The organism is Exiguobacterium sp. s48, assembly GCF_018617395.1.
GTDB lineage: Bacteria > Bacillota > Bacilli > Exiguobacteriales > Exiguobacteriaceae > Exiguobacterium.
This window is the reverse complement of the sequence record NZ_JACSKC010000001.1, coordinates 57672-115342: the sequence shown is the minus strand read 5'-3', so window position 1 is coordinate 115342 and position 57671 is coordinate 57672. Positions and strand designations below refer to the sequence as shown.

The following is a 57671-nucleotide window of genomic DNA, read 5'->3' as shown; positions in this document are numbered from 1 at the left end:
AAACCAAATATACGAGCAGTCTTCCCCGTTTGACGCGTACGTCTTTTGGTTGAAGAGCGTCTGCATCTTGTTCGGAGCGTGAACATCAAAGATGAATAGCCCGCCCGGTTTGAGTTGATTGTAGACAGATTCAAACGTGTCGATCACATCTGCCTCATCTTGTAGATAGCAAAGTGAATCGCAGAGGATTGTCACCGCATCGACCGGTTCCGGCAGCTCTAGTTCACGCATATCCTGTTCCCAAAGTGGCAACTCGATTTCGGCTTCGAGTGCCTTTTCTTGTGCGACTTCGAGCATCGACTCCGATAAGTCGATCCCCATGACGTCGTAATGTTCGGCGAGGCGAATCGTTGCTGATCCTGTTCCACATCCGACATCCGCGAGTGTCGCGCCATCTTGGACGTGACGACGCACGAAAGCGACCCACTCATCATACGGCGCGTCTTTCATCAACTCGTCGTATACATAGGCGAATCCTTCGTATGCCATTAGCCGACTTCCACTTCGACGTGCGGCGCGTCAGCCCACAATTTCTCTAAGTTGTAGTAATCACGGTCGTCGCGATGGAAAATGTGAACGACGACGTTCTCAAGGTCAGCGAGGACCCAACGTGCCGTATCCATTCCTTCGAATTTGTGGAGCGGTAAGTTGTTCTCGCCAGCCACATCTTTGATTTCACGTGCGATCGCTTCGACTTGTTTCTCTGAGTTCCCGTGACAGATGACGAAGTAGTCCGCAATCGGTGAGATTCCTTCCATGTCGAGTACGACGATTTCCTCGGCACGTTTATCGTCAGCCGCTTTTACAATCAATTCTAATTCTTCTCTTGCAGTCATATTGACCCTCCTAAGGTGTATTCACAAAATCATTATACGTTTCAATTGTCAGTGGAAAAATGCGCACCGACTTCTTCAATAAAAATTCAATCGTTTGCTTCAGTGTCGCCACAACCGCCCCTTCGAGCGAATGCGCTGCCTCTACCCGCAGGCGATCAACCCCTGGATAATCCCGATTCGGTTCGATGGCATCAGCTACGAACAAGATTTGGTCAAGACGAGACATCCCAGGCTCTCCTGTCGTATGATTTCGAATTGCAGAAAGCACGGCCTCGTCAAGGTCATATTGACGAGCCAGTAAAATCGCACCGACCGGCGCATGCAACAATTCGTCCCCATATTCGAGAAGATTGGAATCAAGTCCCTCTTCAATGACGACTTGACGCATTTCTTCGACGTCAAAATACTTCGCATAATCATGAAGCATCGCTGCTAGACGAGCCTCTTCCACGTTCGCGCCGTACTGAACCGCCAATCGCTCCGCCGTCTCGACGACACCGAGTGTGTGGATATAGCGTTTTTCCGGTAGCGTCTGTTTAATCAAATCGTGCGCTTCTTCAAACGTCATACAACTTCTGCTCCTTCACATACGTCTCGACTGGCGTCGGGACCAAATATTTGATGGATTTGCCTCGCTTCGCCCGCTCACGGATATCCGTCGATGAGATTTCAAGTTGTGGCATATCAATTGTACGAACGTCCGCCTTCTCCGGAATCAAATAACGGGACCCCGGGCGAGCGACCGCACCGAACGTGACGAGTTGAATGAGTGTCTCATAATCATGCCACGATTCGAGTGACACGAGCGAATCTGCGCCAATCAAAAAGTAGAACTCATCATTCGGATACTGTTCAATCAGCCGCTTCATCGTCTCGACCGTATAGGACGGCTCACTCCGTTCAAATTCAATCAAGTTCAACTTGAAGTCGGACTGATGTTGGATGGCGCGTCGCGTCATCTCGATTCGATGTTCCGCAGAACTGAATCCGACCTTATGTGGCGGAATCGCAGCCGGCAAGAACCACACCTCATCGAGTGCAAGCTGTTCACGCGCTTGTTCCGCGATTAACAGATGTCCGAGATGTGGCGGGTCGAACGTTCCACCCATCAAGCCGATCCGGCTCATGGGAGTTTGATTTGGCGATTTTCTTTCTCTGTCGCCTCTTTGTATAAGACGATAACTTTCCCGATAACTTGAACGACTTCAGCCTGTGTACCTTCTGACAATTCACCGGCTACATCTTTTGGTGTATCCATGCAGTTTTGAAGCACTTGAACTTTGATCAATTCACGTTTCTCGAGTGCATCGGCGATATCTTTACACATCGCTTCACTGACCCCATTTTTCCCGACTTGATAAATCGGTGAGAGATGGTGTGCTTCGGCACGTAAAAAGCGTTTTTGTTTACCTGATAACATAGTATATTATTCCTCCAATAATCCTTCGATTAACTTTTTTCCAATGGTTTCGTCCGGTTTTACGCCCGTCCATTTCTCGAACGAGAGCGCGCCTTGCCCGACGAACATGGCGACCCCTGTCACAATTTTCGCCCCGCGACGTTTCGCTTCTTGAAGCATCGGGGTGACAAGTGGACGATATATGATATCACAAACGACCGTGTTTTGTCGTAATCCTTCTAATGAAAGTGGTGTCGATCTCTCGTCCATCCCGACAGAAGTCGTCTGAATGATGACCTCATACTGCGAGATGTCGATCTCATCGAAGGTCGTATGGGCGATTCCGAACGTATCGGCGAGCACTTTTGCCCGTTCGACAGTTCGATTGACAATCGTCACGTTACGTGTCGGAAGAGCTTGTACAATCCCACGTGCCGCACCACCTGCACCGACAATCAGAACACGTCCTGTGAAGTCTGTGAGTGGCAACAATGCTTGGACAAGGCCGGCACCGTCCGTGTTCGTCCCGATGAGTCGTCCGTCTCGTTTATACACGGTGTTGACGGCACCAGCTAGCTTTGCTGCCTCGTCAAGTTCGTCGACGTATTGAACGACCGCTTCTTTATAGGGAATCGTGACGTTGAATCCATCCCAGTCCCCGCCTCGCATCGCTGCAAATAAATCAGGGAGTTCATCCAAGGTGGCATCAATCGCCTCATAACGCCCGAAAAGCCCAGACGCCCTCAACCACTGCTCGTGCAGCTGGGGTGAGAGCGAATGAGCAATCGGGTGACCGATGACGGCCAGATTCATACGAGCGCCTCGCGAAGTGTGACCGCGACGCCTTTTGGAGCCCATGCCGCGATGCGACCACCTTTTCCGTGAATGGCGACCCAACCGAGACCGCTGAACACGATATCCGTTTTCACGCCGTCCCGCAAGCTGAACTCATGACGGACGAGTGGCGGTAAGATTTCCATTGTCTTTTCGTTCGGTGGGTTGAGCATCTTCCCAATATGTTGGTCATAGAGCTCATCCGCACGTTCGAGTTTCGTTCGGTGCGCTTTCAACTCGTTCGACATATAGATGACGAATGAACGCTTATTTCCTTCAAGATAATCCAAACGTGCCAACCCGCCGAAATAGAGCGTCTGTTGCGGGTTCAATTGGAACACGTGAGGTTTGATTTCTTTCTTCGGTGTGATCGTCTTCAAATCTTTCGCATCGACATAGTGTGCCATTTGATGACGGTTGATGATCCCCGGTGTATCATACAGGTTCGCATCATCGTCGAGCGGGATGTCGATCAAGTCAAGCGTCGTTCCCGGGAAATGACTGACGGTGATGATGGCTTCATCCTCTTCACCGAAACGTTTGATCACCTGATTGATGAGTGTCGACTTCCCGACATTCGTACAACCGACGACGAAGACGTCTTTGCCTTTCCGGTAATACTCAATTTTTTCAGCAAGTTCATCGATACCGTGTCCTTTTTTCGCACTGATCAAATGAACATCGATCGGATTCAATCCGAGTTCTTTTGCCTCTGCCTTCATCCAGTTCGCCATCCGGTTCGGGTTGACGGACTTCGGTAACAAGTCGACCTTGTTTCCGACTAACAGTACCGGGTTTGAACCGACTGAGCGTTGAAGTCCAGGGAGCCAACTGCCATTGAAGTCGAAAATGTCGACAATCTTGATGACGAGTGCCTCTTTTGAACTGATACCATTCAAGATGCGCAAGAAGTCATCATCTGATAACTCCACGTCTTGAACTTGGTTGTAATGCTTCAACTTGAAGCAACGTTGGCAAATGACAATTTCACGGTCAAGTGCCGATTTCGGTGCATAGCCGACCCCGTTCGGGTCTTCCGTTTGGATGGCCACGCCGCACCCAGCGCAATATCGTTTGGTTTCTTCCATAGTTATACTTACTGCCGTTTAGGTTTCCCCTTCTTCATTCGCCGTAGCACCTCGCTGCTACTCCTGAAGCGTTAATTCCGACGCCTTGGTCGCCGTACATGGGCAGCCTCCTTCTTCCTGTGCGTTCGAGGTCTTATTCATCTTTTTTATGTGAATCTTCGGAACGTGGATGAATGGCCTCACCAATTTTCTCGGCGACCGCGACTTTTGCACGCTGTGCGTCGACGGCGAGTTCTTCCACTTTTTTCGTAATCAATACATACTTCCCGCGACGTTTCATATGGGCGAAAACGACCTTTTCAAGCATCCGATTGAATTTTGTGACCAGACCGTCCGTTTTGACGACCGGTTGGACATGGATGACATGAATGCCTGCCATGTTGGCGCCGAGCACGTCTGTGAACAGCTGATCTCCCAAAAAGATGGCTTCTTTCGGTGAATAGCCATATTTCGAGAGTGCTTCTTTAAATCCGGCTGGCAAAGGCTTTCTCGCACGAGCGACATAATGAAGGCCGAGCGGCTCCGTAAACGTTCGTACACGATTCTCATTATTATTTGATACGACAATCACATCGAAACCGTATGATTTCACTTTTTCAAGCCACATCAATAAAAGCTCTGGTGCATGAGGGACATCCCATGCCACGAGTGTATTATCGAGGTCTGTCATAATGACGCGTACCCCACGGTCTTTCAATTCTTCTAAGTCGATGTCAAACACAGATGCGACGAACTGCTTCGGATAAAGTCGATTAAACACGTAAAATTCCTCCAATTAGCTAAACGATTCAACTACTTATACAAGTATTGATATCCCTTCTATGGTAAACGAAAACCGACCAAACGACTAGTGTATCGTTCGGTCGGAAGAAAATTGATGCAAAATTAGTTGGTTTTGATCGTCCCGATGACGTCACCGAGCCGAACCGGACCCATTTTTTGATGGTCCATTTGAATCGTATCTTTCTCAAAACAAAGGACGACGGTCGAGCCGAATGAGAAGTATCCGACTTCCTGTCCTTTATTCGCCTGCTCTCCTTCGAGCGTCCACTCAATCGTGTTGACGTTAAGGGCCCCGACCATGATATGCTCATACGTCCCAGCTGGACTGTCAAAGCGAGTCACACGACGATAGTTACGAGATAGTGGGCGCACTGTCTCTGTCAATCCGATCTCATTCACCGGTGCCGAACGGTCCCCGAGCTCATAGTGGCTAAGGACGCGACCCGAGAGTGGTGTATGGACGCGGTGATAATCACGTGGACTGAGATAGAGCACGACGACCGTACCACCTGCGTAACGTCTCGCCTCTTGTTGTGAACCGAGCAATTCCGCGAGCGTGTAAGATTGGCCTTTCACTTCGAAGCGACTGTCTTCCGAAATCGCCTCGATGACTGACAGCTTCCCGTCACACGGGGAGACAAGGGTATCGGCTGATTCATCAATCGTACGTGCCCCCGTCTTCAAATGACGGGTAAAAAATGCGTGAAGTGAAGGATACGCTTGTAAAGGTTGGTCTGCTTCATCGACAGCGATGTCATACACTTTTGCGAACGATGGAATCAAGTGGCGACTTGCGCCTGACTCTGCGAAACGCTTGAGGCGAGTGGCAATCCAAGGTGAGGCGTTCAGCTCAAATAACATTTGGTAGAAACGACGCTTCATTCCTCTTTTGCCTCCTCATTCTTAAAGAACGTCTCATATTGTTGTTCAGAGACTGCCCCTTCAATGCGACCGACTTCTTTTCCATCTTCAAAACGAATAAGAGTCGGTGTTCCTTGAATGCCATATGTTTCCCAGACGTTATGGTCGGCCAAGTTGATCGATACCGCGTCATACTCTTCAATCATCGGTTCAACATATGGTTTTACTTGCTCACAATATTCACAGCCAGTTTGCCAGAAATAGGCGACGACCTCGCCATCTTGATCTAACTGTTGTTGCAATTCCTCTGCAGTGACGGCGTTGACACCATCATCTGTATTATTATTACCATTTAGAACGAATAATAAAGCGATTCCGATGACGATAATTGCACCAATGATGGCGAACGTGATAAAGTTCGCGCGTTTTTCAGGATTTTTCATATGTGATGCCCTCCTCTAAAATCGATATAAGAAAAAAGACTGACTCATGCGCGAGTCAGTTTGATTGTAGACGGCTTACTTCTCTTGTGCAACGTCGCTGATTCCCATGTCTTGATTCATGACATCGAGAAGTGCAACGAAGATTGTGATGATCACGCCAAAACCAGTTGCGATCATCGCGTTGTATTCTACTCCATCTACAGCAGAAATGATAAATACCGCTGTATTCGAGAGCAAAATCGCCCAGAACAATGTGACTACATAACGCATTGTACGTCCCCTCCATCTCACAGATGATTCGTAAAAATTCATACGACATTAGTATAGCATTGTTCGACAGGAAAGTGCGACATCGATTGTATTTTCTTTCCGTCAAATCAAAAAATGTGGTACGGTCGTAGAAACATCATTGTGAAGAAAAGAGGATGACTGATGTCACGTTATTTAATCGCAGTTGATTTAGATGGAACGTTATTACAAGATGATAAAACAATTAGCGAGCGCAACTTCCGCGCTCTTCAATCGGCTCGTGAAGCCGGTCATGAGGTCATGATTGCGACAGGGCGACCGAAACGTCACTCCATCATGTATTATGAACAACTCGGCCTGACGACGCCACTCGTCAATTTCAACGGTGCCCTCGTGCATCACCCGAAAGATTCGAGTTATGCGGTCACACACCGACCGATCCCACTCAAGACCGCTCACGATATCATTGAGGAAGTTGCGGATACGAAAGCACACAACATCGTCGTGGAAGTAACCGACCATGTCTACTTCCAAAAAGACCCGCAAGAATTTTATAGTCCCTATGCGGAGCGGGCGCTCAGTGTCACATCCGGCAACCTGTTGAAGCATCTTCAAGATGAACCGACTTCACTTTTGATTCACGCGACGAAAGACCATGTTGCATCTGTTCGTTCACAGCTCGACCACCTACATGCAGAGGCTGTCTTGAATCGTCAGTGGCGCATGCCGGAGCATATGATCGAAGTCATGAGTAAAAACACATCAAAAGCACTCGGATTGAAAGAAGTCTCGAAGTATTTGAATATCGATCGGAAACACATCATCGCCTTCGGTGACGAGGAGAATGACCTCGAGATGCTCGACTATGTCGGGACCGGTGTCGCGATGGGGAATGCCATCGACCAACTGAAAAGCGTCGCCAACGAAGTGACGGCTTCGAACATGGATGATGGGATTGCCCTCTTCCTAGAAGAGAGACTTGGCATCAAGGCATAACGAAAGCACCGACTAGAACTGAACCATTATCAAACAGAGGCTATTCTTCCTGATTAGGATGAATAGCCTCTGTTTTTGTATTCATGCATCCTCCCCAAACCGTCTTATGTCATACATATATAATAACCCCTACTGCTTGCACAGTAGGGGTTAATTTAGCGACGGAACGTTCCTTCGACGTCCTCTGTCGGCAAGATATTGATCCAAACGGATGGGTCCGCATCTTTACAAATGCGCGTGATTTCACGCACCTCGTGTCGTTGGGCGACCATCATGAGCGTCGCTTTCTCGACTTTCGAGTATGTCCCGATCGCCGGCATGAGCGTGATACCACGGAACACGTGCTGATGAAGTTCTTTCGTCACCTCATCCGGGTGATTCGTTACGATAAAGAGCGTTTGACGCTGTGTATTTGTATATATCTCGTCGATCACTTTTGACGTCACATATAAGAAAACGATCGTGTAGAGCGCTGTCGGCCACCCGAACAAGGCGCCTGCAGCTAGGGCAATCATCATGTTCATCAAGAAGAGATAGACCCCGACCGAGTTGTTCGTGAATTTCGCCAAAATCAATGCGACGATGTCAAAGCCACCTGTCGAGGCTCCGTATCGAATCGTAATCCCTGAACCGATTGCCAAAAGCACACCGCCGAAGACGGCGTTTAAGAGCGGGTCGTCCGAGAGGAGCTGCGATTGCGGAAGCAAACGAATGAACAAGGTGACCGAGGCGACACTGACAAGCGTGTGAATCATCATATTCCGCCCGAGCATAAAGTAACTGACGACGAGTAACGGTGCGTTCAGAATAAAGAACCAGAGCCCTTCCCCTAGTTCAAACGGTGTACCGGCCAGTAGTGCTGTCAAGATTTGGGCAAGGCCCGTAAATCCTGTCGAATAGACGCCGGCTGGAATTAAAAATAATGTCATGGATAAGGCAACGAACAATCCTCCGATGATCGAGACAACCCCGATTCGTGTATGTTCTTTAACGGCTTCCGTCAAGCTTCAACTCCCCTTTCTCAAAATAGCTAAGAATCAAGATAACATAGATTATTCATGCTGCATACAGCAAATATGCAGGAAACCCGATAAGTTTTTCATACAAAAACAAGCCGACCGAAGTCGACTTGTTCATATGAAGCGAATGGTCACGCTTTCACTGCTTCGATTGTAATCGAGTCATCTGCAGGAACCGTTACTGCATTTCCATACACGTGAATCGTTACGTCTGTACCACCTGTTTGCTTGATTGTCACTTGTTCACGCGATGATGTGACCGTCAAGTGATGGCCACGCCAGAGCATATTGAACGAGTAGCCGTTCCAATCCTTCGGAGTCATCGGGCTGAACGAGAGCGTATCTTCTTGAATCCGCATTCCCGCAAAACCATGAACGATGGACATCCATGAACCGACCATCGATGTGATGTGCAAGCCGTCTTCCGTGTCATTGTTATAGTTATCGAGGTCAAGACGCGCGGAACGTTGATACAATTCGACCGCTTTGTCCTCATAACCGACTTCTGCCGCAATGATCGAGTAGACGCATGGTGACAAGCTTGACTCATGAACCGTGCGTGGCTCATAGAAGTCAAAGTTTGCACGTTTCTGTTCGACCGTGAAGCGGTCACCGAACGTATAGAGTCCTTGGAGGACGTCTGCTTGTTTAATGAAGTTCGAACGAAGGATGCGATCCCATGACCAGTTTTGGTTGAGTGGAAGATGTTTTGGATCGAGGTCCTTCACCAAAATCTGCTCTTTATCCATGAATCCGTCCTGTTGCATGAAGACATTTGGAACGAGATCGTCTTTCGGATAGTACATCTTCGTTTGAATGTCTGCCCATTTCGCGAGTTCAGCATCCGTGATACCGAGTGTCGACACGAGTTCTTCGAGACGTGCAGGTTCTGCTTCTTTCAAGTAGTTGTACACTTCTTGCGTATACTCGAGTGTCCACGCGGCGATCAAGTTCGTGTACCAGTTGTTGTTGACGTTGTTGTCGTATTCGTTCGGACCTGTGACGCCTAGGATCATATACACGTCTTTGTGCGGGACAAAATTGACGCGGCTAGCCCAGTAACGCGAGATCTCGACCAATACTTCCAATCCGTATTGTCCAAGGTACGACTTGTCACCCGTGAAGTTTGCATAGTTAAAGATCGCATGAGCAATCGCACCGTTACGGTGAATCTCTTCATGTGTGATTTCCCACTCGTTATGGCACTCTTCCCCGTTCATCGTGACCATTGGATAAAGCGCACCTTCCATGCCGACATTCTTCACGGCATTCTCTTTCGCTTGTGGCAATTGGTTATGACGGTACTTGAGTAAGTTCCATGAGACTTCTGGTTTCGCTGTCGCTAAATAGAAGTGGAGGCAGTAGGCTTCTGTATCCCAATACGTCGCACCGCCGTACTTCTCGCCTGTGAATCCTTTTGGACCGATGTTAAGACGTGAATCTTCACCCGTATACGTCTGATACATGTTGAAGATGTTGAAACGGATCCCTTGTTGCGCTTCGATATCTCCATCGATCCGAACGTCCGCATCTTCCCAACGTGCGAGCCATGCTTCCGTCTGTTCCGCAAGAAGTGTCTCAAAACCTTTTTCGAATGCCGCTTCGACACGTTTCATTCCTGCAGATTGAAGATCCTCAATCTCATGGTCGCGGTTTGTCACGACCGATACATATTTATAGGCAGTCGCCGTCTCACCGGCAGCCACGTTGACTGTGAATGTATTGGCCACGAACAAGTCTGTCGATTCAAGCACTTCGCAACGTGCGCCCTCAACGTCCGCAATCATCGATGCCGTGACATGCCAGTCGAGTTTTTTCGTTTTCGTCGTGACGAAACCAAAACGCTCTTCCACACCACGGTCGACCGGTAACCAGAACTTCTCATCGTAGTTCGAGTCTTCGTTTTCGACATCGCCGTCTAGGTATGGAGTGAACTCGATTTTCGCTTCATAGTTAATCGGTGTCACGTTATAACGGATTGCCAAGATTTCTTTATCCACGATTGAGAAGAATCGGACGACTTCAACATTCGTTTCTTCTGTTCCGTTCATCAAGGTGAACGTTCGTGTGAGAACACCACGTTGCATGTCGAGCTCACGCGTGAAGTCCTTCACTTCCCATTTCGCCAAGTCGACCGGCGTACCATTGATCGCCACGCGGAGACCGATGACGTTTGTCGCATTCAATACTTTGGCAAAGTATTCAGGGTATCCATTCTTCCACCAACCGACACGTGTTTTGTCCGGATAGTAGACACCCGCCACGTAGAATCCTTGGTGCGTATCATTCGAGTAATCTTCCTCAAAGTTTCCTCGCATCCCCATATGCCCATTTCCGAGCGATGTAAGTGATTCTGCTAGACGGTTCTCCTTCGGGTGAAGACCTTCTTCTGTTACTTTCCATTCATCGACTGCAAACAATCGTTTCATCTGTCTGCCACTCCTTTTTCTCTACAAGGCTACCTTCGACGGACAATCAGTCCATGCAACCGTTTGTCTATGAAAGCGCTGTATTTAATCTCACTTTTCATTTTACACGACTGATACAATAATGCAATCGTTTGCATAAAACTTTTTCTTTCTTTTTTTCGTCACATTTTACAATCAAAAAAACCACCTCTAATTGAGACGGTTTCAATCAATCTTTCTGTTCATTTTCCTGATTCTCACCAAATGCCGCATTCGCTTCGTGTCCCTCGAATACTGCACTTCGCCCATCATTGAACCCCGTGTCCGGTTCGTCGATGACGAGGGCGTATCCCCCCTGCTTGATGTCAGAATGCGCCTGTTCGATTTCGTCGTCTGCAATCCCTAAATCGGTGAGCGCCTGTTTCGTATCCCGATCCTCGCTTCCCCCTCCGTTGAGGTTGTCTAGCCAGGATGTGTCACCTTCTTCTACGTTTAGGTCCGTCTCTCGTTTAAGGACATGAACGGCTTCATCCCGCTCCGTCAGGACAAATAGTTCCCCTTCATCATAGCCGTTTTCTTTCAGCTCATTAATTTTTGACAATAGGCTTTCTTTCGTATCGAATGTCCCGACAAATCGTCTTTCACTCATCTCTATCCATCCTTTCGATTTCGATTCCTTCGTGAAAGAAATTCCCTACATCAGACGGCTTCAATCAAACGGATATGCAAAAGACGACCCCGCTCTGGCGAAATCGTCTGGTAAATCAAGAATTCGATTCTAATGTTTCGGTTGCCTTACTCTTCTTCTGCCCACATGATTGGCGGACGACCAGATAATGTGGCACGATGACGCGCTTCCCATAAGGAGGCGCATTATCACTGATTTGTTCGATCAAGCAATTCGTCGCCTCGAAACCGAGACCGAAGATGTTAATTTCGACCGACGTGAGTGGCGGGTTCGAGTGTTCTGCGATATAGACGTTATTGAAACTGACGACCGCGACGTCCTCCGGAATCTTCAGTCCCATCTCACTGAGCGTGCTGATGACTCCGAGCGCCATCATGTCATCGCTGACGACGACGGCTGTCGGTGGCTCTTCGTTTTGCAGTAATTCACGAACTGCCTTCGCGCCGCCTTTCGTCATAAATTCGGCCCGGGCGATATAGTCTTCGCATACCGGAATGCCTGCCTCCATGAGGGCCGTCGCGTACCCGTTCCGACGATCTTGTGTGACGGCGAGTTTATCCGAGCCCCCGATGAAGGCGATGCGACGATGACCTAAGTTATAAAGGTGTTTCGTCACTTCACGACCTGCCAAATAGTTGTCCGTATCGACGTATGTGATGGAAGAAGCGTCCCCGAACGGCTTCCCGACCACGACGAACGGAAACTTCGTTTGACGTAAGTATTGAACGACTTGATCATCTTCCCGTGAATAGAGGACGATGACACCGTCGACACGGCGTCCTTGTACCATCTCGATGACACCGGATAAGACCTCTTCTTCCGTGACACCTGTCGTCATATAAAGCGAGTATCCATTCTGATGCGCTTTCGTGCTAATTCCTCGTAGCACTTCTGGGAAGAATGGATTTTGAAGCGTCTTTGTTGCCGCGCTCGGCATGACGAGACCAATCGACTGTGTCGAACGGTTAGCAAGACTTCTCGCATGAATGTTTGGGTGATACCCGAGTTCTTCCATAGAACTTCTGACCCGTTCTTTTGTCTTTTGACTGATTCGTGGACTGTTAGCGATGACGCGCGATACCGTAGACGGTGCCACGTTCGCATGTTTCGCCACATCTTTAATTGTGATTTGCATGGTGTTCCCCCCTGCTTCCGTGAATTCCAAACATGTCTTTCAGCGTTTCATTTTTATTTGCGTCGCTTCCACATGACCAAACCCGTTAAGAAAATCGGAATCGTAATGACGAGTAGTCCCATCATCCACGGATTGACCGATGATTCCTCCACGATGTAAGCGTTCGCACTTTCGCCGGATAGTTCAATTGTAAACGTTCCGCGCTGATCTGTGACCAGTTGCGAGAATAAAAGGCCGCGAAGTCTCTTGTCTTCCCCGATTTCACTGACATCAATTTCGATTTCTCGATCCTCACCATTCATGTTGATGGCATATAAGGCGACGTCATCGCCGTCTTTTCGTTCAAAGACAGCCATTCCATCTTCTGAAGCAATCATTCGCTGTTCACCTGTCGCAAAGACCGGATACTCTTCCCGCATGCGATTCATCGTCGCGACGTATTCATGCAGATCTTCATTTCCCGGGAATTCCGTCATGACACGGTTCGCCGGATCGGCTCCACCGTTTTGAGCATTCTCAGTCCCTTGGAAGACGATTGGCATCCCGGGTGATGCATAAAGCGCAAAGAGCCCAAGGCGTAGTCGGCGTTCTGCAGATTCGACTCCGTTTGCCTCTGCTTGGTAAGTGAAACGCTCCACATCGTGATTATCGAGGAACGTCGCCATTTGATTCGGGTCGTTGAAGAATGTTTCGGCATAACTAGCAGCAACATCGATTTCGTCGACGTTTGCTTGCTGTTGTGTCATCGTTTTTGATACGCGGTCATAGAATGTAAAGTTCGTGATGCTGTTGAACCCGAGGTCATCATATTGCGCGACATATTTCGGGTCCGGGTCAAACACTTCAGCGAGTAGGTAAAAGTCCGGGTCGACTGACCGCACACCTTCGACGAAGTCTTTCCAGAACGCTTGATCGACGTGACGGACCGTATCCAGGCGGTAGCCATCGATATCCGTCTCTTCAATCCAATACTTCGCCGCGTCAATCAAATACGATTTGACTTCCGGATCCTCTGTTTTGAAGTCGGGCAAATCAAACAACCAATGTGTCTCAACTTGCTCCTGGTCTTTCCAAAATACAATCGGTAACTGTTCATGGAACCAGTCAGGTTTTTCTTCCACCCAAGGATGATTCGGTCCGACATGGTTGACGACGAAGTCGAGAATGACTTTCATGTCTCGTTTGTGCGCTTCATCGACTAGCTCCTGTAAATCTTCTTTCGTCCCGAATTGTGGGTCGATGTTATAAAAATCTTTAATCCAATACCCGTGATAGCCGTCCGGCATGTTTTCAAAAACAGGTGTTAACCAAATGGACGTGAATCCGAGTGATTCGATGTAATCGAGCTTCTCGATGACCCCACGAATATCTCCACCATGAAAGGCTTTTGGATCATTTTTGTCCACCTGTTCGTTATTGTCCGGATTTCCGTCAACAAATCGGTCGACCATAATAAAATACATGCGTTCTTGTTCCCAAGTAGCGGCTTCCTTTGCCCCGACGACAGTCGGAAACAAAAGAAGCGACAGGAGCACGAGCACGACGCCTCGCCTCATATCGCTTCCTCCTTTTACGAGTATTATCCTTTCGTACCACCCGCTGTGAGGCCAGAAACGAAGTAGCGTTGGAACATGAAGAACAAGATGACGATTGGAAGGGCTGAAAGGACAGCTCCTGCCGCGAATAACGTAAAGTTGTTATCGAACTGTTTCGAGATCATGTTGTAAAGACCAACTGCCAATGTTTGTTTCTCTGGTGAACGAAGGACGAGCGATGCCAAAATGAAGTCGTTGAATGGTCCCATGAAGTTAAAGAGAGCAATCGTTGCGACAATCGGCTTCGCAAGTGGCAAAATAATTTGCCAGAAGATTCGGAGGTGACCAGCACCATCCATACGGGCTGCTTCGTCAAGTTCTTTTGGAATCGTGTCGAAGTAGCCTTTCGCCAAGTACGTGTTCATCGGAATCGCACCACCTGCATAAAGCAAGATGAGCGCTGTATGTGTGTCAAGAAGGTTAAGCATATTGAGCAATACATAAATCGCGATGATCGCAACGAACTGTGGCACCATCTGAAGGACGAGGAACAAGACGAGTGAGTTCTTCCGTCCTACGAAACGATAGCGTGAGAAAACGTATCCAGTAATCGTGACCAAGATGACAGAGAGCGCCATCGTGATGAAAGCGATTTTCAACGTGTTCACATACCATAAACTATAATCTGAAATCGTTAGGTCAAACAAGTTTTTATAGTGAACAAATGTCGGATTCGATGGAATGATGGTTGACGTAATCGTACGCCCTGGGTTGAACGACGTTCCGACGACCCAAAGCATCGGATAGAGAATGATGATCGACGCAAGCGTCAAGATGACATACGAGATCGCCAAATTGATTCGTTTTTGTTTTTTCATATCAGATCATATCCTCGTCTTTGAAAGATTTTGTCCGACGGAACTGGATCACGGCAAGTGTCATGATGAAGAATGACAAGATAAGTGTGATCGCAGCCGCAAGTCCGTATTGCGGGTTGGCACCGAGTGACAATTTGTAAATCCAAGAAATCAAGATGTCGGTACCACCGGCCGTTTGTCCAGGTACAGCAGGGCCACCGCCATTAAAGAGATAGATGATGTTGAAGTTATTGAAGTTGAACGTGAACTGCGTGATCAAGATTGGCGCAGTTGCGAACAAGAGCATTGGCAACGTGATCAAACGGAACTTGTCAAAGATGGTTGCTCCATCAATCGTTGCCGCTTCATACAAGTCACCAGGAATCGACTGCAAGACACCTGTCATAAGTGTCATGATGAACGGGAAGCCGAGCCACCATTGAATGAGCACGAGTGCCGTACGTGTCGCTGTCGGGTCCGTGAACCAGTTGATTGGATCAAGACCGAGTGCGGGCAAGATCGTTGTATTGAACACCCCGAACGATTCGTTGAACATCGAACGGAAGATCAAGATCGTGATGAATGCCGGTACTGCCCATGAAAGAATCAAAATCGAGCGGAACAAGCGGCGGAATCGTAATCCTTCTTGGTTCAAGAGTACCGCAAGGAAGATCCCGATTGCGATGACACCTGTTGTTGAAGCGACCGTCCAAACGAGTGTCCATCCGAGTACCCCAACGAACGTGTCACGGAAGATATCGATTTCAAAAATACGCGTAAAGTTCTCAAATCCGACCCATTCGACGAGTTTCGCTGGTGGTGCGTTGTTATAGCGATAGTTCGTGAAGGCGATCAAGAACGTAAAGATCAATGGAAGAATAACTGTAAACACTAACAAAATGAGTGATGGGATTAACATTAAGTATGGGAATCCATTATCACGCAAGTTGCGCAGTTGCATTTGGAACGATGGAAGGTTTAGATGCTGATCACGAGCGCGACCGACACGATAGGCGTCACGAATGTTCCAAACATAGAACGCAATTCCGAAGAATAGTAAAATTAACGCGACAATCCCCTCGACCATCAAAAAGATGGAGTGGTCGTTACGAGGTCCTGGCACTTCACCAAGCGTGATCAATCCCCAAAGTCCTCCACGGTCACCTGGTCCGGCGCCCGCCCCTTTGAAAAATAGATCATAGTTTACGGCAAAATAAGATACGATGACGATAAAGAACGCTACAGCTTTCGCGTATTGTTTGTTGTATACCTGTCCGAGTCCCGGAATGATGGAAAGTAGTCCCGCGTTCCGAGCATGGTTTGTTGGCTTGTCCGGGCGTTGGTCCGGTGTTTTAGGGTTCGCAATTGCAGCCATCCTCAGTTTCTCCTTTCGATTTGAGCAAATCAATCAAGCAAACGTTTGCTCAATGCTAGAAAATGATGGGGAACGCCGTATGGCGTACCCCGTCATTTCAATTCCTTATTGGTTGTTCGCTTGGATTTGTTGCTCGATGACTTTCACTGCATCGTCTGCAGATTTCTGTGCATCTTGTTTACCAGTCGCTACAAGTTGAAGTGCTTGTGCCATTGGCTCCCAAACTTGTCCCATTTCAGGAATGTTTGGCATTGGGATTGCGTTTGTTGCTTGGTCGAATACCGCTTTCGCAACTTCGTTCGACGTGATTGTCTCGTTCGACTCGAGTGCTGCTACTGGTGGGATCTCGTTGTATGCTTCAAACATTGCCAATGCGTTTTCTTCATTTGTTAACTCTTGAAGGAACTTCTCAGCCCACTCTTGGTTCTCTGTGTAAGCTGAAAGGGCATATGTTTTCACACCCATGAACGTCTTGATTGGCTCACCGTTCGGAAGTGTAGGCATTGGAGCCGCACCGAGGTTTACGCCAGCATCTGTGTAACCAGCAACTGCCCATGGTCCGTTCATGACTGAATGAGCTTTCTTCTCAGTGAAGAGTTGGTCCATCGCTTGGCCACCAGACTCACCGATCAATCCTTTAGGGAAGAGACCTTCTTGGTACCATTTACCGATGTATTCGAATCCTTCAACTGCACCTTCGTTGTTCAAACCAATGTCCATTGGATCGAGTGCGCCACCGTCTTCTTTGAACACGTATCCGCCATATCCAGCGACTACACCGTGTGCAAAGTAGAAGTTATCCCAAAGTGCGAGGAATCCGTATTGCCCGTCAGCTTTTACATCGTTTGACAACTTGTAAAGGTCGTCCATTGATTTTGGAGCTTCAGACATCAAATCTTTGTTATACATAAGAACTGGTGTTTCAACTGATTTCGGGTATCCGTAAGCTTGACCGTCAAACATAACTGCTGATTTCGCAGCATCTGTGAATGAGTCGAGCACGCTCTCATCAGAAAGTGGTGCCAAGTGACCTTGGTCAGCGATTGTACCGATTTGGTCGTGTGGTACAAGAACGATGTCTGGACCTTTACCAGCTGGGCCATCAAGGGCAAGCTTGTCTTTTTGATCCGTCATCTGTACTTCGACGACTTCCACTTTTACGCCGTTCTCTTCTTCGAACTTCTTCGCAACTTCTTTCGTTGTCTCAGACTTTTCGATATCTTCCCAGATGACGATTTTTTCAGGCTTGTTATCATTCGAAGCCGCGTTATCTGTTGAAGATTCGTTGTCCGTTCCGCCACCACATGCAGCAAGTGCACCGAAAGCGAATACTGCTGTTGAAAGTCCTGCTACCATTTTTTTCATCTTCATGATGAAAAACCTCCCCAAGGAAATAGTATGGTCAGATTTGCGCAATCGCACGACCATGTCAATTGAAAAACTCCGCTACGAAATTGACATGGTAGTGAAAACGTTTGCATCCTCACCTCAATTTTTATTATACAGTTGTGAAAGCGTTTTACAAGTCTTTTTTTACACTTTTTTTACGTCTGTTGACCCATTTATGTAATTTTTAAATTTGTTGTTTAAATTCATCATATTTTAAGCGTTTCAGCAATTGACAAAATGTAAACGCTTTATTACCCTTTGCTTGAGCAAACGTTTTCACAACATCTGTTCTCTTTGATTCCCGATGTTGTAAAATGATGTCATCCCCTATAGAGAAAGGAATGTTTTCCTTATGATGAAAGAAGCGATTTATCACCGTGCGATGTCCCCGTTCGTCTACAAATATGACCGAGAGACGATTCATATTCGTTTCCATACGAAACGTGGCGATATCGAATCCGTTGATTTGATTTGGAACGACCCTTACGACTGGCACGCAGAAGATCCAACGATGTGGAACTTTGACCCAGACAAACCGAGCTATTGGCGTACATATGAAACCCCGATGGAGAAAATCGGGTTCGACGATGCCTATGACTATTGGTTCATCGCCATCAAGCCACCGTTCCGACGCCTTCGTTACGGATTCCGTTTGAACGATGGCCAAGAGACGGCCGTCTATACGGAAAAAGGATGGTTCGAAGAAAAACCGCTTGATGACACAGGCTACTACTTCTGTGTGCCGTTCATCAATCCGATCGATATCTTCCATGCCCCACTCTGGGTGAAAGATACGGTATGGTATCAAATCTTCCCAGACCGTTTCGCCAATGGCGATGCATCACTCAACCCAGAAGAGACGTTGCCATGGAACTCGACAGAGCCGACGACGACGAACTTCTTCGGTGGCGACTTCCAAGGGGTGATCGACCATATCGATCATTTAGTCGAACTCGGAATCACTGGCATCTACTTCTGTCCAATCTTTAAAGCGACGACGAACCATAAGTACGACACGCTCGACTATATGGAAATCGATCCACAGTTCGGGACGAAAGAGAAATTTAAAGAGATGGTCGACCTGTTACATGAGAATGGAATTAAAATCATGCTCGATGCCGTCTTCAACCACGTCGGATATCATCACCCATGGTTCCAAGACGTCGTCGAGAACGGACCAGCTTCTGAATATCGCGATTGGTTCTATCTACGCGAGTTCCCGATTGCGACAGAACCGAAGCCAAATTATGATACATTTGCCTTTGAAAAAAATATGCCGAAGATCAACACCGAGCATCCTGAGTTAAAAGCTTACTTATTAGATGTCGCCCGTTACTGGGTCGAAGAGTTCGGCATCGACGGATGGCGTCTAGACGTTGCCAACGAAGTCGACCATGCGTTTTGGCGTGACTTCCGCAAGGCCGTCAAAAATGCGAACCCGGAAGCCTATATCCTCGGGGAGATTTGGCACGATGCGCAACCTTGGCTACAAGGTGATCAGTTCGATGCCGTCATGAACTACCCGTTCACGAATGCGAGCTTGAACTATTTCGCCCTCGACCGGACATCTGCATCTGAGTTCCGTAACGAACTGACGCGAGTCGAGATGATGAACACGATGAACGTCAACGAAGTTACCTTCAACTTGATCGATTCGCACGATACACCTCGTGCGTTGACGCGGGCGAAAGGTCATAAAGGCAAGTTCAAACTCTTGATGACGTCGATGCTAACGTATACGGGTAGCCCGTGTATTTACTACGGGGACGAAATCGGACTTGAAGGCGAACAAGACCCGGGTTGCCGTCGCTGTATGCCATGGGATGAAGCCGAAGAAGACCGCAACCTATTCCGCTACATTCAAAAGCTTATCCAGCTTCGTAAGGACCACCCTGTACTCGCCAACGCCGGCTCGTATCGCTTCAACCTAGTCGACGATGCGAACAATGCCGTCATCATCGAGCGGTGTACGAAAGATGAAACGTATCTCGTCTACTTTAACAACTCGGACTCTGCTTCGAAACTGAATCCGCTCGGTTATACAGGAGCAGCCACGGACCTCTTGCATGACCGTGACCTCGACTCACTCGAAATCGAACTCGCACCATTCAGTGCTGCTATTCTGAAATTGAAATAAATTCGAAAATCACCTGATTTCTTCGGGTGATTTTTTTGTTGAAAATAATTTAGCAAACCCCTTTCTTTTTCATTTCATAAGGAGTAAGATGACCATTGACATTTTTATAAGATTAATAGTTAACAGAGAGAATTATAGAGAAAAGGGAGAATACACTACATGCAGACGAAACAAACGGAACAGCTCACCCTGTTCAAACTGTCGTGGCCGATTTTCATCGAACTCGCCCTCCACATGGGAACCGGGATCATCGCCACATTGATGCTCGCTCACTACTCAGACGCCGCCGCTTCGGCCGTCGGGGTTGCCAACCAAATCTTAAACGTGTTCTTGATCGTCTTCAGTGTGACGTCTGTCGGGGCGACCATCTTGATTGGTCAGGCCATCGGGGCACAGCGCATGAAGAAGAGTCGTGACTTCGCCCGCTCCGCCGTCAGTTTGAACATGTGGCTCGGTGCGATCATGGTCGTCGTCATCTTCTTGTTCGGTGAGACGTTCTTACGCTTGTTCGGACTATCGGACGAACTGTTCGCGCACGGACTGTTGTTCCTACAAATCGTCGGCTTGTCGTTATTCACCGAAGCGCTCATCATGGCGCTCAGTTCGATTCTCCGAAGTCATGGAATGACGAAGCACGCCATGCTCGCGACGCTTCTAATCGATATCATCACCGCCGTCGGAGCCATTTTTGCAGTGACCGGCTGGTTCGGACTTCCGGTCACTGGCGTTGCCGGTGTCGCTTGGGCCATCGTGATTGCACGATTCGCCGCCATGCTCCTCTTGTTCTGGCTCGTCAAACGGAAGCTCATGATCCGTTTCCCGTTAAAAGAAGTGATTCGTCCGAAGAAAGATGACATCCAGTCACTCCTTCAAATCGGCGTTCCATCTGCCGGGGAGAACTTGTCGTATCAAGCTTCACAGATTATCATCACCGGATTTATCGCGACGATGGGGGAAGCCTCTCTCGCCGCTCGTGTATACGTCATGAACTTGTCGATGCTCGCCTTCTTGTTCACCGTTGCCGTCGCGCAAGGGACACAGCTCTTGATTGCGCGAGATATCGGAGGCAAACGTTTCAAAGAGGCGTACCATCGCGCCGTCAAGACCTTGAAGATTGCCATGTTCGCCTCGTTCGTCGCCTCTCTCGGTTTAGCGGTGTTCAGCGAGTCGCTACTCGGACTCTTCACGTCAAACCCTGACATCATCGCGGTCGGTGTGCCGATCTTATGGGCAACGCTCATTTTAGAGCCGGGTCGCGCCATGAACATCGTCCTGATGGGATCGTTGAAGTCCGTTGGGGACGTCCGCTTCCCGGTCATGATCGGAATCGCCTCGATGTGGGGTGTCGCCGTGGCGTTCAGCTACTTGTTCGGTCTTCAAATGGGACTCGGCATCCTTGGGATTTGGCTCGCCTTCTCTCTCGATGAATGGTTCCGTGGATTCTTCGCGTTCCGCCGTTGGAAGTACGGAACGTGGCAACAAAAAGGCTTCCAGTTCGAAGCCAAATCAACCACATAAAAAAGCGGCCGCGGCCGCTTTTTTTATTTCATCAAGAATGCCTGCATCGCCTGGCGATGCACTTCCGTGTCCCCACACTTCCGTTGCCACTCGATTTCTTCATTCAATCCTTCTTCAAATGAAGTGGCTCGCATGAGCGCCTTCATCCCTTGAACAGCGACCGCTGATTTCGCAGCAAGCGACTCCGCATATGAAGTCAATCGCTCCGTGTATCTCGCATCTTCCACGAGCTCGGTGACGAGCCCGAATGTCCGTGCGGCTTCCGAGTCAATCGTACTGCCACTCCAGAGCCAATCTAACGCGAGATCGTCTCGCATGAGTCGACGTAAGTGATACGGACCGCCCGCATCCGCCACCAACCCGATTTTAATGAACGCCGAACTGAACTTCGTCGATTCAGCGACGATTCGAACATCTGCCGCGAGTGCCAAACTGAGTCCTGCTCCTGCGACAACGCCATGAATCCCTGCGATCAGTGGCTTCCGGCAAGATGCAAGCGCCCGGACGAGTGGATGATACACATCTTCTAAATATTCCCCATAGTCAGCATCGCTCTCAATCGTCAAATCTTGTCCCGATGAGAACGCCCGCCCCTCGCCGACGAGGACGATGACGCGAACCGCGTCGTCCTGTTCAAATTCATCGATTGCCGTTTTCATCTCACGAAGCAACGTCTCATTCAAGGCGTTCAGCTTTTCAGGTCGGTTTAGTTTTAACCAACCTACCCCATTGTGTGTCGTCAATTGAATCGTTTCCACTTTTATTCCTCCTTCAAAAATGAATCACTGTTCATTTCTTCGTCATTCCGTCAAATTCCTTCCTTTACTGAAAAGTTTTTTGAAGTTCAATTGCCGGGAAGTTGGTTGATTTGCTATTCTAAAAGAAGTCGGTCACGAAAGGATGAGTCAGATGCAGCTGACAAACGCCGCTCGGCAGTTGAAACAGAAGAAAATCCCGTTCACCTACCATACGTACGAAGTGGATGAAACCGATGTCTCGGCCAAGCATGTGGCAATGACATTGAATAAGCCGCTCGAGGATCTGTATAAAACGATTTGTCTCATGAATGAGAAAAAGCAATACGCCTTCTTTCTCATCTCTGGAGAGCGTGACATTGATTTAAAAGCAGCCGCAAAAGCTTGGGGGGCGAAGAAAGCATCGCCTGTTCCAATGAAAGAACTTGAGACATTGACCGGTTACATTCGAGGCGGCGTCTCGCCGATTGGAGCGAAGAAAACGTTCCCTGTGTATGTACACGAGGTAGCTCAGGACAAAGAGACGATTATCATCTCTGCCGGAAAGCGTGGCTATCAAATCGAATTATCACCTAAAGATTTATTGCAATTTACAAACGGTCACTGGTTCAGCCAATGACCTCACTGGGGGCAAAATTATGTGGAAAGAACGCATCCGTTCGTGGGTTCCAAACTCTTTTACGTTCGGAAATTTATTTTGTGGTGTCGTCGCGATCGTCTACGCCGCACGTGGTGACTTCTCTAACGCCACACTGTTAATTATCATCGCAATGATGCTCGATAGTTTGGATGGACGACTCGCCCGTATGCTCGGCGTCGCTGGCGATTTTGGAAAAGAATTGGACTCGCTCGCTGATATCGTCACATTCGGTGTCGCCCCGGCGATGCTCGCTTATTATACGTTTTTTATTGATTACGGCAATTATGGATTGTTTTTCGCGGCACTCTTCCCGTTATTCGGTGCCTATCGCCTGGCGCGCTTCAATTTATCTGCGACGAACGTTGCAGCGAGTTATTTTTCTGGTGTCCCGATCACGGCCGCAGGTGGTCTCCTCGCTGTCATCACGACGTTCGGTGATCGCGTTAGCGAACTGTTGACGCCCATCTTCTTCACAGGGCTCGCCCTGTTGATGGTCAGCCGTGTCCGTATCCCGAGCTTTAAAGATGTTCCACTGCCACGTCACTCATTCATCATTACAATCAGTCTTGTCTACGTGACCTATATGATGTTCGCCCGTTGGAAAGAATGGCCGACGTTTTGGTTCATCGCTGTTCCGTTTTATGTTTTATTCATCGCCTTCTCGTTCGTGAAAAGACGGAAGCGGATGGCTAATTGAGAGTCTCGTTCGACGAGGCTCTTTTTTGTGCATGCATTTGTTAGACGGAGACTCAGATGAGCTTTAGAATGAGAGAAGAGGTGATGGAATGAAAGTGTATCCGTTTATTTGGAAGTGGTTTATCGTTTGGTATTTCATTGGGTTGATTTTAGTTGGGTTCGATTTACTTCCGCCTTGGCTCGAGTGGGCAAACCCCGTCTTTTTATGGCTAGCCGGGGCGATTGGTGGAACGATTCTTTATCAAGGAATCCGGCAAGGTGTTTGGATTGTTCCGTTTATTTTCTTCGGTTCAATCGCAGTCGAAACACTCGGTGTGAAAACGGGGTTCCCATTCAGCGAGTACATCTACGCTGAGGCGTTCGGTCCGACAGTGTTTGGAGTCCCTGTCACAATCGGTGCGGCATGGCTTGCCGTGATCGGATCAAGTTTCGCTGTGGCCCGTCTCTTCACGTTCCGCCAACATATAGTATGGCTTGTCCCGATTCTGGCCGTATGGCTCGATATGGCGATCGATCCTGTGGCGGCAAATGTGAAAGGCTACTGGGAATGGGCAAATGATGGGCTATATTATGACATTCCGACACAAAACTTTATCGGTTGGTTCGGGTTATCCCTCATTTTCTCCTGGCTGTTACAGCGTCACGAACGAACAGTCGACTCCTTGTTCATTCGGCACGGCGTCTATTTGTTCGTCATGCTACATGTGCTCTTCGGCGTCACCGCTGTCAATGCCGGTCTCTATGGAATCGGTTTGCTCAGCATTCTCACATCGGGAGTGATTCTACTTGAAAGGAGAGGTCGCGATGATCGAATCACACAAAAAGAAGTGGTTCAATAATGTATTTTCAACGTTCGTACGGGAACGTCAGATTCGTCCATCGTTCCATAACATCTATATTCGAGCGGACGATGTCCCGACTCCCGGACTATTTTTAAGTACACATAGTGCATGGTGGGACGGCCTCATCATGTATATGATCAATGAACACTTTTTACGACATGACATTCATGTGTTGATGGATGAGGATGGACTAAATCGCTTCCCGTTCTTTCGGCATCTCGGTGCCTTTTCGGTGAAAAAAGGTAGTCTCTCAGACGTACGTGCCTCACTTGCCTATGCGAATGAATTACTAACGTCTGGGAAATCCGTATGGATGTTCCCTCAAGGACAAGAGATGCCTCAGGAACTGCGCCCCGTCGAGATTGAATCGGGTGCGACATTGTTACTGAACGACCAAACCGTGCAGTTATGTGCCATGTACTATTCGTTCGAGAGCCATGCGGAGCCACTCGTATATGTACGCTTTCGGAAGATTATCGTAACGACCACGACACGACGAGCTCAAAAACAAGAGATTGCGCGAGCACTTGAAGAACTCTATGACGATGTGCGACAAGACGTCATTATACGGTCTGACGCCTATGTACCTCTCTTTCGACCACGTCGCAATCTGGCTGAATGGACGGAGACGTTGCTTCGACTCGGGAGGGGACGCTAATGATTTTATGGATGATCACCCTCCTCATGTTCATTTTCACCGTCGTCAATCTATTGTTTTTAAGACCGCTTGCCGCTCCAGTACGGTCACCAGAAACGGCTGTCTGTATTCCGATGCGCAATGAGTCACGACACGTCGACCGATTGATTTCAAATTTGAAGCAGGCGATACCGGAAGGGACTCATGTCTACATCTATGAGGATCGTTCCGAAGACGATACATACGAAAAATTGAATCGAGCCATCGCGGACGACGCTCGTTTTACAATCATTCAAGGAGTCCCGTTGCCAAGTGACTGGGCAGGAAAAGTTCACGCTTGTCATCAGTTGGCGATACGCACCACGGAACCGTATCTCTTGTTTTTAGATGCGGATGTCACGATTGATTCAAGTTTTATCGCACGCATGCATGCGACACTCGTCCGTGAGCAGGCTGTCTTTTTATCCGGGTTCCCCCAATTTCCGACGTCCACATTTCTCGGGAAATTATTGATTCCCATGCAACACGTGCTCATCGCCCAACATCTCCCATTGTTTTGGCGTAAAGTGAAACACCCTGCATTTGCGGCGGCGAACGGGATGAACGTTCTCGTCGAGCGAAGCAGTTATGAGGAAGTCGGTGGACATGCCGCCATTCGAACGTCATTGATTGATGATATCGATTTATGCCGAACATTCAAACGTCATCAAAAAATCACCTCACTCGTCCAAGTCTCTCCATACATCTCTTGCGATATGTATGAGACGAACGAAGAAGTATGGACCGGGTTTTCAAAAAACGTATTCAAGGGAATGAATGAATCAGTAGGACTCGCTTTGTACTTTATGGCGTATTATGGCATCCAGTTGACCGCCATGCTTGCTTGGATTTTTTCACCGAGTTGGCAGACCATCAGTGCGGCACTCTTCGTGCTGTTTGCACGTCTAGCCGTCGATCTCAAATCAATCGGCACCGGTACATGGTACCATCCGCTCAGTTTAATCGCTTACTTGACCTTACTCGGGAACGCCGTCATACGTAAATGGAGACGGTTGCCGATCACGTGGAAAGGTCGTCACTATTCCTAAGTAGACGTCTTAAGGGGGACACATGTATGAAACAAATTGTTGTGATTGGAGCTGGACTCGGTGGACTTAGCGCCGCCGTCACGCTCGCAGCGCGTGGTTATGACGTCACGGTCATCGAGAAAAATGAACATGTCGGCGGGAAACTCATGCCCGTCATCACCGACGGTCACCGGTTCGACTTCGGTCCGAATACGATTACGATGCCGGACGTATTCCGTTCGGTCATCCGAAATAGCGGTGCCAATCCGGATGACTATTTTGAGTTAATCAAACTCGACCAGCATACCGTCAACCACTATTCCGATGGATCATCCTTCACATTCAGCGCTGACCGGGCAAAGCTTGAAGTCGAAGTACGACGATTGACGGGTAATCAATTCAAGCATAATCAAATGCGTGCCTATCTCGATGAAGCAGAGAAATTATTCGCTATTGCAAATAAACGCTTCTTCACACAAATGGAGACAAAGTTAGATCCTGGTCTTTGGGCGGACATGGTCAAAGTACACCCACTTCAAAGTTTGCATGCCCTTCACAAGAAATACTTCAAGGACCCGCGTATCATCCAGGCACTCGATCGCTATGCGACGTACATTGGAAGCAGCCCATACGTGACACCCGGAACGTTTGCCCTCATCGCACATTTGGAATTGAATGAAGGCGTCTATTTTGCGAAGGGTGGGAACTGGAATATCGCAAAGGGATTCGCCAAACGGGCAAGCGAACTCGGCGTGACGTTCCGTCTCGGTCATGAAGTGACGAAGATTGATGTGTTGAACGGAAAAGCACATGAGGTCGTCGTCGATGACCAAGAAGTCATCTCGTGTGACGCTGTCCTTCTTAATGGCGAACTCTTGACGCAATACCCACGACTCGTCGATGCCAAAGACCGCCCCTCTTTCCCGGTCCCGACGCGTGACACCGTCGAACCGTCAATTTCTGCGTTTGTGTTGATGATCGGATTGTCGAAACGATTGAACTTGGCGCACCATAACGTCTACTTTTCAGATGACTATGAACGGGAATTTCAGGCACTCTTTCAACAAGAGCGCTATGCGGACGAACCGACCATCTATATTTCGAATTCATCCGCCACGGACCCATCGATGGGCGAAGCAGGCGATAACTTGTTCATTCTCGTCAACGCGCCAGCTCACCTAACCGAAATCGATGCGGATACGTATGAACATTTGATTCGTCGCCGTTTACGTGAATTCGGTGTGGATTGGGAGGATGACGAGGTGCTCTATCATAAGCGTGTGACCCCGCAAGATTTGACCCGCGATTTTTATGCGTATTACGGGGCACTATATGGAACATCGGCCAACTCGAAAAAGGGTGCATTCTTTAGACCTGAAGGCCGGTCGACGGACGTCTCGAACATTTGGTTTGCGGGAGGTTCGACCCATCCTGGAGGCGGCAGCCCGATGGTGACGCTTTCAGGACAATTCGCCGCACGATCGATGTTAGAGGACATACCTCTGACAATATGAACATTTTGTGAACGCGAGTTTCGACACTTGTCGACAAGTTGGAGACGTGATAATATCATATTCGAGTTCAAGCAGTTCTGTAACGTTTGTTACACCTGTAGCGATCGAATGGCTTCCCCGAGCCAAATCGCGTTTTGAACTTGTCACACCCGAGAAAGTGATGAGCGAGTTTCCCCACTCGTATCCCGTAGTTGAGACAGCTTGCGTATGATGTTCCCCCTTAGTCCATCAAGCATCCTGTTTCAGCGAAGATGTCCCTATGATTCATTCCCCATGAATCCCGGCACATCTTTAGGGCTTCATCACAAACCGATTCATTCATTTCCCCGATGAATGAATCACATAACGCTTACGCCACTTTTGGTCCCCCGCCAAAAGTGGTTTTTTTTACGCAAAAAACTGTAGGCGCTAGGATGCGCCTACAGTGAATCGGAATTCTTATAGCTTGGCTAGCAACTTTCCTTTTTGTAAGGTCGATACGTATGCCCGTTTTGTAAAAACGTCGTATCCATTCGCACGTGCAGCATCTAAAATCCCCTCGTAGAGAAGGGCTGCCGCTTGCACCGGTTTTCGACTGGCGAGCGGATAGAGGTGATGGGTCGCACGTGCCCGTTCATACAATAATTCGGCACGCTTCGCCAACGCCTCCCACAGGTCGATAAAGGCAGGCGTCACTTCTCGTTGTTGTAACATCTCTTCATTCACACCATACTGTCGCATCATCGTACGTGGTAAATAGATGCGGTCTCGGTTCAAATCTTCACCAACATCTCGCAAGATGTTCGTCAGTTGCATCGCGATCCCGAGGTCTATTGCACCTTGGCGAAGCTGACGTTGTGTCGCTTCGTCCTGATTTGGGACGAGGATCGGAAGTAACATGAGCCCGACCGTGCTCGCTGCATAATAGCTATATTGCTCCGTTTCTTCGAGCGTCTCATATCGAGACTTATGTAAATCCCATTTCATTCCTTCTGCCAACTCAAAGAAAGGGTCGACGTCCATCTCATAGCGTTGCCACACATCACGCAAAGCGACCCATAGTGCTTCATCTAGATGGTAACCAGCCAAAAAGCGATCAAAATCATGCAAAAATGCTACCAAACTCTCTTCTGGACGGTCTGATTCATCGACCGCATCATCGAGGGTGCGACAGAACGTATATACGGCCATGACCGCTTGACGATCAGGTTTTGAGAGCAAAGAGAAGGCCCGATAAAAGGTCAACGAGCCCTTCTTCATGATTTCCTCACATTGACGATACGCTTCTTGTGTCGTCACGATGTATTGCCCCCATTTCTTCTTCCATTTTTTTCACGAGTAACTGTGACCCGATCATGACAATCGGCACACCTCCACACGGATGAACAGATGCTCCCACCGCATAAAGGCGTTCGATTTTCGGATAAGGTCTTGCCTGAGGTTTAAACGCGGCTGACTGCGATAACTTTGGTGCAATTCCAAAGCTTCCTCCCTCGAACAAGCCGAATCGCTCGGCATCCATCGGTGTCCGGACTTTCATCTCGATGACACGTTCACGAAAATCAGGTATGAATGTCTCGATTCTTCCTAATAGATGTTCGATGGTTCCTTGTGACTCAAAGTCTTCCTGCTCTAACTTCCGAGGGACCGGAACAAGAACATATAACACGCTCGTCCCTACTGGCGCGAGCGTCACATCGATACGCGATGGGTTAAAAGTGTACATCGCAGGATACTCACTTAGTTTACCATCCTCGAAGATTGTACGCATCGATCCTTCAAAATCATTTGGTAAATCGAATTGATGAACCGGTAGATCGAGTTCGCCGTTGACGGTAAAGTATAGGAGTAACGTACCACTTGACGGTTCATACGTCTTTGGCGTCACACCATCAATCAGTCGCTCCATGAGCGGGAAATCACCATTCACGACGACGGCATCATACGGTACATATTCATCATTTACCGTGATTCCATTTGCCACCCCATCCGTGACATGGACACGATTGACGGTAGCGTTCATGACGAAACGAACACCGCGCCGCTTCAGTTCTTGTTCCATTTTCGTCGCAAGGGAGAAATATCCTCCTTTTACATACCAAACGCCCTCTTCTTGTTCACGATAAGGGATGAGTCCATATAACGAAGGAGTGGCATAAGGATTCCCACCGATATAAAGGGTCTGCAGACTATAGGCGACGCGTAAACGTTCGTCTTCAAAGAAGCGTTTCATGTTCGCATGGGCCGTTTCATATGCTTTTAAACGCATGAGTAATAAAAGGAGCTTCGGCTCGAACAGTTCGGTCTTCGATGAATACCCGCGGTCCAAGAACGTATCAAACCCAATTCGATACTCGTCTCTTTTTTGAGACATATATTGACGGAACGCATCCCCTTCTCCAAACATTCGCTCAATTTCTGCTGCCTGTCGCTCAATCTCCCGATATTTATAAAACGAGGTTCCGTCTTGATAACATAAGCGATAGAGTGGGTCGACTTCGAGCAACTCCACGTCCGCCTCAGGAAGACCTGCTTCGATTAACTGTTGCCTGAGTTTGCTCGGTAACAAGACGATTGTCGGACCTTCGTCAACTTTCGCACCGTTTTCAAATGCAACATAGTTTAATCGTCCGCCCACGCGCGCTTCTTTCTCATAGATTGTGATTTGAAGCGACGGATGACGTTTCGTCAGTAAGAGGGCGGCGTACAGTGTACCGACCCCTGCGCCTACAAAGCTGATGTTCATCGGCCGACACCTGCCCGGTCACGTAATAGATTTGTTGTGATGCGAGCTGATTCAAAGATAGTCGGAAGACCGCTTCCTGGGTGAGTCCCACCACCGACGAGCCAGACGTTATCGAGCTCTTCGAACTGATTATGCGGACGGAAATACATCATTTGCGATAAATTATGCCCTAGATTGAACGTTGCCCCTTCATAGATACCGAACGCTTCCCAGTCCTCTGGAGTTAACGTTTCCATCACTTCGATGTGTTGACGAACGTTCCGATATGGGGAACGGGTCTCAAGGGCGTCAAGGACGCGCTCTGTCATTGTCGCCTGTAACGCTTCCCATGGAAGACCAGATAAATTGTTCGGGACCGGTACGAGAACGTAGAGGGACGATTTTCCTGCAGGTGCAAGCGTTGGATCGATGCGTGAGGCATTTTGAACATAGAACGAGAAATCGTCGCTTAGTTTCAACTCTTTCGTCATTTCTTTGACGTTCAACTCGTAATCGTCCGCAAAGTGAATCGAGTGATGTGCCACGTCCTCATAGACATGGTTCAATCCAAGATACAACATGAACGTTGAACAGGAGTAGCGTTTCTTCTTCAATTGAGCCGGACTCCACTTTGATAATTGACCGTCTGGAACGAGCGACGTCATCGCATGAGCAAAATCGGCACCAATCACGACTTCGTCGAACGCATAGTGGACACTTCCTGCCACAAGTCCCGTCACTTTTTTGTCCTCTAAGAGCAGACGTTCCACTGGTTCACCGAGTCGAATGACACCTCCATCTTCTTCAATCACACGCGCCATCGCATGACAAAGCTGGTTCACGCCACCGATTGGGTGATGAACCCCGTAAGCGTGCTCCATATATGAGAGGATGGAGAAACCGCCAGGACACTCCCAAGCGGACATTCCTAAATATTTGGCTTGGAACGTAAAGGCGTACTTCAACTCTTCACTCGTGAAATACTCGGATAAGACGTCATATAACGATTTACCGATTGAGAGGAACGGTAATGCTTTAAGCACGCGCAATGAAACGTAGTCAGTTAATTTATCATGAGCTGTTTGTAAGACTGGCATCAATTTTGACAGTTTGATCGCCTGTTCACTCATAAACCGTTCATATCCTTCCCCATTTCCCGGGAATTGTTCTTCGATGGCACGATGCATCTCGTCACGATCTGTCGTCATCGAGAGTTGACGCGTCCCACGATCAAAATACAAATCATACATCGGTTCGAGTTGTTTCATCTCAACGTAATCGTGTAGATCTCGACCTGTTTCTTCGAAAATCTCTTCTAAAATGTATGGCATATTTAAAAAAGTAGGTCCTCGGTCGAACGTGAACTCACCAACTTGCAGGCGTGATGTCCGGCCTCCCACGAACGGTTGTTTCTCAAATACGGTGACATCTACTCCACGATGCGCCAGTAGCATCGCAGCAGCCAATCCACCGGGTCCTGCCCCAATAACGGCAACTCTTTGTTTCGACACACTCAACAACTCCCTATGTGAATAGTCTCTTATGCTTCTCTATCATTATAGAAATGACCGGAGACAAGTTCAATTTTGAATCGGTTGATTGAGCAGGTTCGTTTTTCCTCGCTCGGCGATGACGATATACCAAGACCCTTCTGGGATAAATGGAATGAATCGAATCTGATCGAATCCGACTTCTTGCATCTGTCGGCGTAGTCTAGGGATTGTCGGAAGTGGATACAAGTTATCGTGGAGCGTCATGAAGGCGTTGAATGCGGAAGCGAACCGTCCACCTAGCGCCGTTTCCGCAAGAGGCGTCACGAGAACAGCGACACCGTTCTCCTCTAGTCGTTCACGTAATCTTTCAAGTAATTTGACTCGCTCTTCCGGTGAGAAATAATACAGCATGTTATTCATCATGACCGCATCGAACCGTTCTTCCGTTTCCCAACTCATGAAATCAGCGACTTCGAACTGTATCTCACCACTCTCGTCTCGAGATTGTGCCTCTTCGATTACCTCTTCCTCTAAATCGATTCCTGTTAGTTCCCAACTTGGTTCGAGCGCTTGTAATTTACGTAAATAACCACCGTGCCCACACCCGATATCAAGCATTGACTTGACATCAGCTTGACGCAAGAGCTGTTGCACAATCGGGAATGCGACCGTTTCAACGAGTGTCGACGTCTTCGCGACGACTTGACCGTGCTCGGCCCCATCAAACGTCTTTTGTTTTCCAGATTCTAAAAATTCTGGGTAAGCGATTAGCGCAGGGATATGAAGTTCCATCATCTCTTGAAGCATGAATCCGATGCTCCGCTCATCGTTACCAGATAATTGATATTTTAATCCGCGTGTCGGATAATACCGCCACCCTTTTTTCTTCAAATGCCTCACTGCGACCCCGACTTCTAACCAACGCTCTAACGCGAGTTGTGTCAACGGGCGCTTTAAACGTAAATTCATCTCCGCCATACTGGCACCACCTTGAAGCGCATCGAATAGGCCAAACTTATAGCCGATATAGCCGTGCCATAGGGGTAAGAATGATTCTGTTTGTTTCATCCATTTCCGTGCGTGTAATACGCGTGTCCATTCCGTCATCTGTTGATCCATCGTTTCACCTCATCATCATGATTACTGATTTTTTTATTTTCCCCTAATAATTTGTGTACAAACAAAAAAATCCCACTTCGATATGCGAAGTGGGAACGTCTTATTGAATGAAACTGTTGAATGGAGACTGGCCATACGGTAACGCATACCCAACAAAAATAGTGATGAGTGCCAAAAGAATGAATCCACCGAACAAGGCATTCGCAGGTTTTTTCTTTTTGACTTTGACGAGGGTCATCTCACCGAAAATCAATGTCAGTAATCCGACTGTGATTTTCACGTGATAAAACGCGCCTCCCCCGTTCAATTGAAGGTAAAGATACAGTCCTGTTCCGAATGCGATGAGTAACATGAGTCGAAACGCCATATGTGCGATCTTTCCACTCTTGTTGCCGTTCTTATAACCGATATAGGCCACGGCAAACAAAATAAGTAACAAAATCCAGCTCGTAACGTGTGTGTGCAAGAATGCAATCAGTGGCATTCTAATGCCCCCCTTTATGTTGTTGTTCAGTCTTCATTGTACACGAACTCTCTCCTGATTGGTCAAGCGAACGCTTTCTAAAAAAAGAGCCATCCACTAAGGATGACTCCATTCATTATACAGGTGTTGTCTCTGCCTCTTGGACAGCATATTCGTAGCTAGGAATTTCAACGATGAACGTCGAGCCCTCATGCTGAATCGATTCGACGTGGATTTGACCGTTGTGACCACGCACGATTTCCTGACAAATCGGCAACCCGAGTCCTGTACCTCCGATTTCTCGGCTGTCAGAATTGTCGACGCGATAAAACTTATCGAATAAGCGATCGAGTGCGTCACTCGGAATTCCAATTCCTTCATCTTTGACTTTAATCGAAACGATTTGCTCGTGATGCGAAAGTTCCACCGTAATCTTTCCACCTCGTGGAGAATATTTCACGGCGTTCGACAATAGATTACTCATCAACTGTTTGAACTTCTGGCAATCGACGAACAATTCATACGGGCGTGCATCATCTGCAATCAATTCGAATTCATGTTTTAATGACGATGCCTCATAGAACGTCAGCATATCACGAACGACCGGTTCGATATCAAGTTGTTCCCGATCATACATTTGACTGCCAGACTCCATTCGCTGCACATCGAGGAAGTCATTGACGAGATGGGTCAAGCGTTCCGTTTCAGCGTGAATGGTTTCTAAATATTTTGCTTGTTTCTCATTCGGCAACTGTTTCTTGACCATCAATTCGGTAAACCCATAGATAGACGAAAGCGGTGTCCGCAATTCATGCGAAATGGTGGAGATAAACTCACTCTTCAATCGTTCTGCCTCTGTCTCACTCGTGATATCACGGAAGACGAGAAGCGTCCCTTTCGAAAGTCCACCGACAATGATTCGCTCCGCGTACATCTGCAAGTTCATTTCGCCTTTACGGATGGAGAAGCTGACACTGTCATGTGGGAAATCTTCAGTGAACAGGCGATTCGTATACTTTGTAAAGTCCTCCGCTTGATCGACCGTCTCAACAAGACGATTCCGCCATTCTTCCCACGATTCTTCTTCAAGCTCTTGTGAATTAACGTCACTGAGTTCAGGGAACATCTCATAGAGTGGACGGTTAACGAACACGTCATCTGTCGAATGGTCGATATAAACGACAGCCTCTCGAATCGAATCAAGGATTCGTTCTGTCTTTCCTTTCTCACGCTTCATCTCTTCAAATAAACGCATCCGTAAGAGAGAGAGTGAGAGTTGGCGAGCGAATGACATGATGTCGCCCATTTGTGTTTGGGTGAAGCGGTCTTTGTAGCGAACCAAATAGATGAACGCGATGATTGAATCATCTGTTGGATCATGGACCGGTACCGCCGTCTCAAACATATAGTACGGATAAGGAAGCGGATGGTCGCTCGCAACTTGTTTCGACGAGTGTACCGTCGTCTTCAATGTCATCGCGCGCGTCAATACAGAGTTCTCGCTATCGAGCAACTGACGAGACAACGTGTCGTTCAAGCCGTGGCTCGTGACGCGATACATGCCTGATTCATCCACGAAGACGAGTGCCCCGACCTCTGAATCTGTAATCGTGACTAACTTTTCAATAATCTCTGGATAAGCCGTAAGCGAATCACGTGACGCCAACGTCTCCGTCAATTCGTTTCGGTAAGCGAGATGCTGTTCGTTTTGTTGCGTCTGCTCAAGAATCTCTTCAAGTTCTTGCTGTTGTGCCTGCAACTCTTCTTGTTGCGCGATCAGTTCTTCTTGTTGCGCTTGAAGTTCATGGTTTTTTTCAATCAGATGACGCTCGTTATCACGAAGCGTTTCAGCCATCTTATGGAATGAGCGAGACATCGTCCCGATTTCGTCTTCCCGTTTCATCTGATCACTCAAATCAACAATTTCACCTTTCAATAAGCGATTCGATGCGATCGAAAGTTTTGAAATCAGACGTGTTTGTCGGCGGAGGAACGGTTGGACAAACAGTAAAATCAATGCAGCGAACGAAGCGATGCTCAAAATCCACAAGAATTGAAGAATATTGTTATTTTGACGCCATTCCGCATAGACGTTCTCTTTTTCAGACGCCATCAATTCACGATAGTTCTCAAGCGACGTCTCCACTTCATCGATCGGTCCAAGGATATCGATTCCCCGCTGCGGATTAAATTGGACGAGACCTTGATCAATCAATCGTTTCGCTGTCGGCAACTCCGCAATGGTCTGCGCATCGATAAACGTTTCTGTCACGTCACCGTCTTGCTGCGCTTTTGCATACTCGTACGTCACCGGGATGATGACATCGTAATAAAAGTCATGAAACTGTTGAAGATCTTCTGCGAACAGTTCACCTTGACGCGTCGTGACTTGCGTTTTGAACCAATTGATTTCCTGTTGGAATTTCGCTTCATTGCCACTCGCTCGTTCAAGAGAAGCGATGTCTCCAAACAAGAGGTACCCACGTGTGTCATATTGATCCGCTTGCCACTCGTCCCACATGTTCGTCAGACGATCGACGCGTTCATCCACTTGGCGCAACCTCGCCTCATTTGCCTCGAGTCGATTTTCGATATAGACATACGTCAATACCGATCCGACCAACGCTAGGACGAGGAACGAATAAAGGACGACCATGATGTCACGTCCGAGTTTTTGTTTAAACCACCTTTTCACTTCACGATTCCTCCTATGATTTTAACGAGTTCAAGTGGGCTGAATGGTTTTGAAATAAAGTAGTCGACCCCAATCTCGTTCGCGCAATCACGGTCAGATTGTTGGCTTTTCGCTGTCAACATCATCACTTTCGTTTCTTGTCGCCCTGGTAATTTCCGTACTTTCTCAATCACTTCAAGCCCTGTCATGCCGGGCATCATATGGTCCACAATCACCAAATCATATTCATTTTCTTCAATCAATCGATAAGCTTCTACGCCATCTTGTGCCTCATCGATATCATATCCTTCGTCTTCTAATGTATCCATAACAAGCATGCGTAGTACTTCTTCGTCTTCTGCTAGTAAGATTTTAACCATAATCGTTCCTCCATTTTTTATCCCATTTTTTTATTTTAACGGATTTGTAATTGTTACACAAAATAAAAAGACGTACGAAACTCATCTTCGTACGTCTTTTGCCTAATCACATTGTCCTAAAACCTGTATTCCAGTTATACGACTTCTTTTTCAGCGAACTGACTATTGTAAAGATCTTCATAAAAACCACCCGCTTCGAGAAGCGATTCATGCGTCCCTTGTTCAATGACTCGACCTTGATCCATCACCAATATCAAATCTGCATCTTTGATGGTCGATAATCGGTGCGCGATGACGAAACTCGTCCGACCGTCCATCAACCGCTTCATCGCCTGTTGAATCAAAATCTCGGTACGCGTATCGACACTCGATGTCGCTTCGTCTAAAATCATGATTGGCGGGTTGGCAAGCACTGCTCGCGCAATCGTCAATAACTGTTTTTGACCTTGTGAAATGTTATTTGCCTCTTCATTCAACACGGTGTCATAACCGTCAGGCAACGTTCGGATAAACGAATCCGCATGGGCCGTTTTCGCCGCATTGACGATTTCAGACTCCGTCGCACCTGTTTTCCCATAGGCGATATTGTCACGAATCGTTCCATTAAAGAGCCAAGTGTCTTGTAAGACCATCCCGAACGTATGACGCAAATCGTGTCTCGACATTTGCCGCGAGTCTTTCCCGTCGATTAAAATCTCTCCATCGTTCAACTCATAAAAGCGCATGAGCAGATTAATCAATGTCGTTTTTCCGGCACCTGTCGGACCGACGATGGCTACCGTTTGTCCTGTCAACACATCGAGGTTCATATCTTGAATGAGTAGATTGTCCCCGTATCCGAAGTCGACATGACGGAATGCAACATTTCCTTCAGCGCGCTCTAATCGATACGTCGTGACCTCTTTTACTTCTTCCTCTTCATCTAACAATTCGAAAACTCGCTCTGCCGCAGCAACGGTTGATTGGACAATATTTGCAATATTCGCTGTCTGGGTGATCGGTTGAGTGAACTGGCGTGTATATGTGATAAACGCTTGAATATCCCCGATGGAGATGCTGCGTTGTGTGACCAAAATCCCACCGACCACACTGATTAACACGTAACTGATGTTTCCGATGAACATCGTCATCGGCATGATAATACCGGAAATGAATTGTGCTTTTCTTCCGGCATCGTAAAGTTCTTCATTCACTTCCTCAAACTCACGCACAGCCGTCTCTTCACGACCAAACGCTTTAACGACCGCATGTCCGGTATACATTTCTTCTACGTGACCGTTCAATCGTCCGAGGTGACGCTGTTGATCCGAGAAATATCGTTGTGACCGTTTTAAAATCGGACGAATCGCAAAGATGGTGAGTGGTAAAGAGACGAGAGAGATGACCGTCAACAGTGGACTGATTGACAGCATCATAATCAAAATCCCGATGATGGTGACAATCGAGGTGATGAATGAAGTCACACTTTGTTGTAGCGTACTCCCAATCAAGTCAATATCGTTCGTCACCCGACTTAACGTTTCCCCGTTTGAACGACCGTCATAATATTTAAGCGGTAGTCGCTCTAACTTTTTATTGACGTCTTCTCGTAAGTCATACACCGTTTTTTGGGCAACTCCAGACATCAAGTATTGTTGCACATAGTTGAACAGGCTGCTGATCACGTAAAGACCAGCGAGGAGTGACAAGATTAGACCGATTCTCGTGAAATCAATCTCTGCTCCTGGTACACCCGTAAATTTGGCATAGGCGCCTTCAAACAATTCTGTGATGGCGATCCCCATGATTTTTGGACCGGCAATCATAAAAATCGTGCTTAAGATCGCTGCGACGAAGACTGCAATCAATGTATTGCGCCGTGGTTTTAAATAGGCGAGCAGCCGACGGAACGTCACTTTGAATTCCTTCGGCTTTTCTCCCATCATCATCATGTTCCCACCGCCAGGACCTCCTGGCCCACCGTGTCCGCCATGAGTTTGTCTCGTATTCGATTGTTTCTCACTCATGCGATTTCCTCCTCAGACAATTGTGACTTCACGATTTCTTGATAAACCGCATTCGTCGCAAACAATTCCTCATGCGTCCCGATTCCAGCGACTTTCCCTTCTTCTAACACGATGATGCGATCGGCATCCATGATGGTGCTGACGCGTTGCGCGACAATCAATACCGTCGCTTCTTTCGTTTCTTCTTTTAACGCCTTCCGAAGCGCAGCATCTGTTTTAAAATCAAGTGCCGAGAAACTGTCGTCGAATACATACAAATCGGGTTTCCGTACGAGCGCTCTTGCAATCGAGAGACGTTGTTTCTGCCCGCCCGACACGTTCGATCCGCCTTGTTCGATCACAGCCTCATATCGGTCTGGCATCTTTTCGATAAAATCGGTCGCTTGCGCGATAGATGAGGCATGTACAACTTCTTCCATCGTTGCATCGGCTTTTCCGTATCGAATATTCTCTGCGATCGTACCCGTGAAGAGTAACGCCTTTTGCGGAACAAATCCGATTTTTGAACGAAGCGTTTCTTGAGGGACTTCTTTGAGATCCATACCGTTTACGCGGATGTGACCAGACGTCACATCATAAAATCGAGGAATCAAATTGACAAGCGTCGATTTGCCGGATCCGGTTCCACCAATCACCGCAGTGATTTCTCCTGGCTTTGCCGAAAAACTGATATCGGATAATGCCGGTTCTTCAGCTCCAGGATAATAGAACGTCACATCATCAAATACGAGCGTCCCTCGTTCTTTGTCTAAAGTTTTCGTTCCATCATCCACAAGGGATGGTCTCATCTCGAGCACCTCGTTGATTCGGTTTGCTGAAACCGATGCCCTTGGAACCATGATGAACATGACCGATGCCATGACGAGTGCGAACATGATTTGCATCACATATTGAATGAACGCCATCAAGTCTCCGATTTGCATCGCGCCATTATCGATGCGAATTCCTCCGAACCAAATGACACCAACGACCGTCAAGTTCATCACGAGCATCATGACCGGCATTAGGAAGGCCATGATTTGGTTCACTTTAATCGAGACGTCTGTCAATTGTTCATTCGCCTCTGTCATTCGAACTTGCTCTTCTTTTTCACGGTTAAACGCTCGAATGACACGGATGCCTGTCAAATTTTCGCGGAGAACGAGATTGAGCCGATCCAATCGTTTTTGTACTTTTTTAAAAAGTGGCATCGCCTTCCAGAAGATAAGGAGAATCGAGATGACCAATACAGGCATCGCTGCAACGATGACGAGTGATAATTTTGCGTCTTTCGAGGTCGCCATGATCAATCCACCGACAAACATAATCGGTGCACTGACGACCATACGAAGCATCATGATAATGACTTGTTGAACTTGCGTGATGTCATTTGTCGTTCGCGTGATGAGTGAGGCCGTTCCGACACGATCAAACTCTTCAAGCGAGAAACGCTCCACATGATTGAACACACGTCTGCGTAAGTCGCGGCCAAATCCCATCGCAGCCTTCGAGGAATAGAAACTGGCCACGACGGCAGCAAGGGCGCCGAGTCCCGTCACTCCAAGCATGACCCCTCCCATTTGCCAAATGTATGCGGTATCTCCTGTGACGACCCCTTTATCGATAATATCTGCCATCAGCGTCGGTAAAAACAAATCTGCCAATGACTGAGCGAACACAAATAGTAAAACCATCAGTACTGCCCATTTATAAGTAATCAGACGCTTTAACAGCTTAATCATGCCGACATCCTCCCTCGCATTCTGTATGCCCTTCATTCAGTTCATTTGCAATTTGTTGATGTGCTTCAATCATATGACGATACGTTTCCTCATCAAGGCGTGACAAGATTTGATTCAATTGTTGCTCTGTGCCTTGTTCCTGTTTCTCAATCTCCTCAATCAAGCGTTTGCCGGATGTATCAATCGTCAAGACGACTTCCCGTCGATTGTCTGGATTGACATCACGTCGAATCAGTCCTTTTTCCACAAGACCGTCTAACGATTGGCTTAATGTACTCTTAGGCATCTTCGTACGCCTGACCAATTCTTTTTGCGTAATCGCACCCTGTTCATTCAACATCATCAGACCATGTAATTGAGGCAACGTGAGATCATTTTGTTGCGCCGTCTGATGCATGAGACGAACTAATACACGTTGCACTCGCCAAAAGGATTGCATCATCTCCCGTGCTCGATTTGTATTTGTCTCGTTCAACTTGTTCACTCCTTTATCGTTCCGTGTCGAATTGTTCTATATGGAACAATTACTTATATAAAATAAATTACTCCTCTCTGTTTAGATTGTCAACGAAATTGAATGTGAATGTGCACATAAGAAAAGAGCGATGCCATCAACATGACATCACTCTTTTCAAATCGGTTTATGACGTTGCCACGGTCACAATTTCCTGTAAATCTAACGAGTAAATCAGCGTTCGTTCAACACGAATGTTCCAAATGGTTTCGATTGCCTCTCGATACAACTGCAACTGAATCGCATACCGATCTCGCAAACGCTCATGTGCGTCTTCCTTAGAGGCGGATAGATGGGTGACAGCATCTGATTTGTAATCCAATAGTACGTAGGATTCCCCATCGAAATAGAGACAATCAATAATCCCTTGAATCAAGACGTGCTCATCCGTGAAGTGTCCATCCGGATTGACTCGTTCAGCTGGAACCGTATAAGTGAACGGTAACTCGCGCCAAGCTGTCCCACGTTCAAGGGCATCGGCAAGTGCCTGCCCGACCTCCGTTTGGAAAAACGCTTCAATGTCAGGCATAGCCAAACGTGCCGTCTCGGCCTCGACCGGGCTGAGCATTCCTTGCATCTCCCATTTCTCAATTTGCTCGAGAATCGGTTGATTCGGGTCGGCCAATTGGAAGATCAAATGTAACGTCGTCCCGCGCTCTGCTCCGGTCTGTTTGACTTGACGCCATTTCGGTTCCCGATATGGGGTATCGACCGGACGAACCGGATCTTCGAAGGCGGCCTGTTCGAGTTGCATCGCCCGTTTCAATTCGGTCACCGTTTGTTTAGCCGACGTACGTACCGCATCTTGGGCAGGATACGTGTAGGTCAAAGCCCGATGTACGGCACGAACCGTCTCTTCTTCGTTTTGAATCGGAAAATCAATTGCTTCAAATCGCTGCACGTGATGTAACTGTGCCATCATTTCTTGAAGGGTCGCAATCTCCGCAAGGTCCGCCTCTCCGATGACTCGATAATTCCACGAGGTCGACTCTTGGAAAGTAGAGGGGACCGTGAAGCCGAATGATTCAATAAACGAGGTGGCACCTGGCAGACGTAAGAGCGCCGGCGCAACCCAGTCGAGATACGTTTTTGCCTCTCGTCTGGCTTCACTCGCCAACACGTCTCCCGCTTGCTCGACCTGAAGCCATTGCTGAAGGTGTTTGAGTGGTTCACCAACTGTTCCCACGAGAATCAGTTTTTCTTTTGCTCGCGTCAAGGCGACATAAAGGACGCGCATCTCTTCCGCTTTCATCGTCGCGTCTAAATCCCGTCGAATCATTTCTTTCACGAACGTTTCCGATTTCGTGCGGGTCACGACATCAATCGCATCGAGCGAGATTCCGTATTGTTTGTGGAAAATGACACGTTGCATTTGATCGCGTTTGTTAAACTGTTTCCCGAGTTGGGCGACAATGGTCACTGGAAACTCAAGACCTTTCGACTTATGCACAGTCATGATGCGAACGACATTCTCCTCGTCCCCGAGCGACCGTGCCTCTGACAAATCTTCACCGGTATCTTGTAGACGATCCATCACGCGTAAGAAGCGATAGAGGCCACGATAGCCGCTACGTTCGTAAGCGAGTGCCCGATCATAGAGCGCCTTCAAGTTTTCCTGACGCCCTTTTCCTCCAGGCAACCCGCCTGAGAAGTCATAAAACCCGGTGTCATTGAACAATTGTTGAATCAATTCGGACAAGCTATGATTTCGTGCATACGTGCGCCAGCGGGAGAGGCGGTCAAGCATATCGCCACATTTTACTCCAAGCTCATCATCGTCATCCGCTTTCGCCTTGAGCGCCTCATAGAAAGAATCCTCTGATTCAAGTCGAATCCGCGCCAACTCGCTATCATCGAAACGAAACATCGGGGAGCGAAGCGCACCGGCGAGTGGGATGTCTTGAAGCGGGTTATCAATCACTTTTAAGAGAGCAAGGATCATCCGAATCTCGGTTGCTTGAAAATAGCCGCCATCTGAATCCGTATAGGCTGGGATATTGTATTGTGTCAAAATATCCATCAGTTGCTCCACACGTTCTTTTTTCGAACGTACGAGAATCACGATATCACGATATTCACAGTTCCGGAGCTGACCGGTTGATTCATCCGTCACTTTAAACGGTTCGTCCCCTGATACGAGTTCCAAGATTCGCGTTGCAATCGCTCGTCCTTCGACTTCTTGCTTCGATAACTCACGACTCGCTCCATCGATCAAAATAAACTCAGGGTCCGCTGGAATCGGTTCATACCCACGTCCCGGAACAAGTTGGGCCGCCTCATCATACGCAATTTCACCGACCTCTTCGTCCATAAGCTGAACGAACAAATCATTGATCCCGTAAAGAACTTCTGCTCGACTCCGAAAGTTTTGGGATAGGTCGATTCGTTTCCCCGTGTTCTCCTGTCTAAAGCGCGTCGCTTTATCAATGAAAAGACCCGGTTCTGCGTGGCGGAATCGATAAATCGATTGCTTGATGTCGCCCACCATGAATAAGTTCCCGACTTCCTCTCGTTCATTCGCAACTAGATTGATGATGGTTTCTTGAATCTCATTCGTATCTTGGTATTCATCAACGAGTACTTCAGCGAAACGTTCCTTATAGAGCGCCGCGACATCGGAAGGTCCCCCATCTTGTCGTAAAATGGCGAGCGCATAATGTTCCAAGTCACTGAAATCGACAAAGGCACGATCACGCTTTGCCTGCTCATATGCTTGACCGAACGAACGGACGATTCGAACGAGTGTTTCAACGAGTGGCTGTTGCATCGAGACGCTCTCCAATAAGTCTGCCCCGCTGACCCGAGCCTGTTCGACCGCTGCCGTCAATTTTTTCTTCGCTTGGTCGTAGGCTGGTTTGAGGACCTCGTGGTAAATCTGGTGCTCCTCTTTTTTCGGAACAGCTTTCATCGTTCCAAACTTCATCGCACGAGCCACCGTCTCGAGCTCACTCCAGACAATCGTCTCCCCTTCAAGTTGTTCAAATGGGAAAATCGCTTGCCTGATGTTTTCCGACTGGGGTTCATACCCGGCGACCCGAAGCTCCGCTTCAAGTTTCCGAAGATCCCGTACTGCTTTTTCAATGTCATCCCACAACATTTGGCCAAACTCGATCAAGATTGCCTCCTCATCAGGATCTTCTCCAAACGTGTACATGGAAACAAGTTTGTCTAAATAGGCATCAGGATCCGGCAGGGTGCGCGCATAGTGATATAAGCCGAGGACCAAATCCTCGATTTCACTGTCACCACGGTCTGACGTATACGCATCGACAAGAGCGAAAAAATCGGTATCCTGCTTTCCGTACTCATCCTCAAGAACCTCTTCTAACACATCATCCTGCAACAATACGAGATCTCGTTCTTCCGCAATCTTGAACGCTGGGTCTAAGTCCAACAAATAATAATTTTCACGAATCACCTCTAGACAAAATGAATGAATGGTTGTGATGAGCGCCCGATTCAACATTTGTCGCTGTTTTCGGATATACTCATTCGTCGGGTCGTCGCGAAGTGCTCCCTCAAGCGCCTTCGCAATCCGCCGTTTCATTTCTGCCGCTGCCGCATTCGTAAAGGTGACGACGAGCATTCGGTCTGCCGTGAGTTCATCCGTTTCATCAAGCAATCGACTAGACAACCGCTCGACGAGAACTGCCGTCTTCCCCGACCCGGCCGCAGCCGAGACGAGTACGTGGCTCCCTCGCGCTTCGATTGCGGCGAACTGATCATTCGTCCATTTCACGGTCATCGCCTCCTAACTCTTCAAATACTTCCTCTTTCTCGAGCTTCTTCAATTTACGAGGCTCGTTCGAGAGCGCCTCATCGAAATGACAAACACTTTGGTACGGACATGTCTGACACGGGCGCCGTTCTTTATATTCATAGGGCTCTACGTCGATTTTACCTTTATACATGTCTTCAGCACTCGCTTTGACGACGTCAAACGCATGGTCCATCAACTGTTCGAGTTGTGGAGGCGTCACAATCTTTTTCAACGTGTTGGCGTCAGGTGAGCCATCTTTTTTGTATTTAACAGGAATGACGATTGATTTTTTTGATGAGCCTTTCGCAGTGCGGTCCATCATCTCTAAAATGTCTGGGTCATCTACTAACAACCCCTGCATTTGATACGACTCCAATACTTTCTGTCGTGTCTCTTCTTCAGAGTTAGACGGTGGAACGAGTGGACGGTGAACGTGGAAATAAAGCGCCGCTGCCGGTGCCACATTTTCTTTCGTCCATACCTCTGCCTGTTCAATCAATACTTTCAAATAAATGAGCATCTGCATCGCCAGACCGTAATAAATTTCCGCAAAATCAACTTCTCGCTTGCTCGATTTGTAGTCGACGATTCGGACGTACAGTTGGTCGTGGACCATGGCGGTGTCGACCCGGTCGATCCGACCAATCAATTCACACGTTGCTCCATTCGATAGTGTGAACGACACTGGAGGGAATTGACCGCTTCCGAATGCCAGTTCAAACGCTTTCGGGTCAAAGCCATCTCGTTTTGATTGTTCAATCAACACTTCTGCCGTCTTACTCACGACGTCCGTCAATTTTTTCTTGAGGTAGGCGTATCGATTCGAACTCATCAAAATCGCATGCTGAATCTCGGGTGTTACGAGTTCAACTGCCTGTTCCGCTAAGTTCGCACATTCATCAGGTGCCACATCTCGCCATTCTTTGCCGTCCATCTTCACGGTCTGGGACATATGTTCGATTGTTCGATGATAGAGATTTCCGATATCCGGTGCTTCAAGGCGATACAACCGACGTTCTTTCAGACGCAATCCATAACTTGCGAAATGTTTGAACGGACAGGCTTGGAACGTCTCAAGTCGTGAGACACTTGCCCGAATCGATGGAGTATATAGGGATTTTGCGACCTGGTCGTCTAGTGACTTTGGAATGTTTTGATAGAACAATGCACTCGTCAACAACTGCAAACGTTCCCGTCCCTCTGGAAGTTTCAGCAATTCGTTATAGACAGCAAACCACATATCTTGAATCGGATAATGACGACTTAAACGTTGAAGTTCAAGTGCCGTTACCGCAGCCGTCTGGTTCACGCTCGTCAAGAATGCATATTGCTCTCGTGGTCGGTGTTCCCCCGCTTCTGCGAAATGCGTCTTGATCACATGTTGGTGAAGTCGAGCTTTTAAATCCGCGATGAAGCGCGCTGGTTGAACTGCCTTCCCCGTTCTGTCTACAAGAGCATAACTGATATAGAGACGATCACTCGGTGCTGTCACAGCTTTGTATAAGTAATACGTTTCATCATCAAACAGATGTTCTGTCGCCTTTCCGGCACGAAGACCATTCTCATGCATGAAATCTAAATCGTGATCGGTCAAGAGTTTCGATTGTGTCGTGACAAGCGGAATTTGATCTTCATTCGCCCCGAGCAAGAAGACGACTTTCTTATCGATCAATCGCCCACGCACATAGTCCGTCACCGTCAATTGGTCGAGTGATGGAGGAATCAAGGCGTAGCGGAGGCTGTCTAAACCCGTGTCCATCATCTGTAAGAAAAGATCCGTTGACAATGTCTCTTCTGGAGCCGCTGCCTCTAACTGTTCAAGCAAATGTAAGACCGCATCCCAGACCTGGGTATGTTCGCGAGCTTCGAGTAGCTCTGCTTCTTCTATCGCCTCGTCGCGCCAATGTGTCAGACAATCGGATACACCGATACGCTCTAAAAAAGCATACATGGCATGTGTGTACGCTTGCATCGTCTTCGCTTGCTTCAAATCCGACAGTAACGGGTCAAATGTGTGAATGACACGTTCCCGATAACGGTTCAATTCGGCCTCGGTATCCAGCTCCTCACTTGTGAGTCTTGCTTCTTCACCCGTTCGACGACGCAATTGCCATTCATCGTGCCAATGGTAGTGTTTGATTCCTCGTTCGATTACGAACGCTTCGAGACGGTCGACGGACGTACGTCGATGTGTTGGGTCGAGGACGACCAGCTCCGTCTTTAGCGCTCGAAAGACAGATTCTTCCCGATAACCTCGTAAGGCGATATCGATACTGGCCTTCAATAATTCAACGAGAGGATGGTCAAGCATCGGTTGCCGTTCATCGAGAAAGTATGGAAGTCCCATCTTTTGTAGCGCTTGAGAAGCCAAATCTCCATATTCTTCGAGCGATCGTGAAATGAGCGCGATGTCCCGGTAACGATATCCTTCTTCACGAGTGAGTCGGATGATTTCTCGAACGGCCGCCTCTACTTCGACAGTTCGGTCGACAGCAGCATGTAAATCGACACGGTTCTCCGCCCCGCTATACGGTTCCGCCGTCAGCTGATCAAACGTCGCCTCTAAATATTGAAGACTCGGATGGGTATGACGATATACAGTTTCATACGCGTGATTCTCCGAGGGGATCTGTCGTTCCGTTAACAATTCTTTCAAGCGCATGAGCGTGCGTTGTGTCGGTCCAAATAATGGGTCGAGACGATACATCGACACCGGATCGAGTGTCAGTAACAGATCGACATCGACTTTTTCTGCGAGCGCGACGAGAACAGCCAATTCCTGTTCTGAAAATTCATTAAAGCCGTCCACGTAAACCCGAACACCCGTCAAGTCGGTTTCCGGCAAAATTTGCAACATGACGTTGAAATAGTCTTCGGCATGAAGCGACTTGCCTTCTGTCATTTTTAAAAATCCTTCATAGATGATGGATAGATCTTGCAACTTCAAGGCCCGATGCTGCGCTTGTTCACTTAACCGCAACAAGTGCTCCGGTTCAACAAGCCCTCGCTTCAACATCGAAATTAATTGGTTCAATTCTTCATAAAACCCGAACTGATTCATCGTTCGACGGAAGAGGGTCAATCGCTCCTCACTCATTTCGACTACTCTTCTCAATAATAGGTGAGTACCGGTCTGATCTAAGAATCGGTCTGTCGCAACGCCCGCATCTCGCATCATCAAAAATGCGAGTCGACGCATCGAGAGAACCTGGATGCGTGTCGAGCCGCGAAGACCATCTACCGACGCCATTTTCTTCTCCATTTCAAAGGACATCTGGTCCGGAACGAGAATATATATTGTCGGTCCACTCGGATTTTGCTTCAGTTCTCGAATCACCTCTTGGATCATTCGCTCACTTTTGCCCGTTCCCGAGCGACCTACATGAAAGGTTACGGTCATTTTAGCGAACACTCCTTCCCTTTTTCTTCATTATGAACCATCTCTAATCATTTGTAGAGGGAAACCTCCTCTATACCTTAACCAAAAAAGTTACACCCTACATCATTCCCAATTTCATTCAAAATCGATTAGACTGAACATAAGAGGGGGAATACATGTGAGTGCATATGAACAATTCGGAGGCGAACGTGGCGTGCAACAACTCGTTGACGCATTTTATGACCTCGTCTATACCGATCCGATTTTACTTCCGTTATTTCCGGAAGACAAAGATCGAGTGAAACAGCATCAATTTGAATTTTTAACACAGTTGCTCGGTGGTCCAAAACTATATTCAGAACGTCGCGGTGGCGGAAACTTAGCGATGATTCATCATGAACATCCGATTTCTGAAACACACGCAGGTCATTGGCTCGGGTGTATGGAGCAAGCGCTCAAGACGGTGGATGCTCCAGAGTCCATCAAACGTCAGCTGTTTCAACGATTGATTATGTCATCTTCGAACGTTGTCCGTGTTTGCTCGCATCATTTTGAGTAGTCACAACTATAAAAAGTGGGTATGATAGGAAAGTAAGTAAAGGAGGTCGTTTCACATGACAGAAGAAGAAAAAAAAGAAGTCGTTTCATCTGAAGAAGAGGAAACGGAAGAAAAAGAAGAAACGGTAGTCCTCGCCGACGCGCTTGATGAAGCAAACGAAGCAGCTGAAGCAGAAGAAGATGAGGACGATGATGAGGACCAGCCAGAAGAAAAGAATATGGACCACATCAAAGGCGTCTTCAACTACGACCATGAAAACGGTCGTGAATACCGTGTCGTCTTTTACAACGATCGCAAAAACTTAGTATTCCGTGAACTCGGTAATGGCAAAGTCGAATTTGTCGGCCGCTTCTCGGACGATGCATACGATGAAGAAAATGAGGCAGAAATGCGTGAACTCGGGCAACGTGAACTCGAGCGCATTCTCGCTGAACGCTTCAAATAAAAAAATCGCCGAATTTTCGGCGATTTTTTATTACAGACTGTAGACAAAGTATAGGTCTTACGCACAATCCGGACACGGCTCGCTTTCCTAGGGGCAAGCAGGGAGCCGCATCGCGACTGCGTCACTGCTGGGTCTCCCTTTGCTTGCTATTCCCTCAGGAGTCTCGCCTGCCCGTTCTTGGTCACCTTTTGTCCTTCATCCCATATAATGGTGTGAGAAGAACACACAGGGGCGGAGCTGATGATCAACAAGTCGACACGATCCATCAATCACGGTCTGACGAACGGAACGGATGTTGAACGGCGGCTCGAGGCGGATGATCTCGGGATTGATGACGGGCGGGCTCGGCGTTTACCTTCCCTTTCTCCTGATGCATCGATTCGAAGTAAGTATCGAGCATTTTCTTCGGCCGTCGTGGCCTTAGAAAAAAGACAAACGGCCGCCAGGTGACGACCGTTTGCGTTGCTCGCCCGACGGCGCCCCGACTCCTGCAGGAAAGCAATCCGACGGAGACCCAGCAGCGACTTGAGTCGCGATGCGGCTCCGGGATTGCCTGCGGAAAGCGTGGGCGCCGGAAGGACGAGTTCGAACATGTTATTTGTCAACAAGCTGAAATCGCCGAATTTTCGGCGATTTTTTTATTAGTTCTTCTTATTTCGTTTCTTTTTACGAAGTGCATAGGCGACGCCGGCAATCCCACCGACCACCGCAAGTCCAGCAACGACTGGAACGAGCACTCGTTTCGTTGGAATCATCTCTTTCACACGCTCATATGGCGTTGGCGTTGAGAACTCAAGTTGTACGGCGGAATCACCATGTCCATGAGCACGTGCCTTGCGTGATGCGTCTGTGACGACGACACGACCCGTCGTCCAACGTCGATTGCCGTATTCGTCCACATATGGTCGACGTACACGCTTCACATCGCGTACCATTTTCCCTCGAGCACGATCTGGTCGAACGACACGCTCACTCGACCACGAGCGGCTCCCGGTCACACTATATGCAGGGCGTACTTTCCGGCGATTGAGCCAAGTATATGAATCGTTCATCTTCAATTCCCTCCCATACTGTTCAAAACCTCTCTTCTAATTATACCCATACAACATCCCACAAAACATGTGACAAATGGTTCAAAAAAAGATGTGACACCATTTAGGCGTCACATCTTCACTCTTCATTATTCTGTAAATGGTTTGTCCTTATGACGACGTTTCGCCAAAATCAAGTAGTATGCCGGCACAAGGATTAGCGTCAGAACCGTCGAGAACAAGATTCCTGATACGATTCCAATCGCAAGCGGTTTAAAGAGCGGGTCATCACCCAATGCAACAGGCAAGAGGGCAACGACTGCCGTGAGTGCCGTCAAGAGAATCGGACGAATCCGAGCTCGACCTGCTTCGTATACGGCGGTCGTGACCGCTAGTCCGTCGCGAATTCGCTGTTCAATGAATTCGAACAAGACGACCGCGTTTCGAACGACGATTCCCGCGAGTGAAACCATCCCCATCGATGCCATGAAACTGAACGGTGTCTGTGTCACGAACAATCCAACGACCGCTCCAGCGATTGCGAGATAGATGGTGAACAAGACAAGTAACGGCAACGAGAGTGAGTTGAACTGGAATGCGATGATCAAGTAAATCAAGAACAAGACGACGACGAACAATGTCGCAAGTTCTAAGAAGAACTCGTTCTGCGTGTCGCTCGCCCCGGACTGATCGAACGTGATGCCTTCATCTTCTAGTCCAGACTTCGCATCATCCAACACCTTCTCGACATCTTGTTTAAACGTCTCTTCATCCATGCCTTCGCTCGCATAGATTTGGAGTGTGACCGAACGTTCCCCGTTCTCACGAGGAATCTGCTGAATTTGCTCCGTTTTTGTTTCCGCCACAAACGTGCTGAGCGGTGCAACCGGAGGTCCTGCTTCTGTTTCGACAGGAACCAAAATCTCGTCAAGGGCGAGTGCCTCACGGTTCGCCTCTGCATCAATGACGATTTTCACGTCACGTTGTTCCACACCGTCATCAAATGTCCCAATCGGAACTCCGTCTGTGACGAGACGAATTTGGTCACTGATCGTTTTAGCTGTCACGCCGGCCCGTGCCATTTCTTCACGATTTAATTCGTATGTGAGTGTTTGGAACGGTTCTTTAATATTATCGAGGACGATGGCCCCGTCAATTTCTTCAAGGTCGGCCTTCACTTGGTCACGTGCAGCCACGAGTTGATCAATCGTTTCGCTGCGCATCGTGAACTCAACAGGTGCCGATGCCGGCGGTCCTTGTTGTTGCGTATCTAAGAAGATTTCGGCGTCCGGATAGTCTTCACGCAACACGTTCGTATACTTATCAATCAATTCGATGGCATCGATTGATTCGTTGTCAACACGAACGACCACTTGTCCTGTGTTTTCACCAGATTGATCGAGTCCACCCGTGAATAAACCAGGGAGACCTCCTCCGGCGAAGACGGATGTTTCCACGACACCCTCTTCTTCTTTGAATCTCGCTTCAATTTCTTCAAGACGTGCCTCCGTCTCTTCCAAATCGGTTTGAACGGGGAAGGTCACGCTCGTCACGACTTCTGGGCGGTTCGCCGCCGGGAAGAACTCAAACGGCGTGAGTAAAATCAAACCGTACAATGCAGTCGTGATAACAAACCCGACAATCCCGAACGTCCATGGACGCTTCGCGACGCTCGGTAAGAGACGGTCAGCATAGAAATTACTGAGTCGGTTGAGCGGTCCACCGAGCCAACCCGGTTCACGTTTTGAGACTTTCACTTCTTTACGATTCAAACGATACTGTGCAATCGGTACGAGCGTCAAACTGATGACCATTGAGGCCAATACGGAGAGCGCAAGAACCGTCGGTAAGGCACGAATGAAGTTTCCGTTTGCGCCTGACAATAAAGTGAGTGGAAGGAAGGCGAAGACGACCGCGAGTGTCGACGTGACAATCGAGCCCCACACTTCTTTCGTTCCTCGTACCGCTCCAAGCATGGCCGAGTCTCCGTTACGATACCGTCGCAAGATGTTATCGTTGACGACAATTGCATCATCAACCAAGATCCCTAAGGCGATGATTGCCCCGATAATCGAGATTTGGTTCAAGTCAACTCCGGTAAACTGTAATGGAATCAAAGCAATCAAGAACGACAACGGAATTGCCAGACTGACGATGAGTGAACCAGAGAACGTGAGTCCAATCGTTGTCACGGCGATAACCGCAATGATGGCGACAATGAATTCACGAGTCAATGACGAGAAGATTGCATCGACCGCTTTTGCCTGTTCATAATACGGAACAAGTTCAAAACCTTCTAAGTCTCCAAGGCCATCTTCGACTACCTCGTTGACACGATCTTGCATCGTTGGAATATCCAGACCCGATTCAATCGGAACTGTAATCGAAACAGCCGGCTTTCCGTCTAATGAAACGAGATCGGTTTCACTTTTCGCTGTCTCTTCGACCGTACCAACATCTGCAAGCAAAACAGGTTCCCCGTTGAATGAACCGACAATGACTTGTTCCATATCGTCTACATTCGTCAAGTTATCGATCGCTAGTTGATAAATTCCCTCTTCAGTCGATTGACGACCGAGTGGTGTTGTCTTGTATTCTTCGTTAATGGCTGTCAATACATCAGGGAAGGCAAGCTGACGTGAGCTCAACTCTTCAGAGTCGAGTGACACGACATACTCCTGTTCTGGCAATCCTTTGATGTTGACCCCTGTCACGCCGTCTGTTCGCAGAAGCTTCGATTCTAGTTGTTCGATCTCTGCTCGAACATCCTCGAATGAATCACGATCATCCGCTGTCAATAAGTACGATGCGACCGGTAATTGGCCAAGTGAATCGTTGACCGTTGGCGCGAGCGCATTTTCTGGAAGTTTAGGTGTCGCGTCAGACAAAGCTTGACGCACGTTCGCCTGGAACTCTGCCTGATCGGTTCCATCGGCGTACTCCACCGTGATGTTCGAGAACTCTGATGCCGAAATCGACGTCACGTTCTCTACCCCTTCTAGACTACGCAGTTCTTCTTCTAATACACCGGTAACATTTCGTTCCACCGTCTCTGCTGTCGCACCAGGATAAGGTGTTTGAACGAGCACGATATTGATCCCGGTTTCCGGAATCTCACGTTTAGGGAGCTGGAAGAATGTCAGCACACCCACGACGACTGCGACGAGAAGAAACACGATGACCAGTTTCCCTCGCTCAATCATTTTTTCAAAAAACATAAAAACCCCTCGCTTTCGGAAGATGTGCAAATACACATATGATATCTCTTCTTCATCATAGAGGGGTTTATGATTGAATTCAATCCTTAAGCGTGTTGCAATGTGCTGTCATGGAAACGTTTTTGAAAAGCGTATGATAATTCGATTGACCGTTGCTTTTGTCTCGATACTGTATGGTCGGATACATGAACCTTGACCGATTCACCTGTCAAAAATTGAATGAGTGTCTCTTTTCCATCTTTCTTGATGGCCGTCACATGCTGAAAATTAATCCATGCGCAGTCTGGACTTTCCTTTGCAATTGTCGGAAAGAAGACAGCATCCGCATGCCAATCCATCACGACCGGTGTCTTTCGATGTGGTCCGAGGACATGTCGTGCCGCTTCGATTCGACCTTGTATGCTCGAACCATAGTACAGGCATGCATGCTCTAATAGATCGATCGGTGACCCTTTCATGCGCATGACTCCCTCTGGCTGATACACAAGTGTCTCGGCTTCGCCAAACTCATTAAATACAGGAATTAAAGCTCGCGTTTCATTGGTCAATCTACTCATCTTTTCATCCCCCATAACGTATATAATGGCTTACATGACATTCATACCAGGATTCCAACTTGGTCGCAAACGAGCTTTCATCTATTTCCCACGAAAAAACCAGCCGTTTCCTGGCTGGTTTTGAAGATTAAGCATTAGATTTTAAAGATTGGTTCGGTTTGAGTCGCGGAAAGTAAAATCGTACAGCAGTTCCGTCTCCTGTATTCCGTAAAGACACTTCTCCTGTGTGAAGCGTCACAATTCGCTGGACGATGAACAGACCGAGTCCGAACTTCCCTTGTTTCCCTCTTGAGAACTGATGGAATAAATCTAAACTCTCATCCACCGGTGGTCCGTCGTTAAAGATGATGATTTCCACGCCGGACTCATCTCTTTTTAGGTCGATCCGGATGCACGTCTCTGCATAACGTAGCGCGTTATCTAGGACGTTTTCAAACGCAACCCGGATTTGTTCTCCGTCACCAAGCATCTCTCCACCTTCACCGTTGATTTCCCAATCGAGCTCACCTCTTAGTTTAAAGCGTGCGACGAGCAGTTCCATCAACTTATCGAGATTGATTGGTTCGAGTTTTGTTTCCTGTCCCTTGAAATATTCTAGTTTTGTGACGTACAACAAGTCGACGACTTTCTTTTCGAGTCGAGATGCCTCTTCATCAATGACTTCAGAAGAACCTTTTAAGTCCCCCGTCGGATAAATACCATCGCCGATCGATTGGGCGTATCCACGAATGACCATGATCGGTGTCTTTAAATCGTGCGATATGTTTTGAAGCAACGCTTGTTGCGCCAAATCCTGCTCTTTTAATTCCTTACGCATGGCATCAATCGAATGAGCCAACTGACCGAGCTCATCTTGACGATCTAACGGCAAGGCCGTCTCCCACTGGCGATTCGAAATTTTCTCAACGGCTCGTTCCATCTCTACGATTGGTTTTGTCAATTGACGTGACATCAGCAAGGCTGGAATCAGTGACAACAGGCTGATGATCCCAATTAGAATCGATATTCGCCAATATAATGTCGACACCAGTTCACGACGATAAGCATCCCAGGCATAAGAGGCCTGATACACGATCGTTCCATCGTATTCATTTTGACGAATGATGTAATAGACGTCTTCCCCGTCAATCGTCGTCTGGTACCGTTCGACTTGTCCGTTTTGATTTAACGCCTCCTGATACATCCGGTTCGTCAATTCAAGCGGTGCCGATCCGTAGATGATTCGTCCGTTCGGGAGAAAAATCAATTGGTTGACCGAACGGGACTCTTGTTGGCGTCGGTCATACTCAATCGGGTTTTGGGGATAGTTTTCTAGCTCATTCGTATTCCCTAAATAATAGTCCACATCTCGTAACGTCTCATACACTTGCTCATCGATGAATTGGGTAATGGATGAGCGGACTGTGATTAAAATCATGAGCGCGAGGGTCACGATAATGAGTAAGATCAGTACCCAAATCTTCCACATGAGACGCTTCGGTTTAAGCGCGTCCATCATGGTCTGACGAGACGGTAGCCGATACCGTAAAGCGTTTCGAGCTCAAGGCGATGCAATTTCTTTCGGACACGACGCACCAAATCATCGACGACGCGATCCGATCCGAAGTAATCGTTCCCCCAAACGCCTTCTAAAATCTGCTCACGAGACAATGCGGTGCCAGGATGTTCGAGGAAGAGAAGAAGTAAATCGAATTCTTTCGAAGTCAAATCAATTTCTTCGTCTCCGTGCTTGATCAGACGTTTATCCGGATAAATGGTGTACTCGCCGTATTCGATATGCTCGTTCGATTTCGAACCATAGACCCGATCAATCAGCTTTTTGACGCGGATGACAAGTTCCCTAGGAAGGAACGGTTTAGCGATATAGTCATCCGAACCCATCTCAAGTCCGATGATTTTGTCGATATCTTCATCGCGCGCCGAGATGAAAATCGTCGGCGTATTCGCATTCACGGCTTTGATTTGTTTTAACAGTTGGAACCCGTCTAAGTCCGGTAACATGATATCGAGCACCCATAAATCTGGCTGGTCCGGAATCGCTTCTTGTGCAGATGTCCCGTCCGCAAATGAGCGGACGTTATACCCTTCTTGTTCTAGATACGTGACGAGCATTTTGTTTAAGTTTGCTTCATCGTCGACTAAGTAGATTGTATACATTCAAGTCACCTCAACACGTTTTTTCTCATCATATCAAACAATTGTCGTGAAATGATGGGAAAGAAATGAAGTCAAAGAAAAAAGAAGGCAACGAAATCGCACCTTCTTCACCGCACTGAATTTGTTCGTAACTGTTGCGTCAAAAATGCCGCGCCCCCACTAATCAACGCCAACACTCCACTGATCATGATTAATTCCATGATGTTCGCCTCCCGTTGATATCGATTCTCATTATCAACTTAAATATAGCATATATCTAATCCATTGAATACCACAAAAAAAGTCCCGATTTCACTCGGGACTTCAGACTGTAGACAAAGTATAGGTCTTATGCCCAATCCGGACACGGCTCGCTTTCCTAGGGGCAAGCAGGGAGCCGCATCGCGACTGCGTCACTGCTGGGTCTCCCTTTGCTTGCTATCCCCTCAGGAGTCTCGCCTGCCCGTTCTTGGTCACCTTTTGTCCTCCGTCCCATATAATGGTGTGAGAAGAACACACAGGGGGCGGATCTAATGATCAACAAGTCGACACCATCCATCCTTCACGGTCTGACGAACGGAACGGATGTTGAACAGCGGCCCGAGGAGGATGATCTCGGCGTTTACCTTCCCTTTCCCCTAAAACATCGAGTCAAAGTAAATACCGAGCTTTTTCTTCGTCCGTCGTGGCCTTGGAAGAAGACAAACGACCGCCAGATGACGACCGTTTGCGTTGCTCGCCCGACGGCGCCCCGACCCCTGCAGGAAAGCAATCCGACGGAGACCCAGCAGCGACCTAGGTCGCGATGCGGCTCCGGGATTGCCTGCGGAAAGCGTGGGCGCCGGAAGGACGAGTTCGAACATGTTATTTGTCAACAAGCTGAAGTCCCGATTTCACTCGGGACTTATGCATCGTTATGCTTTTACATCGTATCCTTGCTCTTCGACTGCCTCCACCATCGCTTCAAGTGAGACAGAATCTTGATGAATTACGTCGACTCGATGCTCTTGAAGCGATACCGTCGCTGATTCGACACCGTTCAATTCATTCAATGCCCCCTCAACGGCAGCTTTGCAGTGATTGCATGTCATACCTTCTACTGTTAACGTTGTTTCTTTCATGATGATGATCCTCCTTGTGTTTTTAATCGTAATGCGTTCAAGACGACAGATACTGAACTGAACGCCATCGCCGCTCCAGCAATCCAAGGGGCAAGTAACCCCGCTGCAGCGACCGGGATGCCAAGACTATTATAGGCAAGGGCCCAGAACAAGTTTTGACGAATGTTCTTCATCGTCAACCGGCTCATATTCATCGCTCGACTCACGCCTTCAATGTCTTGCCCTACAATTGTAACATCTGCCGCCTCGAGCGCGACATCCGTACCACTTCCGAATGCGATCCCGACGTCCGCCACCGCAAGAGCCGGGGCATCGTTCATGCCGTCCCCTACCATGGCGACGCGACCTGATTGCTTCAAGCGTTCAATTTGGTCCGCCTTTTCAACTGGAAGGACTTCGGCAATCACTTGATGATGAGGGATGCCCAGTTCGTCGGCAATCGCGTAGGCGACTTCTTTCCGATCACCCGTCAAGACGTACACGTCACGCGTTTGACTAAGGGCTTGCACGACTTCACGACTTTTCGGTTTCAATTGATCTTGTAGCCCGAACGCCGCGACAATCCCGCTCTCATCCGCAACGTAGACCGGGGTCATCGCCCGCATCGACCAATCTGGCAATTTGTATCCGAGCTCTTCCATCATTCGAACAGACCCGATGATGAGTTCTTTCCCATCAACGACCGCTTTG

General features: G+C 48.0%; 51 protein-coding genes (2 of these 51 cut by a window edge). 12 read left to right on the top strand and 39 right to left on the bottom strand.

Annotation, left to right across the window (positions count from 1 at the left end):
* The 11 genes from KNO66_RS00595 to KNO66_RS00545 form a co-directional block, all read right to left on the bottom strand.
* A protein-coding gene (locus tag KNO66_RS00595; protein WP_214739455.1) for a class I SAM-dependent DNA methyltransferase crosses the window boundary here: on the bottom strand, positions 1 to 489 show its 5' portion. It extends 237 nt beyond the left edge of the window; the window shows 489 of its 726 coding nt (coding positions 1-489); it begins with the start codon at positions 487 to 489; the stop codon falls past the left edge of the window.
* Positions 489 to 836 carry a ribosome silencing factor gene (gene rsfS / locus KNO66_RS00590; RefSeq protein ID WP_214739453.1) on the bottom strand — a complete coding sequence of 116 codons (348 nt, stop codon included), beginning with the start codon at positions 834 to 836 and terminating at the stop codon, positions 489 to 491. The genes KNO66_RS00595 and rsfS overlap by 1 nt, the downstream gene beginning before the upstream one ends.
* A gap of 10 nt (positions 837 to 846) precedes the next feature.
* Positions 847 to 1404, bottom strand: coding sequence for a bis(5'-nucleosyl)-tetraphosphatase (symmetrical) YqeK (gene yqeK, locus KNO66_RS00585; protein WP_214739451.1), 558 nt, complete (start codon positions 1402 to 1404; stop codon positions 847 to 849).
* Positions 1394 to 1963, bottom strand: a complete 570-nt coding sequence (locus tag KNO66_RS00580; protein WP_214739449.1) for a nicotinate-nucleotide adenylyltransferase — start codon at positions 1961 to 1963, stop codon at positions 1394 to 1396. The genes yqeK and KNO66_RS00580 overlap by 11 nt, the downstream gene beginning before the upstream one ends.
* Positions 1960 to 2256, bottom strand: a complete 297-nt coding sequence (yhbY, locus tag KNO66_RS00575; protein ID WP_214739447.1) for a ribosome assembly RNA-binding protein YhbY — start codon at positions 2254 to 2256, stop codon at positions 1960 to 1962. Before yhbY ends, KNO66_RS00580 begins: the two co-directional genes overlap by 4 nt.
* Before the next feature lie 6 nt (positions 2257 to 2262).
* On the bottom strand, positions 2263 to 3048 hold the full coding sequence (aroE, locus tag KNO66_RS00570; RefSeq protein ID WP_214739445.1) for a shikimate dehydrogenase: 786 nt from the start codon (positions 3046 to 3048) through the stop codon (positions 2263 to 2265).
* Complete coding sequence (gene yqeH, locus KNO66_RS00565) at positions 3045 to 4157, bottom strand: ribosome biogenesis GTPase YqeH (protein ID WP_214739443.1); 1113 nt, start codon at positions 4155 to 4157, stop codon at positions 3045 to 3047. The genes aroE and yqeH overlap by 4 nt, the downstream gene beginning before the upstream one ends.
* Before the next feature lie 133 nt (positions 4158 to 4290).
* Positions 4291 to 4917 carry a YqeG family HAD IIIA-type phosphatase gene (locus tag KNO66_RS00560; RefSeq protein ID WP_214739441.1) on the bottom strand — a complete coding sequence of 209 codons (627 nt, stop codon included), beginning with the start codon at positions 4915 to 4917 and terminating at the stop codon, positions 4291 to 4293.
* A 125-nt stretch (positions 4918 to 5042) separates the two neighbouring features.
* A complete protein-coding gene (locus tag KNO66_RS00555; protein WP_214739439.1) occupies positions 5043 to 5822 on the bottom strand; it encodes a phosphatidylserine decarboxylase in 780 nt (259 codons plus the stop codon).
* Positions 5819 to 6244 (bottom strand): thioredoxin family protein, encoded by a 426-nt coding sequence (locus tag KNO66_RS00550; RefSeq protein WP_214739438.1) that lies wholly within the window; start codon positions 6242 to 6244, stop codon positions 5819 to 5821. The genes KNO66_RS00555 and KNO66_RS00550 overlap by 4 nt, the downstream gene beginning before the upstream one ends.
* Before the next feature lie 75 nt (positions 6245 to 6319).
* On the bottom strand, positions 6320 to 6514 hold the full coding sequence (locus tag KNO66_RS00545; protein ID WP_214739436.1) for a YjzD family protein: 195 nt from the start codon (positions 6512 to 6514) through the stop codon (positions 6320 to 6322).
* Between the two features lie 162 nt (positions 6515 to 6676).
* Here KNO66_RS00545 and KNO66_RS00540 point away from each other — a divergent pair, with 162 nt between their 5' ends.
* Positions 6677 to 7489 carry a Cof-type HAD-IIB family hydrolase gene (locus KNO66_RS00540; protein WP_214739434.1) on the top strand — a complete coding sequence of 271 codons (813 nt, stop codon included), beginning with the start codon at positions 6677 to 6679 and terminating at the stop codon, positions 7487 to 7489.
* Between the two features lie 155 nt (positions 7490 to 7644).
* On the opposite strand, the gene KNO66_RS00535 is transcribed toward KNO66_RS00540, so the two are convergent.
* The 8 genes from KNO66_RS00535 to KNO66_RS00500 form a co-directional block, all read right to left on the bottom strand.
* The gene (locus KNO66_RS00535; protein WP_214739432.1) at positions 7645 to 8493 is read right to left on the bottom strand and encodes a YitT family protein; all 849 of its coding nucleotides are present in this window, start codon (positions 8491 to 8493) and stop codon (positions 7645 to 7647) included.
* 146 nt (positions 8494 to 8639) lie between these two features.
* Entirely contained in the window at positions 8640 to 10937 is a 2298-nt protein-coding gene (locus tag KNO66_RS00530) for a glycoside hydrolase family 65 protein (protein ID WP_214739430.1), read from the bottom strand.
* Between the two features lie 208 nt (positions 10938 to 11145).
* Positions 11146 to 11565 carry a YflT domain-containing protein gene (locus tag KNO66_RS00525; protein ID WP_214739427.1) on the bottom strand — a complete coding sequence of 140 codons (420 nt, stop codon included), beginning with the start codon at positions 11563 to 11565 and terminating at the stop codon, positions 11146 to 11148.
* 115 nt (positions 11566 to 11680) lie between these two features.
* Complete coding sequence (locus KNO66_RS00520; RefSeq protein WP_015880986.1) at positions 11681 to 12739, bottom strand: LacI family DNA-binding transcriptional regulator; 1059 nt, start codon at positions 12737 to 12739, stop codon at positions 11681 to 11683.
* A 53-nt stretch (positions 12740 to 12792) separates the two neighbouring features.
* Positions 12793 to 14295, bottom strand: a complete 1503-nt coding sequence (locus tag KNO66_RS00515) for an alpha-amylase family glycosyl hydrolase (RefSeq protein WP_214739426.1) — start codon at positions 14293 to 14295, stop codon at positions 12793 to 12795.
* Between the two features lie 23 nt (positions 14296 to 14318).
* The gene (locus KNO66_RS00510; protein ID WP_214739424.1) at positions 14319 to 15152 is read right to left on the bottom strand and encodes a sugar ABC transporter permease; all 834 of its coding nucleotides are present in this window, start codon (positions 15150 to 15152) and stop codon (positions 14319 to 14321) included.
* A 1-nt stretch (position 15153) separates the two neighbouring features.
* Entirely contained in the window at positions 15154 to 16506 is a 1353-nt protein-coding gene (locus tag KNO66_RS00505) for a sugar ABC transporter permease (protein WP_214739422.1), read from the bottom strand.
* 105 nt (positions 16507 to 16611) lie between these two features.
* Positions 16612 to 17877 (bottom strand): extracellular solute-binding protein, encoded by a 1266-nt coding sequence (locus KNO66_RS00500; RefSeq protein WP_214739420.1) that lies wholly within the window; start codon positions 17875 to 17877, stop codon positions 16612 to 16614.
* A 370-nt stretch (positions 17878 to 18247) separates the two neighbouring features.
* Here KNO66_RS00500 and KNO66_RS00495 point away from each other — a divergent pair, with 370 nt between their 5' ends.
* Complete coding sequence (locus tag KNO66_RS00495; protein ID WP_214739418.1) at positions 18248 to 20032, top strand: glycoside hydrolase family 13 protein; 1785 nt, start codon at positions 18248 to 18250, stop codon at positions 20030 to 20032.
* A 159-nt stretch (positions 20033 to 20191) separates the two neighbouring features.
* Positions 20192 to 21550 (top strand): MATE family efflux transporter, encoded by a 1359-nt coding sequence (locus tag KNO66_RS00490; RefSeq protein ID WP_214739416.1) that lies wholly within the window; start codon positions 20192 to 20194, stop codon positions 21548 to 21550.
* Between the two features lie 23 nt (positions 21551 to 21573).
* Here KNO66_RS00490 and KNO66_RS00485 read toward each other — a convergent pair whose 3' ends face one another.
* On the bottom strand, positions 21574 to 22308 hold the full coding sequence (locus tag KNO66_RS00485) for an enoyl-CoA hydratase/isomerase family protein (protein WP_214739414.1): 735 nt from the start codon (positions 22306 to 22308) through the stop codon (positions 21574 to 21576).
* Between the two features lie 151 nt (positions 22309 to 22459).
* Between KNO66_RS00485 and ybaK the strand changes: the two genes are divergently transcribed.
* From ybaK to KNO66_RS00455, 6 genes are all read left to right on the top strand, one after another.
* Entirely contained in the window at positions 22460 to 22924 is a 465-nt protein-coding gene (ybaK, locus tag KNO66_RS00480) for a Cys-tRNA(Pro) deacylase (protein ID WP_214739412.1), read from the top strand.
* Positions 22925 to 22943: 19 nt separating this feature from the next.
* Positions 22944 to 23642, top strand: a complete 699-nt coding sequence (pssA, locus tag KNO66_RS00475; RefSeq protein WP_031421233.1) for a CDP-diacylglycerol--serine O-phosphatidyltransferase — start codon at positions 22944 to 22946, stop codon at positions 23640 to 23642.
* An 88-nt stretch (positions 23643 to 23730) separates the two neighbouring features.
* Entirely contained in the window at positions 23731 to 24480 is a 750-nt protein-coding gene (locus KNO66_RS00470; protein WP_214739410.1) for a carotenoid biosynthesis protein, read from the top strand.
* Positions 24446 to 25141, top strand: coding sequence for a lysophospholipid acyltransferase family protein (locus tag KNO66_RS00465; RefSeq protein ID WP_214739408.1), 696 nt, complete (start codon positions 24446 to 24448; stop codon positions 25139 to 25141). The genes KNO66_RS00470 and KNO66_RS00465 overlap by 35 nt, the downstream gene beginning before the upstream one ends.
* Positions 25141 to 26208 carry a glycosyltransferase family 2 protein gene (locus KNO66_RS00460; protein WP_214739406.1) on the top strand — a complete coding sequence of 356 codons (1068 nt, stop codon included), beginning with the start codon at positions 25141 to 25143 and terminating at the stop codon, positions 26206 to 26208. Before KNO66_RS00465 ends, KNO66_RS00460 begins: the two co-directional genes overlap by 1 nt.
* Positions 26209 to 26234: 26 nt before the next feature.
* Positions 26235 to 27701, top strand: a complete 1467-nt coding sequence (locus tag KNO66_RS00455; protein ID WP_214739403.1) for a phytoene desaturase family protein — start codon at positions 26235 to 26237, stop codon at positions 27699 to 27701.
* A 438-nt stretch (positions 27702 to 28139) separates the two neighbouring features.
* Here the strand turns inward: KNO66_RS00455 and KNO66_RS00450 are convergent, their stop codons facing one another.
* From KNO66_RS00450 to addB, 12 genes are all read right to left on the bottom strand, one after another.
* Positions 28140 to 28979 (bottom strand): phytoene/squalene synthase family protein, encoded by an 840-nt coding sequence (locus KNO66_RS00450; RefSeq protein WP_214739401.1) that lies wholly within the window; start codon positions 28977 to 28979, stop codon positions 28140 to 28142.
* Entirely contained in the window at positions 28948 to 30426 is a 1479-nt protein-coding gene (locus KNO66_RS00445; RefSeq protein WP_214739399.1) for a phytoene desaturase family protein, read from the bottom strand. Before KNO66_RS00445 ends, KNO66_RS00450 begins: the two co-directional genes overlap by 32 nt.
* Positions 30423 to 31916: a phytoene desaturase family protein gene (locus KNO66_RS00440; protein ID WP_214739397.1), complete on the bottom strand. Its 1494-nt coding sequence runs from the start codon at positions 31914 to 31916 to the stop codon at positions 30423 to 30425. Before KNO66_RS00440 ends, KNO66_RS00445 begins: the two co-directional genes overlap by 4 nt.
* Positions 31917 to 31985: 69 nt before the next feature.
* Positions 31986 to 33017: a class I SAM-dependent methyltransferase gene (locus KNO66_RS00435; protein WP_214739395.1), complete on the bottom strand. Its 1032-nt coding sequence runs from the start codon at positions 33015 to 33017 to the stop codon at positions 31986 to 31988.
* A 100-nt stretch (positions 33018 to 33117) separates the two neighbouring features.
* On the bottom strand, positions 33118 to 33501 hold the full coding sequence (locus KNO66_RS00430; RefSeq protein WP_214739393.1) for a YisL family protein: 384 nt from the start codon (positions 33499 to 33501) through the stop codon (positions 33118 to 33120).
* A 115-nt stretch (positions 33502 to 33616) separates the two neighbouring features.
* On the bottom strand, positions 33617 to 36175 hold the full coding sequence (locus tag KNO66_RS00425) for a sensor histidine kinase (RefSeq protein ID WP_214739391.1): 2559 nt from the start codon (positions 36173 to 36175) through the stop codon (positions 33617 to 33619).
* Complete coding sequence (locus KNO66_RS00420; protein ID WP_214739390.1) at positions 36172 to 36534, bottom strand: response regulator; 363 nt, start codon at positions 36532 to 36534, stop codon at positions 36172 to 36174. The genes KNO66_RS00425 and KNO66_RS00420 overlap by 4 nt, the downstream gene beginning before the upstream one ends.
* A gap of 134 nt (positions 36535 to 36668) precedes the next feature.
* On the bottom strand, positions 36669 to 38540 hold the full coding sequence (locus KNO66_RS00415) for an ABC transporter ATP-binding protein (RefSeq protein WP_285800747.1): 1872 nt from the start codon (positions 38538 to 38540) through the stop codon (positions 36669 to 36671).
* Entirely contained in the window at positions 38537 to 40261 is a 1725-nt protein-coding gene (locus KNO66_RS00410) for an ABC transporter ATP-binding protein (protein WP_214739388.1), read from the bottom strand. Before KNO66_RS00410 ends, KNO66_RS00415 begins: the two co-directional genes overlap by 4 nt.
* Positions 40254 to 40745, bottom strand: coding sequence for a MarR family winged helix-turn-helix transcriptional regulator (locus tag KNO66_RS00405; protein ID WP_353048486.1), 492 nt, complete (start codon positions 40743 to 40745; stop codon positions 40254 to 40256). Before KNO66_RS00405 ends, KNO66_RS00410 begins: the two co-directional genes overlap by 8 nt.
* Positions 40746 to 40902: 157 nt before the next feature.
* On the bottom strand, positions 40903 to 44520 hold the full coding sequence (gene addA / locus KNO66_RS00400) for a helicase-exonuclease AddAB subunit AddA (RefSeq protein ID WP_214739384.1): 3618 nt from the start codon (positions 44518 to 44520) through the stop codon (positions 40903 to 40905).
* Positions 44498 to 47935: a helicase-exonuclease AddAB subunit AddB gene (gene addB, locus KNO66_RS00395; RefSeq protein ID WP_214739377.1), complete on the bottom strand. Its 3438-nt coding sequence runs from the start codon at positions 47933 to 47935 to the stop codon at positions 44498 to 44500. Before addB ends, addA begins: the two co-directional genes overlap by 23 nt.
* Positions 47936 to 48092: 157 nt before the next feature.
* Between addB and KNO66_RS00390 the strand changes: the two genes are divergently transcribed.
* The 3 genes from KNO66_RS00390 (at position 48093) to KNO66_RS00380 (ending at position 49368) form a co-directional block, all read left to right on the top strand.
* Complete coding sequence (locus tag KNO66_RS00390) at positions 48093 to 48473, top strand: truncated hemoglobin (protein ID WP_214739375.1); 381 nt, start codon at positions 48093 to 48095, stop codon at positions 48471 to 48473.
* A gap of 55 nt (positions 48474 to 48528) precedes the next feature.
* Positions 48529 to 48918: a hypothetical protein gene (locus KNO66_RS00385; RefSeq protein ID WP_214739373.1), complete on the top strand. Its 390-nt coding sequence runs from the start codon at positions 48529 to 48531 to the stop codon at positions 48916 to 48918.
* A 240-nt stretch (positions 48919 to 49158) separates the two neighbouring features.
* Positions 49159 to 49368 carry a hypothetical protein gene (locus tag KNO66_RS00380; protein ID WP_251127395.1) on the top strand — a complete coding sequence of 70 codons (210 nt, stop codon included), beginning with the start codon at positions 49159 to 49161 and terminating at the stop codon, positions 49366 to 49368.
* A 191-nt stretch (positions 49369 to 49559) separates the two neighbouring features.
* Here the strand turns inward: KNO66_RS00380 and KNO66_RS00375 are convergent, their stop codons facing one another.
* From KNO66_RS00375 to KNO66_RS00345, 7 genes are all read right to left on the bottom strand, one after another.
* Positions 49560 to 49970: a hypothetical protein gene (locus tag KNO66_RS00375; RefSeq protein ID WP_214739371.1), complete on the bottom strand. Its 411-nt coding sequence runs from the start codon at positions 49968 to 49970 to the stop codon at positions 49560 to 49562.
* A 128-nt stretch (positions 49971 to 50098) separates the two neighbouring features.
* Positions 50099 to 53167, bottom strand: a complete 3069-nt coding sequence (locus KNO66_RS00370; RefSeq protein ID WP_214739369.1) for an efflux RND transporter permease subunit — start codon at positions 53165 to 53167, stop codon at positions 50099 to 50101.
* A gap of 86 nt (positions 53168 to 53253) precedes the next feature.
* Positions 53254 to 53724 (bottom strand): competence protein ComK, encoded by a 471-nt coding sequence (locus tag KNO66_RS00365; RefSeq protein WP_214739367.1) that lies wholly within the window; start codon positions 53722 to 53724, stop codon positions 53254 to 53256.
* 127 nt (positions 53725 to 53851) lie between these two features.
* Positions 53852 to 55192 (bottom strand): sensor histidine kinase, encoded by a 1341-nt coding sequence (locus KNO66_RS00360; protein WP_251125889.1) that lies wholly within the window; start codon positions 55190 to 55192, stop codon positions 53852 to 53854.
* A gap of 26 nt (positions 55193 to 55218) precedes the next feature.
* The gene (locus KNO66_RS00355; RefSeq protein WP_214739363.1) at positions 55219 to 55881 is read right to left on the bottom strand and encodes a response regulator transcription factor; all 663 of its coding nucleotides are present in this window, start codon (positions 55879 to 55881) and stop codon (positions 55219 to 55221) included.
* Positions 55882 to 56774: 893 nt separating this feature from the next.
* Positions 56775 to 56981 (bottom strand): copper chaperone CopZ, encoded by a 207-nt coding sequence (copZ, locus tag KNO66_RS00350; RefSeq protein ID WP_015880952.1) that lies wholly within the window; start codon positions 56979 to 56981, stop codon positions 56775 to 56777.
* Positions 56978 to 57671 carry the 3' end of a heavy metal translocating P-type ATPase gene (locus tag KNO66_RS00345; RefSeq protein WP_214739361.1) on the bottom strand. The gene runs 1418 nt beyond the window's last position, so 694 of the gene's 2112 nt are visible here — the last part of the coding sequence; its start codon lies beyond the right edge, outside the window; the stop codon is at positions 56978 to 56980. Before KNO66_RS00345 ends, copZ begins: the two co-directional genes overlap by 4 nt.

Coding starts and splice junctions, on each gene's coding strand:
- addA (WP_214739384.1), bottom strand. CDS start 44,520: ATGACCGTGAAATGGACGAATGATCAGTTCGCCGCAATCGAAGCGCGA.
- KNO66_RS00360 (WP_251125889.1), bottom strand. CDS start 55,192: ATGTGGAAGATTTGGGTACTGATCTTACTCATTATCGTGACCCTCGCG.
- KNO66_RS00355 (WP_214739363.1), bottom strand. CDS start 55,881: ATGTATACAATCTACTTAGTCGACGATGAAGCAAACTTAAACAAAATG.
- addB (WP_214739377.1), bottom strand. CDS start 47,935: ATGACCGTAACCTTTCATGTAGGTCGCTCGGGAACGGGCAAAAGTGAG.
- ybaK (WP_214739412.1), top strand. CDS start 22,460: ATGCAGCTGACAAACGCCGCTCGGCAGTTGAAACAGAAGAAAATCCCG.
- KNO66_RS00540 (WP_214739434.1), top strand. CDS start 6,677: ATGTCACGTTATTTAATCGCAGTTGATTTAGATGGAACGTTATTACAA.
- KNO66_RS00580 (WP_214739449.1), bottom strand. CDS start 1,963: ATGAGCCGGATCGGCTTGATGGGTGGAACGTTCGACCCGCCACATCTC.
- KNO66_RS00380 (WP_251127395.1), top strand. CDS start 49,159: ATGATCAACAAGTCGACACGATCCATCAATCACGGTCTGACGAACGGA.
- yqeH (WP_214739443.1), bottom strand. CDS start 4,157: ATGGAAGAAACCAAACGATATTGCGCTGGGTGCGGCGTGGCCATCCAA.
- rsfS (WP_214739453.1), bottom strand. CDS start 836: ATGACTGCAAGAGAAGAATTAGAATTGATTGTAAAAGCGGCTGACGAT.
- KNO66_RS00410 (WP_214739388.1), bottom strand. CDS start 40,261: ATGATTAAGCTGTTAAAGCGTCTGATTACTTATAAATGGGCAGTACTG.
- KNO66_RS00435 (WP_214739395.1), bottom strand. CDS start 33,017: ATGGATCAACAGATGACGGAATGGACACGCGTATTACACGCACGGAAA.
- KNO66_RS00525 (WP_214739427.1), bottom strand. CDS start 11,565: ATGAGTGAAAGACGATTTGTCGGGACATTCGATACGAAAGAAAGCCTA.
- KNO66_RS00470 (WP_214739410.1), top strand. CDS start 23,731: ATGAAAGTGTATCCGTTTATTTGGAAGTGGTTTATCGTTTGGTATTTC.
- yhbY (WP_214739447.1), bottom strand. CDS start 2,256: ATGTTATCAGGTAAACAAAAACGCTTTTTACGTGCCGAAGCACACCAT.
- aroE (WP_214739445.1), bottom strand. CDS start 3,048: ATGAATCTGGCCGTCATCGGTCACCCGATTGCTCATTCGCTCTCACCC.
- yqeK (WP_214739451.1), bottom strand. CDS start 1,404: ATGACGTTTGAAGAAGCGCACGATTTGATTAAACAGACGCTACCGGAA.
- KNO66_RS00445 (WP_214739399.1), bottom strand. CDS start 30,426: ATGAACATCAGCTTTGTAGGCGCAGGGGTCGGTACACTGTACGCCGCC.
- KNO66_RS00490 (WP_214739416.1), top strand. CDS start 20,192: ATGCAGACGAAACAAACGGAACAGCTCACCCTGTTCAAACTGTCGTGG.
- pssA (WP_031421233.1), top strand. CDS start 22,944: ATGTGGAAAGAACGCATCCGTTCGTGGGTTCCAAACTCTTTTACGTTC.
- KNO66_RS00420 (WP_214739390.1), bottom strand. CDS start 36,534: ATGGTTAAAATCTTACTAGCAGAAGACGAAGAAGTACTACGCATGCTT.
- KNO66_RS00465 (WP_214739408.1), top strand. CDS start 24,446: ATGATCGAATCACACAAAAAGAAGTGGTTCAATAATGTATTTTCAACG.
- KNO66_RS00460 (WP_214739406.1), top strand. CDS start 25,141: ATGATTTTATGGATGATCACCCTCCTCATGTTCATTTTCACCGTCGTC.
- KNO66_RS00510 (WP_214739424.1), bottom strand. CDS start 15,152: ATGAAAAAACAAAAACGAATCAATTTGGCGATCTCGTATGTCATCTTG.
- KNO66_RS00505 (WP_214739422.1), bottom strand. CDS start 16,506: ATGGCTGCAATTGCGAACCCTAAAACACCGGACCAACGCCCGGACAAG.
- KNO66_RS00455 (WP_214739403.1), top strand. CDS start 26,235: ATGAAACAAATTGTTGTGATTGGAGCTGGACTCGGTGGACTTAGCGCC.
- KNO66_RS00370 (WP_214739369.1), bottom strand. CDS start 53,167: ATGTTTTTTGAAAAAATGATTGAGCGAGGGAAACTGGTCATCGTGTTT.
- KNO66_RS00555 (WP_214739439.1), bottom strand. CDS start 5,822: ATGAAGCGTCGTTTCTACCAAATGTTATTTGAGCTGAACGCCTCACCT.
- KNO66_RS00515 (WP_214739426.1), bottom strand. CDS start 14,295: ATGAGGCGAGGCGTCGTGCTCGTGCTCCTGTCGCTTCTTTTGTTTCCG.
- KNO66_RS00550 (WP_214739438.1), bottom strand. CDS start 6,244: ATGAAAAATCCTGAAAAACGCGCGAACTTTATCACGTTCGCCATCATT.
- KNO66_RS00385 (WP_214739373.1), top strand. CDS start 48,529: ATGACAGAAGAAGAAAAAAAAGAAGTCGTTTCATCTGAAGAAGAGGAA.
- copZ (WP_015880952.1), bottom strand. CDS start 56,981: ATGAAAGAAACAACGTTAACAGTAGAAGGTATGACATGCAATCACTGC.
- KNO66_RS00375 (WP_214739371.1), bottom strand. CDS start 49,970: ATGAACGATTCATATACTTGGCTCAATCGCCGGAAAGTACGCCCTGCA.
- KNO66_RS00365 (WP_214739367.1), bottom strand. CDS start 53,724: ATGAGTAGATTGACCAATGAAACGCGAGCTTTAATTCCTGTATTTAAT.
- KNO66_RS00415 (WP_285800747.1), bottom strand. CDS start 38,540: ATGAGTGAGAAACAATCGAATACGAGACAAACTCATGGCGGACACGGT.
- KNO66_RS00495 (WP_214739418.1), top strand. CDS start 18,248: ATGATGAAAGAAGCGATTTATCACCGTGCGATGTCCCCGTTCGTCTAC.
- KNO66_RS00430 (WP_214739393.1), bottom strand. CDS start 33,501: ATGCCACTGATTGCATTCTTGCACACACACGTTACGAGCTGGATTTTG.
- KNO66_RS00500 (WP_214739420.1), bottom strand. CDS start 17,877: ATGAAGATGAAAAAAATGGTAGCAGGACTTTCAACAGCAGTATTCGCT.
- KNO66_RS00520 (WP_015880986.1), bottom strand. CDS start 12,739: ATGCAAATCACAATTAAAGATGTGGCGAAACATGCGAACGTGGCACCG.
- KNO66_RS00545 (WP_214739436.1), bottom strand. CDS start 6,514: ATGCGTTATGTAGTCACATTGTTCTGGGCGATTTTGCTCTCGAATACA.
- KNO66_RS00530 (WP_214739430.1), bottom strand. CDS start 10,937: ATGAAACGATTGTTTGCAGTCGATGAATGGAAAGTAACAGAAGAAGGT.